Source organism: Corynebacterium sp. 122RC1 (genome assembly GCF_024580955.1).
In the GTDB taxonomy this organism is placed as follows: Bacteria; Actinomycetota; Actinomycetes; order Mycobacteriales; family Mycobacteriaceae; genus Corynebacterium; species Corynebacterium kozikiae.
Map to the genome: position 1 here is coordinate 57,672 of NZ_JANIKD010000004.1, position 57,671 is coordinate 115,342.

Genomic DNA, 57,671 nt, shown 5'->3' on the forward strand with positions numbered 1-57,671 from the left:
GGCGCATCAGGTGGCCGAATGCGGCGCCGGTGTCTTTGATGAATACCTCATCAATCTGCTCGCCGACGATCCCGCGGACGTCATACGCCTTGATGATCTGAGCAACCTGCTCGCGAGTACGCATGGAGTTTCCCTTTCTTTCGAGCAACATTCGAACCAAAAAGACCACTGAGAAAGACCACTTAGTCAGTGCAGGTGAGCACCTGCTGGGCTTGCTCGAATTCTTCCTCAGGGCATTGTACGCGCACCAACGCCGAAAACCGCCAACGGTTGCACAGGGCAGCCACGGCGGTCAAGGATTGGGCCCGGATGTGAAGCTCATTCGCTCCTAGTTCGCGTCATCCTCAGGGCTTGGCACCACACGCAGGTGGGCGCGACGGGCCTCTTTGCGGTCCGTGCGGAATACCGGATGATTGGGTTCCGGGAAAACCGGGGGCTGGGTACTGGGGTTTTCCACCAGGCCGGTGGTAGTGCGGCCAGCCTCACGCACAGCTTCGGCCAGTGCGGTGAGGTCTTCATCGTCCTCTTCGATGGCATCCACGCGGAGCAATTCCCAGCCAAGGGGGGCGGTGATGCGCTGTGAGTGGTGGGCACAGAGGTCCCAGCTATGCGGGTCCGTGCTGGCGGCGAGGGGGCCAACCACAGCCACGGACTGCTGGTATGCGTAGGTCAAAGTTGCCACTGCGGGTTTGCCGCAGCCGGGACGGGAGCAACGTCGAAAGTGATTCACGGAAGTAGAGTCTAGACCCCAAGTTGAGGTTTAGGTAGTGGGAGTTTTCTCGGCGCGGGAGCCGCTTGCGGTTCCCGCCAGGCTTTAGGCTGGTCACTATGCACATTCGCCCCAATCGGAATCGTCACGGAAGAGGCGTTCGGGGGCCACTCATCCCCACACAGGTCCCCCGCTACCGCACGCGGCGAGAGAGTTTCGACGCGGCCGTATTGGAAGCATACGCACCACTCCAACAGCGCTTTGGCCGCCAGCTCGGGCAGCTCGACATCGCAGTGGACACCGTTCCCAGGATGCGGCTGAGCATCCACGACCAACTCCCGGACGAGATCACCGCGGACGGTCCCATCCCGCTTGGCCGTGTGATCCCTGCGGGCATTGACCCTTCGGGGCGGCCAACCCGAGCCCGGATTGTGCTCTTCCGGATGCCCATCGAACAGCGGGCACAAAACGCTCTGGACCGCCAAGAGCTGCTCACTAAAGTACTCACGTCCCTAGTAGCCAATTACCTTAACGTGCGCCCGGAGGACATTGATCCCAACTACGCACCCTGAGCAATTCAATAAGGAAAGCGCCCTGCGGTTCTCATGGAATCCGCTTAGGGCGCTTTTTTCTGGGGCTTACTTCAGTGCCAACCGGAATGTTTCCGCGGCCGCCTTTGACCCTTTAGATAATGTCTCGCTTCAGGCGGCGGCGCTCACGCTCGGAAAGGCCACCCCAGATACCAAAGCGCTCGTCGTGCTCGAGTGCATACTCCAGGCACTCATCGCGCACGGCGCAGGCCTTGCAGATCCGCTTTGCCTCGCGGGTGGAACCACCCTTTTCCGGGAAGAATGCCTCGGGATCAGTTTGAGCACAGAGGGCCTGCTCCTGCCACTCTTGCTCAACAACACCAAAGATGTCGTCGAGGGTCAGCTCACGCGTTGCACGAGCTTGAGGCGCGGCATTGCCAGCGATTTCTTCCACGCCACCCTCCTCTTCTTTCATTGGGCCAACACTTCAAAAAGCACTCCATACGCGATAGGTGCTTTTCATCCCACCAGATACGCCAGCAGGTGATTCAAGGCCAAAGGTGTGAATCAGGAAAGGCCCATCATGCCGGAGCTTCAAGCGCGGATTGCCAGTGCGGCATACGTTCAAAACTTCTATCAATATTCCTTCGCCGCGCGTCCCACGCAGCGAATTACACACTTGCGATTCAACACGCCAACACAAGATCACGTCAACCTGAAGACAGGATTAATAGCCAGAAAATTTTATTTTCCCAGTTCAACACATTGACAAGTCACAACAGTCACAGAACCCCCGCGGCGGGGGCATGCCACGGGGGTACTAGATATTGTGCCCTTTTCCCGATTGAGCACCATAGGGGCGGTATTGAAGCTGAAACCCATCAGAAAAACTGAGAGCAGCGTGTCATGCACCACCCCGGGAATGGGCGCGTGCTAGGCGTCAGAACTGAAACGAATGCCGTTATCCGGAATCATTACACCGGGCCACACACGCATGCCATCACGCAGCTCGCAACGCGCGCCCACCACGGCGCCTTCGCCGATAATGCAGCCGGAAACCACAGCGTTTGCGCCGATCCGCGCACCCGAGGAAATGATGGAGTCCGCGATCACCGCACCCGGCTCAATGGTCACACCGTCAAACACCACGGTGTCATCCAACCTGGCACCCGCGCCGATCTCCGAACCGCGGCCCACCACGGTGCCACCGAACAGCAGTGCGCCATCTCGTACTGCCGCAGTGGAGTCCACCAAGGCCTCACCGGTCATGCCGGACAGCAGCGGTGAAGGCGCAATACCGCGCACCAGGTCCGAAGAACCACGGATAAAGTCCTGCGGGGTTCCCATGTCACGCCAGTAAGCATTATCCACGTAGCCGTACACCTTGCGGCCATCTTCCAGCAGTTGTGGGAAGGTTTCACGCTCCACGGAAACAGGGCGCCCCGCGGGGATTTCCGCGATCAGCTCACGCTTGAACACATAGCAACCAGCGTTGATCTGGTTGGTTGGCGGGTCCTCGGTCTTTTCCAAGAAGGCGCTCACGCGACCATCGGCGTCCGTTGGCACGCAGCCGAAGGCCCGGGGGTCCGCCACGCGCACGAGGTGCATGGTGACGTCGGCATCCTTTTCATGGTGGTAATCCAAAATGCCGCCCAGATCAGTGCCGCCCAGGACGTCGCCGTTGAACACCATCACGGTTTCTGCGCGCAGCTTCTCGTACACGTTTCGGATGCCACCGCCGGTGCCCAGCGGGTGCTCCTCCACCACATAGTCAATCTCCAGGCCGAACTGCTCGCCGGTTCCGAAGTAGGCCTCAAACACCTCCGCCTTGAAGGAGGTTCCCAGCACCACATGCTGAATACCCGCAGCCTGGATGCGTGCCAGCAGGTGAGAGAGGAACGGCACGCCAGCCGTAGGCAGCATTGGCTTTGGGGTGGATACCGTCAGTGGGCGCAGGCGTGTGCCCTTGCCACCAACCAAAATCACTGCGTCAGTGGTTGCACCATGCACGCTTGGCACGTTTGGCACGCTATTTGCGCTCGCGCCAAGGGCCACAAATTGCCCAGCAGACATTCCTTGAGCACTCCTTCAGGATCAAACTTCAGTCTCGAAAACTCGATTTGCCACTTAATCTATCTGGCCAATGGCCCAAACGTATACACGCCGCGCCACGGCAGAGGGGTTCTGTGCCCCAGAATTGCCCCAAAATTGCCTCAAAATTGCCTCAGCTTTGCAGCAGATTTGTCCGGCCTCTCCGGCCTCTCCGGGCAGCGGCTGATCCCCACCCCCGCCCCAGTCCGGCTAAACCTTCTCCTACTTCTTCCTCCGCGCCGCCGCAACGGCAACCCGAGCCCGCAAGCCAAGGCCCACTTTCAGCGCCACGCGCAGCGGCGCCTGCCACGCTGCGGGGTGGCGATCCGCCAGGAATCGGTACGCGGAGGCGTGGTGCGCGGGCAGCATCCGCTCGGGAACCTTGCCGGCGGCGTGGCCCACCTCGTGGCTTATCACCGCCTGCGGGCAGAACAGGTTTTGCCAGTCGGCACGGCCAAAGCGGTCCCCAAGGTCAACGTCCTCCATATACATGAAGTAGCGCTCGTCAAAGCCGCCCACCTGCTCGAATGCATCCCAGCGCACCAGCAGGCAGGAGCCGGAAAGCCAGCCCGCGGGGCGTTGCTGGGTCATGTCGGCGTCATCCTTGTAGGCCTTGGTCCAGGGATTGCTTGGCCACACCTGCCCGAACAGTGCATGGCCGATGCCATTGCGCAGCGTCGGCACCGCTCGCGCCGAAGGGTACGGGCTGCCGTCTTCTTGCGCGATGTACGGGCCCGCGCAAGCCGCCTGCTCAGCGTCGTTGAGTGCGGTGATGAGCGCGTCGATACTGCCCTTGCCAAACTCCACATCTGGGTTGGCAAATAGGAAGTAGTCTCCCCTGATCTCCCCCGCCTCCCGGCGCGCCTGAAGGTGGCGCACGGCGCGGTTGATCGCGGTGCCGTAGCCCACGTTTCCGCCGGTTGGGAAGAACTCCACATGTTCGTGATCTTTGGCGGCTTGCTCGGGCACGCCGTCGGTTGAGCCGTTGTCCGCAAGGATGACCACGGTGCCAGCGCTGGTTGCGGTACGCAGGCTGGAAAGGAACGTGTCCAGGTGCTCACCTGGGGAATAGGTCACGGTAATCACGGCAAGTGGCTTGTTCACGTTCGCCATGTTACGGCCACCCTGGGGCTTTCTTGCCCACGCCACGCGCTGGAAGCACCACCCCTGCCCCGAGCCATGGCGCGAAGCATTCGTACAAACCACTGCGCCCTACCTCTGCAGTACGCATGCAGCGCAGATTCTTGGTGCATACTGAAGGGAGACTTTTTCAAGGCGGAGCGCTATTTTTAAGTGCAGCATTTCGCATTTCCACACCCGTGGTTCATTTTTGCCAAGCAAGGATTCCCCAACGAGCATGACTGATCGGTACCGACGCACGCGTGATATTCAGGCACCCCCACAACTCGGGCCACAGACTACCCAAATGGGGCACAAAGGCGTGAAGGCTACGGTGGCCTTGCTTTCCGCTGCCTGCCTGACCGTGTCCGCCTTGGGGTACTACACGGTGGGTCAGCTCGGGAACACCGTGGCCTCCGCGGGCAACCTGGCGCTCGGCGGGGATCAAGGGATGAAGCAGCCCGCCGACGGCGCCGTGGACATCCTGCTCGTGGGCTCGGACTCGCGTGCCGACGCGCACGGCAACCCACTTTCCCAAGAAGAGCTGGCGATGCTCAACGCAGGCGACGAGGAGAATGACAACACAGACACCCTCATGGTGATCCGCGTGCCAAACGACGGCTCCTCTGCCACCGCCATTTCCATTCCGCGCGATACCTATATTCATGACGCCGAATACGGCAACATGAAGATCAACGGCGTGTTCAAGGCACACAAAGACGCGGAAACTTTGGCACTCACTGAACAGGGCGTGACTGATCAGACCACCCTGGAATTGCGTGCCCGAGAGGCTGGCCGCCAGGCACTCATTGAACAGATTTCTACGCTGTCCGGCATCACCGTGGACCACTACGCCGAGGTTGGCCTGTTGGGGTTTGTGCTTCTCACCGATGCTGTGGGTGGCGTTGAGGTGTGTTTGAACGAGGCAACCCAGGACGAGTTCTCGGGCGCGGACTTTGCCGCCGGTGTGCAGACCCTCAACGGCTCCCAGGCGCTGAGTTTTGTGCGCCAGCGCCACGGCCTGCCCCGCGGCGACCTGGACCGCATTGTGCGCCAGCAGGCGTACATGGCGTCCCTGGTGAACTCCGTACTCTCTTCCGGCACCCTGACGAACCCCTCCAAACTCAATGAGATGGGCCAGGCGGTGGAACGTTCAGTGATCATCGACGAAGGCTGGGACATCATGGCCTTTGCCACCCAATTGCAAAACTTGGCCGGTGGCAACGTCACCTTCAACACCATCCCCGTGACCTCCATCGACGGTGTGGGCGACTACGGCGAATCCGTGGTGACCATTAACCAAAATGAGGTGCACACCTTCTTTGAGCAGCTTCTTGGCACGGGGACGGGGGATGCGGCTGAGACTTCCACCCAGGCACCGCAGTTCGCGAGCGACGTCACCGTGCTCAACGCTTCCGGCATTGACGGTCTGGCCTCCGCTGTTGCCGCCGCCTTGAGCCAAAACGGCGAGAACATCATTGAGGTGGGCAACGCCAACAACGGCTCCTACATCTCCTCCCAAGTTGTGGCCGCCAACGCCAACAGCGAGGAAGCCCGCCGGATCGCAGAGTTCCTGGGCTTGCCAGTGGTGGAGAACAGCTCCCTGGACGAGCGCACCATCATGGTGATCACCGCCGCCGACTACGCCGGCCCCACCGAATATGGGGTGGAGCCCATCATCAACGGCCAAAGCGCAACTGATACCGGGAGCACCGAGGAGACCATCGGCCAGCCGGGTGCCGACGCGGGCGAGGCGATCGTGTCCCCCGAGATCAATGCCGGCGGCACGGGTCCACGCTGCGTGAACTAGCCTCCTGACTCCTGGCCCGTCATAGCCCAAACGGCACTCACCCATTCACCCGGATAAGCTCACCTTCGGGCGAGCGGCCGACCTTCAAACGCAATTCCGGCACACCGCCGCCATCACTAACTCAACAACGGGGCCAGTCCGGCTGGAAAAGTACCCGCTTCCGCAAGGATGAATGCGGCCCCGATTTCCCGTTACTCGCCCCAAGTTGAATCCAAGTTGAATCAGCCCCAGAAATTATGGAAGTTAGGGCATTCACTCTGGAATGCCCCCTAGGGTACTTCAGCTGCTGGCTGATGGCGTGCTGAAGGTGGAAATGGATCGTCGGCTAGAAGGCTGGGAGGCTAGGAGCCGGGCCGACACTACCTTTACAAATAGCTATAGAAGAGAGCTGGGTAGGCTTACGCTTCACCTGCTGAGCCTTAAGCAATTAATCCCTAGTGGCTGCGGCAGCTCTGGACCATGAGAGACTAATAACAACCGCAATAATCAAATAGCCACTGACCGCATAATTGTAGAAACCATTGCATGACCTATCGCTGAGTACATCATAAATCAGAAAAACTGGCGCCAGTAGGGCCATCATGGCAAGGAGACGGCTTGGCGTGACCACTTTCCATCCAGTTAAAACGCGGACAACGTAGCCCACCGCTAACATGCATAGGGCAATGAACAGGGCAACTGTTGCGCCAAGAAATACGTAGATCATAGGTATCTCTAAATCCCCTAGTAAACGTTTGCAGCGCCTTACTGATCGGTTCCGTTACTCACACAATAATTTCAAAATTCACCTTGCACTTGATGTACGCCAGTGGACGGGTTCCAAAAGAACGATCTTTCCCGGAAATGGGAAATGACTGCACTTGCCAGCTCCCTCCCGCCACGGGCCCCGCTCGTGTGAGCATGTGGGACCTTGGGCTCGTCGGTAATGCTGGGCCTTCCGGCGCAAAGGAATGAGCGCGCCTACAATGGGCGGGCATGGAACTCCTCGCTGAACTTTTGGCACAGGACCCCGCCGCCCCGCGCTTGAGCGCTTATAACGAGCGAACCGGGGCCAGGCTCGATTTTTCCGCAACGACCCTGGACAACTGGGCCGCCAAGGTGGCCAACATGTTCCGTGACGAGTTGGACCTCAACCCCGGGGACACCGTGGTACTAGATCTCCCCTCCACCTGGCAGGCCGTGGCAATTGTGCTCGGGGCGCTGGCGGCTGGGGTGAATGTGAAAAGCCCCGGTGAGCTTGAGGATCCTTCGGGTGCTGCAGTGTGGTTTGTTGCACCAGAACACGAGCAGATCCATGAGGAAAGTGACGTCGTGGTGGTAAGCGAGGATCCCTTCGGACGTGGGGTGGCGGAGACCGGCGGGCAACTCCCCGATGGCTTCATTGATTTTGGGCCCACCGTGCGAATGTTTGGGGACCAATTCTTTGAGCCCACCCCTCATCTACGCGAGCTCGTACCAGCATCTGCCTGGGGGCCGGCACCAAGAGTGCTTTCCACGGGATGGAACAGTATTGAGGAGCTGTTTGCCCAAGTTCTGAGCCCAATCGCGGCGGGTGGCTCGGCCGTGGTGGTGTCCGGCTTGGTGAGCGCGCAGCGGCTGGCACACATTGGGGAATCGGAAAAAGTCACCCACACCGCTTCTTAAGCGCCCCCATTTGTGGGTAACTCAAGTCACAGGGTCTACCCGATTGCGTTTTAGGTCACTAGGTTTAGGTGCACACTGCGCGGTAGATACTGCAGATACTGCAGATACTGGACCGTGCACGTCCCAAAACTGTGCACGTCCCAGAAGCGCATGCGCGCAGCACGGCGCACAGCTTTGTGCGCTCACCTTTGGTCCCCTAGAGAAAGGCCCACGTCCAGATGCGTACCCGCCCGCTTTTCTTCAGCAACTCAACTGCATCTTCATCACACATTTCCGGTGTGAAGAAGGTTGCGGCCTCTTTGATGATTGGCGCGCTCGCGCTCGCCGGTTGTTCCAGCGATAGCTCCTCCCAGAGTGGGGGCAGCGCGGATGCCAGCCAGGCTAGCGAAGGCGCCTCGGACCGCGGCCCAATCACTTTTGCTATGGGCAAGAATGATACGGACAAGCTGATTCCCGTGATTGAGCGCTGGAATGAGGAGCACCCAGATGAGCAGGTGACTCTCCACGAGCTCGCCGGCGAGGCCGATGACCAGCGCGAAACCTTGGTGCAGTCCCTGCAGGCAGGAAACGCAGACTATGACGTGATGGCCCTGGACGTGGTGTGGACCGCCGACTTTGCCGCCAACCAGTGGCTTGCTCCGCTCACCGGTGACCTCGCCGTGGACACCTCTCATCTGCTGCAGCCCACCGTGGATTCCGCCACCTACAACGGCACCCTCTACGCGCTGCCGCAAAACACCAACGGTCAGTTGCTCTTCCGCAACACCGCCATCATCCCGGAGGCACCTGCGGACTGGAATGCCCTGGTGGCAAGCTGTGAGGCCGCAGAAGCAGCCAACGTGGACTGCCTCACCCTGCAGCTGAAGCAGTACGAGGGCCTCACAGTGAACACCGCCGGCTTCATTGAGGGCTTCGGCGGTCACATCCTCGATGACTCCGGCGCGCCTGCCGTGGACTCCGCTGAGGCGAAGGCCGGCCTGCAGGCCCTGGTGGATGCGTACTCCGACGGCACCATCTCTGCATCCTCCACCTCTGCAACTGAGGAGGAGACCAACCTTGCCTTCGTGGGTGGCGAGACCGCATACGCCATCAACTGGCCATACATGTTCACCAACGCCGGTGAGGATTCTTCCGCGGTGAAGGACAACTTTGAGGTCACCCCACTGGTTGGTCAAAACGGTGTGGGCGTTTCCACCCTGGGTGGCTACAACAACGGCATCAACATCAACTCCCCCTACAAGGCCACGGCACGTGACTTCATTGAGTTCATCGTGAACGAGGAGAACCAGACCTGGTTCGCGGACAACTCTTTCCCACCAGTGCTCGCCTCCATCTACGATGACGAAACCCTGGTAGAGAAGTACCCTTACCTGCCTGCGCTGAAGACCTCCCTGGAGAACGCGGCACCTCGCCCAGTGAGCCCCTTCTACCCTGCAATTTCCAAGGCTGTGCAGGATAACGCCTACGCTGCGATCAACGGCACCAAGTCTGTAGACGACGCCACCGCAGACATGAAGGCAGCCATCCAAAACGCCGCAGGATAGGCCCAACGCTTGGGAACACTGCAGTAGGAAGCAGTAGGAATCCGTACCGACGTCGCCACGCCCCACTCTTGCTGGGGCGTTGCGGCTGTTCGGTGGGCACAACACGTAAGGAATCAAGATGGCGCACTCAGCCGAACAACTCGCCGCACAATCGGCCAGGAAGTCCGCCGTACACGCTCGGCGAAAGCAGGCTCGCAACGCCGCCCTGCTCATCACCCCAGCGCTTGCGGTGCTGGCAGTGGTCATTGGCTACCCGATTGTGCGCGCCATCTACCTCTCCTTCAAAGCAAACAAGGGCCTAGACCCCACCACGGGTATGTTCACCGAGGGCGGGTTCGCCGGTTTGCAGCACTACCTGTACTGGCTTACCCAACGGTGTATGACGCCATCGGGTACCGTCGGCACCTGCCCTCCGGGCGTGCTGTCCACCGACTTCTGGCCGGCGATGGGCAACACCGTGTTCTTCACTGTAGTTACCGTGAGCCTGGAGATTGTGCTGGGTATGGCGATGGCGCTGGTGATGAACCGTGAGTTCCGCGGCCGCGCCCTGCTGCGCGCCTCCGTGCTGATCCCTTGGGCGATCCCCACCGCGGTGACGGCAAAGCTCTGGCAATTCATCTTTGCTGACCGCGGAATCATCAACTCCCTGCTGGGTGAGCCGATCCGCTGGACCACCGACCCCTGGGCGGCGCGCTTCGCCGTGGTGATCGCCGACGTCTGGAAGACCACCCCATTCATGGCGCTACTCATCCTGGCTGGCCTGCAAATGATCCCCAAGGATGTGTACGAGGCCGCCCGCGTGGACGGTGCCTCCACCCTGCAGCAGTTCCGCCTCATCACAATGCCGCTGGTCAAGCCCGCGTTGATGGTGGCGATCCTGTTCCGCACCCTAGACGCCCTGCGCATGTATGACCTCCCGGTCATCATGATTTCCTCCTCCTCCAACTCCCCCACGGCCACCATTTCCCAGCTCGTGGTGGAGGACATGCGCCAAAACAACTTCAACTCCGCCTCGGCTTTATCAACCCTGATCTTCCTACTGATCTTCGCCGTGGCCTTTATCATGATCCGATTCCTGGGCGCTGATGTCTCAGGCTCGCGGCAGCGCCGTGAGGAAAAGAAGGCGTGGCGACGTCGGCAGCGTTCCTCCCTTCCGCAAGCAGAAGGGGCACGGTGACGGCGATGAGCTCGAAACTGCGCAGCAGTATTGCAAACTACCTCGGCGTGGTGCTGATCATGGTGTGGGGCCTTGCCCCGTTCTATTGGATGGTGATCACCGCGCTACGGGACAAGGCCTACACCTTTGACACCACGCTGTGGCCCACCCATGTAACCCTGGAGAACTTCCGTGACGCGATGGCCACGGATAAGGGAAACAACTTCCTGCAGGCCATCGCGAACTCGCTAATCATTGGCCTGGCCACCACCACTATTGCGGTGCTGGTTGGTGTGTTCACCGCCTACGCACTGGCGCGGATGGAGTTCCGCGGCAAGGGTTTTGTAACCGGCATCATCCTGGCAGCCTCCATGTTCCCAGGAATTGCGCTGGTGACGCCGCTGTTCCAACTGTTCGGTGACCTCGGATGGATTGGCACCTACCGTGCACTGATCATCCCGAACATTTCCTTTGCGCTACCGCTGACCATCTACACCTTGGTGTCATTCTTCCGGCAACTGCCTTGGGAGCTTGAGGAGGCAGCCCGCGTGGACGGCGCCACCAGGGGCCAGGCGTTCCGTCTGGTGCTGCTGCCACTTGCCGCGCCGGCGCTGTTTACCACCGCGATTCTGGCGTTCATCGCCACCTGGAACGAGTTCATGCTGGCCCGGCAGCTTTCCACAACCGCCACCGAGCCGGTCACGGTTGCAATTGCCCGCTTCAGTGGCCCAAGTTCCTTTGAATACCCCTACGCAGCCACGATGGCGGCGGGCGCGTTGGTGACGATCCCCCTCATAATCATGGTGCTCATCTTCCAGCGGCGCATCGTCTCTGGCCTGACCGCGGGCGGCGTGAAGTCCTAGCCCGCGTGGCTGCGCGCTACGGGGAGTAAGCGCTTCTGTGAGCGCTGCTGTGAGTGCGGGGCGGGCTCAGAGGAGTTTCGGCGGTTACGGGCTTTGATTACAGGCTTTGATTACAGGCTTTGATTACGATGGTGCCCATGAGTGCCATGGACCCCGCCGAACACCATCCTGCCCCAAACCCAACACCTAAACCGGCACCGGCGCCTACACCCTCGGGGCCTCAGCAGCAGCGTGAGTCCCTGGTGAAAGACGCCATCTTGGGGTTCGTGGCGTTTTTCGCGTTTATGTCCGTGGTTCAAGCAACCATGAACCTGTTGCAGCCTGAGCCCGCCCTGTGGCCCGCGCTGCTCGCGCTGGTGTTGGTGATCGCAACGGTGGCGCTGTGGCGGGCGTGGAAAAGCCCCAATACCGATACCGGTGCCGATACCGGTACCGGTTCCGGGGAGTTGAAGCGCTCGCTTTTCACCCTGTGACCCGTGGGCAGCGTTGCCTGCTACTCCCCAAGCAGTTTGTTGCGAAGGGCCTCGTCTTTGGCCTCTACTTCCTTGCGCATCGTTTCTTGGTAGTCCACCATCTTTTGCACCAGGGTGGCGTCACCAGCGGAAAGAATTCGCACGGCGAGCAGGCCGGCGTTCTTGGCACCACCGATGGACACGGTTGCAACGGGAACGCCACCTGGCATTTGCACGATGGAGAGCAGGGAGTCCATGCCGTCGAGCTCTTTCAGGGCACGCGGTACACCGATCACGGGAAGTGGGGTTGCCGCAGCCACCATGCCGGGAAGGTGAGCGGCGCCGCCTGCGCAAGCGATGATCGCCTTGAGGCCGCGGGTGTGCGCATTTTGTGCGTAGGAGAGCATCTTTTCCGGCGTGCGGTGTGCGGAAACCACGCCCACCTCAAAGGGGATGCCGAACTCCGCCAGGACTTCTGCCGCGGGTTCCACGGTGGGCCAATCGGAGTCCGAACCCATGATGAGGCCAACCAAGGGGCCGTTGTTTGCTGCGTTCATCGCTTCCTTCCAGAAATTAAGTGATGGATGGTGTGGTAGTCCTAGTCCTGCCACTTGGCGTGCACCAGGAAGTGCGCGGCGTCGCGGGCTTCGGCACGCACAGTGTCTGCGTCTTGGCCAACCATGTTGACGTGCCCGATCTTGCGCCCTGCGCGGTGGTTTTTGCCGTAGAGGTGAATCTTGGCGTTGGGGTACTTTTCCCACACTTTTTGCATGCGTTGCGGCATCGGCATGTCTGGGTCCTCAGGCGCACCAAGCACGTTGGCCATCACGGTGACTGGAGCGAGCATCTCCGTGGAGCCGAGGGGCCAGTCCAGCACCGCGCGGAGGTGCTGCTCAAACTGGCTGGTCACGCAGCCGTCCTGGGTCCAGTGCCCGGTGTTGTGCGGGCGCATGGCAAGCTCGTTGACCCAAATCTCTGGCTGCCCATGCTCATCTTCAGTTTCAAACAGTTCCACTGCAAGCGCGCCAGTGACGCCAAGTTCGGTGGCAATACGCTGGGCCAAGTCCCGGGCCTCTAGCATGAGTGCCTCCGGGAGGTTGGGGGCGGGCGCCACCGCCTCGGTGCAGATCCCGCCGGTTTGCACAGACTCCACCACCGGCCACGCCACGGTCTGCCCACTCGGGGTGCGCGCGACCATCGCGGAGAGTTCTCGCACCAAACGGACCTTCCGTTCCGCCATCAACGGCACACCGCGGCCTAGCAGCTCGGTAACTTTTTCCACGAGCTCGGCTTCGCTTTCCGGGAACCATACGCCGTTGCCGTCGTAGCCGCCGCGGCGAGCCTTCAAGCACACTGCCCCGTCCGTGAGCGCAAAGAACTGGCGCGCATCCTCCACCGAATCAATGGCAGCGAAGGTGGGAACCGGCGCACCGAGTGCCGCCAGACGCTCACGCATCACCAACTTGTCCTGCGCGTTCACCAGCGCTGCCGGCTGCGGCTGCACGTTGATCCCCTGGGCGATCAACACCTCTAGATGTTCGTTTGGCACATGCTCATGATCAAAGGTGAACGCGCTGGCCCCCTGGGCTGCGCGCTGGAGATCTTCAAGGTTGGTGTAGTCCCCGTACAGTACGTCGGAAGTCACCTGCGCCGCAGATGCATCGGGCGCACCCGCGAGCAGGCGGACCGAGAGCCCAAGCTCGATGGCTTCGGTGTGCATCATGCGGGCCAATTGCCCATCGCCAATCACGGCAACAATTGGCATGCCCTGCGCGTGGGAAGGATGAGGAGAGGAAGTCTGTTCAGCCACGTTCCCACTATACGTTGCGCTTCCCCTCACTCACACACCGCGTGCCGACGCAGCTAGCCACCCATCCCGGCAGGTCCCAGCGCGGCAGCACTGTGGGACTGGGCGTAGCGCTGCGCCGCCAATTCGGCAAAGGCTCGCTCCCGTGCTCCACTGAGCACCGCCTGTACCCGTTTTGCTTTGGGCACATTGGGAATGAGGTAGGGGCGATCCCATCCCACCAGCACCAGGTGGAGGGTGTTCCGGTGACGCCCAACTTCAAGGATTTGTTCAAGCGGGATATCCTCTTTCCTTCCCCTGATTCCCCGGCCGCGCAGGCTAAGCCGCTGGTCTGTGACCTTGATGCGGCGTCGTCTTGAGCTCAACACTGGCAGCAGGAAACGCAGTACCACGAGTGCCACCCAGATCCACACCACCGCATTTCGCAGCGTGGGGGTTGCGGCAAGAAAGGCCGGCGCTGTTCCTGAATCCAGATAGCCGATGAAAGCCCAGGCCAACCCCGTATAAACCACCAGCTCGGCAACCTCCTGGAGGTGACTGCCCAGCGGGGTGCTTACGTCCACCAGCAGGCGTTCTTTGCGTTGCTGTGCCATCTACTGCAACCTCAGGTGCACTACATCGCCTACCGCCAGGGCGTGTTCCTCGCCTTGGGCGTCACGGACGTGGAGCAGGCCATCATCACTGACGGTGAGCACGCGGCCGAGCAACTCCTCATCACCTGGGAGGATGACTCGCACGTCTTTCCCAATGGAAGTGCAGACGGCGCGGTAGTCATCCATCAGGTTGGGATCATTCGCCTCCCACTGCGTCATGCGCTTGTGGAGCGCCAGCAAGACCCGGACCGCAAGCTCGTTGCGTTCATACGGGATTCCCTCCAGTTCCAGGCTGGTGGCGTGGGCCACGGGAAGTTCCGCCACCGTCATTGAGGTGTTGAGCCCCAGGCCGATCACCACTGCTGGGTTTTCCCCAAGGTCCACCGCCTCCGCAAGGATGCCGCAAAGTTTGCGCCCGCCGGCAAGCAGATCATTGGGCCACTTCAACCCCACTTCCGCGGCGTGGGTATCTTTGCCGCCGATTACCGTTGCCCCAGGAAGCGGGCCTTGGCGCAGGGCGTCCACCAGGGCAAGGCCAGTGGCCAGTGCCATCGTGCCAATGCGTTCCAGGGCTGAATGCGGTGGGCGGATCAAAAAGGACAAGGTGAGCTGGGAACCGGCTGGTGCGCCAAACTTTCGCCCCATGCGCCCGCGGCCGGTCTCCTGGTGTTCGGTGAGCATTACTGTCCAGGCAGCAGCTCCTTTGTGCGCAGCGGCTACCAGGTCTGTATTGGTGGAACCCGTGGAAAGAGAATGCTCAAGGGCATTGTAGGGGCCGTTTTCTACAAGCTGTTCCCGCAGGTAGTTCGTGTTCAGCGGGTTGCGGGAATCCTTTGTTGGGGGGCTCGAGTATTCATCGCGCGGCGCAACTGGCCACTCCGGGTACGCGTTCGTGGCGCGCCCCTTCCCCGGCCTCGGCTTCTTCCCCGACTCCTGCTGCGGTTGAGCTGTGTGATCGTCTGGATGTGTACTCACGGTGCCAATGATAGCCAGCTCCCCGGACACGCCCCATCTGCCCTGGGAACGCTTCGGCCTTGGGGGCGTCGGAAAGCCCGCCCAAAGCCCTCTCTTTGACGCCTCGAACCGCGGAGTCCTGTGAGTTAGCACACGTTCAGCAAAAATCTTTTCCCTCCGGAAATAATTTTGACCTGCAGGTTTGCGGCAGACCCGAGCACGACACGCCGAAGTCCCTATAGCTTTCGTGGGCAAACCTTGTTTAGAATCCCCAAACATGACCATTTCCTCATCTTTTGTTGACGCGGCTGCCTTGAAGAACGTGAACACCACGGCGGGCAAGATCGCTGACCTCAAGGCGCGGCGCCAGGAAGCCGCCGCACCGATGGGTGAGAAAGCATTTGACCGCGTTCACAACGCCGGTCGCCTCACCGCGCGCGAGCGCCTGGACTACCTCCTGGACGAAGGCTCTTTCATTGAGACCGACCAGCTCGCACGCCACCGCACCACCGCATTCGGGATGGAACACAAGCGCCCAGTGACCGACGGAGTAGTCACCGGCTGGGGCACCATCGACGGCCGCGAGGTCTGCATCTTCTCCCAGGACGGCACCGTGTTCGGCGGCGCGTTGGGCGAGGTGTACGGCGAAAAGATGTGCAAGATCATGGAACTCGCCGTGACCACCGGCCGCCCCCTGATCGGCCTGTACGAGGGCGCCGGCGCCCGCATCCAGGACGGCGCGGTGTCCCTGGACCTCATCGCGCGGACCTTCTATCACAACATCAACGCCTCCGGAGTGGTGCCGCAGATCTCCGTCATCATGGGCGCCTGCGCCGGTGGCAACGCCTACTCCCCCGCCCTCACCGACTTCGTGGTGATGGTGGATGAGACCTCCAAGATGTTCGTCACCGGCCCAGACGTGATTAAGACCGTCACCGGCGAGGTCATTTCCCAAGAGGAGCTGGGCGGCGCCTCCGTACACATGTCCACCTCCGGCAACAGCCATTACACCGCGTCCAGCGATGAAGATGCCCTGGACTTTGTCCATGACCTGGTGGGTTTCCTGCCGTCGAACAATCGCAGCATGGCACCTCGGGAGCCATACGAGCGTGAGGAGGGTTCCATTGACACCAACCTCACCCCAGACGATCTCAAGCTGGACCACATCATCCCGGACTCCCCCTCTACCCCGTATGACGTGCGTGAAGTGATTGAGTCCCTCACCGATGACGGCGAGTACCTGGAGATCCAGGCCGACCGCGCGGAGAACGTGGTGATCGCCTTCGGCCGCATCGAGGGCGAATCCGTGGGGTTCGTGGCAAACCAGCCAACTCAGCTCGCCGGCTGCTTGGACATCGACGCGTCTGAAAAGGCCGCCCGCTTCATCCGCACCTGCGACGCCTTCAACATCCCCATCGTGATGCTCGTGGACGTCCCCGGCTTCCTCCCCGGCGCAGGTCAGGAGCACGAGGGCATCCTGCGCCGCGGCGCCAAGCTCCTCTACGCGTACGGCGAGGCAACGGTCCCCAAGATCACCGTCACCATGCGCAAGGCTTACGGCGGCGCGTACTGCGTGATGGGCTCCAAGGGCCTGGGCGCCGACCTCAACCTGGCATGGCCCACCGCTCAGATCGCGGTGATGGGCGCTGCTGGTGCCGTCGGATTCCTGCACCGCAAGGAGCTGCTGGAGGCAGCCGATCGCGGCGAGGACATCGTGGAGCTCGCCAAGGTCTTTGAGGCTGAGTACGAGGACCACATGCTCAACCCCTACCTCGCTGCGGAGCGCGGCCTCATCGACGCTGTCATCCTCCCCTCCGAGACCCGCGGCCAGCTCGCGCGCAACCTGCGCCTCTACCGCGACAAGAATGTAGCCCGCCCCGCACGCAAGCACGGCAACATTCCGCTGTAAGAGCTCATCCTGAGCTTTCCGACGCCGCCCGCGCCACACCCATCACCGTGGGGAGCGCGGGCTCGCGCGTTTCTTCCGTATATTCCGTATATATAGGTGCGCTTTGGGGTCTTGCAAAGGGTGGCTTTGCAAAGCTAGCCACCTGTAGCGCGGGGGCTTTGGCTAGGCCTGAATTGGCGGGAAAACTCCCACCGTTTCACCCCCAAGCACACCCCCACATTCTACGCCGAATGTGCCTGCTCACCGGCCGCAAGCTGTACTTTTCCGCTGGGGCTGCGCCTATTCGCCCCCGAAAGGTGGAGAAGTAGCTCCCAATCCAAAAGTTTCTTGGATAACCGTTCACAAAAACTTTCTTCACCGCATAAACTATGGAGTCATGACTGCCGCAACGATGAATGAAACCGGAGCACAGGCTCCTGATCTCACCACTACCGCTGGAAAGCTTGCCGATCTTCGCGCCCGCCTCGCTGAGACCCAGGCCCCAATGGGCCAGGCAGCCGTGGAGCGCACCCATGAGGCAGGGAAGAAGACCGCCCGCGAGCGCATCGAGTACCTGCTCGATGACGGCTCCTTTGTTGAGGTGGACGCCCTCGCGCGTCACCGCTCCAAGAACTTCGGCCTGGACGCCAAGCGCCCAGTGACCGATGGTGTGGTCACCGGTTTCGGCACCATCGAAGGCCGTAAGGTCTGCGTGTTCTCCCAGGACGGCGCGGTCTTCGGTGGCGCGTTGGGCGAAGTTTACGGTGAAAAGATCGTCAAGATCATGGACCTGGCCATCAAGACCGGCGTTCCACTGATCGGCATCAATGAGGGCGCCGGCGCCCGCATCCAAGAGGGCGTGGTCTCCCTTGGCCTGTACTCCAAGATCTTCTACCGCAACACCCTTGCTTCCGGCGTGATCCCACAGATCTCCCTGATCATGGGCGCGTGTGCAGGCGGCCACGTGTACTCCCCTGCGCTGACGGACTTCATCATCATGGTGGACAAGACCTCCAAGATGTTCATCACCGGCCCAGACGTGATCAAGACCGTGACCGGCGAGGAAGTGACTCAGGAAGAGCTGGGTGGTGCACACACCCACATGGCTACCTCCGGCACCTCCCACTACACCGCTGCTGACGACGCCGACGCACTTGACTGGGTGCGTGACCTGGTTGGCTTCCTGCCTTCCAACAACCGCGCCGAGGCACCGCGTGAGGCAGCCGACATCATGGTGGGTTCCATCAAGGAGAACATCAACGACTCCGACCTGGAGCTGGACACCCTGATCCCAGATTCTCCGAACCAGCCTTACGACATGAAGGACGTCATCACCCGCGTTGTGGACGATGGCGACTTCTTCGAGATCCAAGAGGGCTACGCCGGCAACATCATCATCGGCTTCGGCCGCGTTGAGGGCCGTTCTGTGGGTATCGTGGCAAACCAGCCAACCGAGTTCGCTGGCTGCTTGGACATCAAGGCTTCCGAGAAGGCTGCCCGCTTTGTGCGCACCTGTGACGCCTTCAACATCCCAATCATCGAGTTCGTGGACGTTCCAGGCTTCCTGCCAGGTACTTCCGAAGAGTACAACGGCATCATCCGCCGCGGCGCGAAGCTCCTCTACGCTTACTCTGAGGCAACCGTTGGCAAGATCACCGTGATCACCCGCAAGTCCTACGGCGGCGCGTACTGCGTGATGGGCTCCAAGGACATGGGCGCGGACCTGGTGTTCGCATGGCCCACCGCACAGATTGCCGTGATGGGCGCTTCCGGCGCCGTTGGCTTCATCTACCGCAAGGAACTCAAGGCTGCGGCTGCAGAGGGCAAGGACGTTGTGGCAGTGGCCAAGGAATACGAGAAGGAATACGAGGAGACTCTGGTGAACCCATACATGGCTGCAGAGCGCGGCTACGTAGACGCCGTTATTCCTCCATCTGAGACCCGCGGCCAGATCATCGAAGGCCTGCGCCTCCTCGACCGCAAGGTGGTCAACGTCCCTGCAAAGAAGCACGGCAACATTCCACTGTAAACTGCAGATTTACAGATTCAAGCAGCAGGTTCACGCACAAGCCCGAATACACCCTTAAAGGAACACCATGTCTGATACCGCATCTGAAAAGCCACAGGATGCCCAGCAAGATGGCGCCGCCGAGGCCGCAAAGAAGCCTTTCTTGACTGTGGTGAAGGGCAACCCCGACCCAACCCAGGTTGCAACCCTCACCGCCCTGTTTGCCACCATGGCAAACAACGCGGCGCAGGCGCAGGAACCCGAGCGTGAGCGCAACCTCTGGGGCAGCCTGGAGGAGCGCCTCCAGCGCCCCACCACCTACAACCCTGCTGCATTTCGGAACATGAGCCTCTACTAAAGGGCACCAAGCCCAGCCACAAACCCCTTCCAGCCAGTTCACACATCAAGGCGGGGAGGGGTTAGCTTGTGCGTGCTGCGGTCTCCAGCACCGTCCGGCCCTCGATACCCCAACGTTGGTGATCTGGCAAGCAATTTCATTCCCAGAAATTTTGCTCCCCACCCAGTCCCCAATGAGAGGCTGTGTAGCCTAAAAACCACTTTTACGGCGCACTTTTCCCAAAACTGGAGCCGGACACTCGGAAATCTAAAATTATGGCATACGGCAGCGGCACTTGAGAGAGAAAATCGGTTATCTGAAGTGGTTTATACTTATCCGAGTGGTTGGAGCGGCGCGCTCAGACTGGGGCGGGTGAGCCTGCACCGGCCGTGAAGCGCTGCGATTCTGCAGGATCGCTTCGGCATCGCAGAGGCAGCCCCTCAACAAAATGCACCTCAATTGGCGGTTTCCCTCACCCCGTGTACGCACCGTGCATACATCTCTTAGCGCCAATTGATGTGCCATAGCCTCTAGTGGAATGGAATCTTTATGGCAGAGTCTCGGCCGCGTAAACGCGGCACGCTGAAGGATATTGCTGAAAAAACAGGTCTCTCTGTCAGTACGGTCTCCCGCGCGCTATCCGAAAATCCGGTGATTCCCGAGCGCACGCGGGAAGTAGTCCGCCAGGCGGCAAGAGAACTGGATTATCGGCCCAACGCGTTGGCAAAAGCTTTGCGCACACAGCGTTCAAACATTATTGGCGTGCTGGTTCCAGATATCCGCAACCCTTTCTTTGCAAATCTCGCAGCGGGCATCCAACGTGCGGCCAATGATAAGGGATATTTCATCCTTCTGAACCACCTTGGTGATGATGAGTCCCAACTTGCCGCGAGTATCGAAATGCTCTCCTCCCAGCAGGTAGATGGCCTCATTGTGGTCCCGTACGCCCAAAGCAACCAAGCGTTGAACAGTATCATCGAGGCGGGTGTTCCGGTGATCACCGTGGACCGAGAAACCGAGTTCGCGGTACCCTCAGTCACCGCTGATCCCCTCCCCGGCATCCGTGAGGCGCTCACTCACCTTGCGGGGCTGCCACATGCACGCGTCGGCTTTGTCTCCGGCCCTGAATCAGCTTCCACCGCACGAGCGCGCCTGCGCGCCGTGGAGCAGGTTGCCCTGGAGTTGGGCATTGAGGTGTTGGTGGAGTGCGGCAACTACCGGGTAGATGAAGGCGAAAAGGCCGCCACTGCCCTGCTCTCCCAGGGGGTGAATGCTGTGCTGACCTCTGACTTAATGTCCACCATCGGCACCTCGGAGGCGCTCAACAAGGCGGAAGGCCGCCTGGGCAAGGACTTTGCTCTGGTGGGCTTCGACGAAATCTCCTTCTTCCATCTCTTTGACCCCCCAATCGCGGTGGTGGATCAACATGTAGAGTGCATAGCCAGCGAAGCATTTGAGCAGCTCTACGCACTCATCGAACACAAGCCCGCCCGCAATGTGGTGCTTCCCACCAGCTTTATCAACAGGGCATCGGCAAACCTGTCCTAGGCCCTCAGTAGACTGGTTAGGAAACACGTCTAATCGGCCTGGGAAAGGAACCTCCATGGGATACATTGCAACCGTTGGCTCCATCAATGCTGATCTCCGCGTCACAGTGCAGCGCCACCCGCAACCCGGCGAGACCCTCCTCGGCTCAGGCGGCGAGGTTGGCCCTGGCGGCAAGGGGGCAAACCAGGCGGTAGCTGCGGCGCTGCAGGGAGCAGAGGTGCGGTTTGTGGGGGCAATTGGCAGCGACGCCAACGCCGCCACAGCGATCGGCACCATGCGCGCGGCGGGGGTGGGTTTGGAGGACGTCCACACGCTGTCCGGCCCGACGGGCCTAGCCATCATTTCCGTATCCGAGGACGCAGAAAACTCAATCATCGTGGTGCCCGGTGCGAACGCGGCGGTGGATGCGGAGTTTGTGGCCCAGGCGAAAGACACCATCGCTGGCGCAGACATCCTACTTCTCCAAGGGGAAATCCCGGCCTCGGGTATTGAAAAGGCCGTGGAATTGAGCACTGGACGAGTGGTCATCAATTTGGCACCCGTGGTGGAGGTGAACCGCGAAGTGCTGCTCAAGGCTGATCCGCTTATGGTCAATGAGCATGAGGCGCAGCTGGTCCTGGATCAGCTCGGCTCCCCCAACCAGCCAACAACAACCCCACAAGCCCCGGAAGAATTGGCACAGGCGCTGCTGGATCTGGGTTTCACCTCCGTGGTGATCACCCTGGGCTCCAAGGGTGCGTTGTTGGCCACTGCCGAAGCCACAGAACACATCTCCCCGTTGGACGTACAACCCGTGGACACTACCGGCGCAGGGGATGCCTTTGCCGGCGGTTTCGTGGCCAAGCTGCTCCAGGGCGCCTCCCTGAAGGAGGCTGCGGAGTTTGCCAACAGGGTGGGCGCGTATGCCGTGCAGGGCGTGGGTGCTCAGGATTCCTACCCAACGCAAGACGCCGAGCTGCCCAGCTAGAATTGGGCCTTATGCGCGTCGTTCTTGCTTCAGCCTCCACTTCCCGGCAATCAATCCTGCGTTCGGCGGGGGTGGAGCCGGTGGTGCATCCCGCGGACGTGGATGAGGAGGCCATTGCCGCGCGCCTGCAGGGTGCCGCGCCGGAGGACATTGTGGCGGCCCTGGCCGAGGCCAAGGCCCAAGCGGTGGCGGCGCACTACCCGGATGACGTGGTGATCGGTGGGGATTCCATGCTGCTCTTAGACGGTGAGTTGCAGGGCAAGCCCCACACCGTGGACAAAGCCATCGAGCGCTGGCACGCGCAGCGAGGCAAGAAGGCAGTGCTTCTCACGGGGCATTGCATCGTCACTCCGCGCGGCAGGCACAGCGAGACCTCGCAAACCACCGTCTTTTTTGCGGAGGCTACCGACGCCGACGTCGCGGCCTATGCCCGCACCGGAGAGCCGCTGCCATGTGCGGGTGCGTTCACCTTAGAGGCGATCGGGGGCTGGTTCATTGACCGCATCGAGGGGGATCCCTCCAGCGTGATCGGCCTTTCACTGCCGGTGGTACGCCGCGCGCTGTACGCCTTGGGCTACCAAGTCCACGAGTTGTGGGAGGCCCCTGCCGCCTGGGATTGATGGATGGCATGATGGTGGGCATGAACCAAGCACACAGCAACCCAAAGACCGTCAATGACATGCTTGCTCCCCCACCAGTGCACCTGCCGGAGGACTACAGCGGCGAGGTAACGGTGGCCACTGTCCTCGAAGCCCCGGCTAGCCCGTATGCGTGGGCGACGCTCGCCTTAGAGCGCATCGCTGCCGCCGCAGCAATTGAGGGTGCGGAAGGAGCAGAAGCGAAGGCCGTGGCGTATGCCTTTGCGCGCACGGCCTACCACCGCAGCTTGGACCGCCTGCGGGCCAACGGCTGGAAGGGCTTTGGCCCTGTTCCGGCGAGCCACGAGCCGAATCGCGGGGTGCTCATGGCAATCGCCGCTCTGGCGAAGGCCTCGGCGTTGATTGGCGACGAAGCCGAATACGACCGCTGCCGGCAGATGCTCTCCGACGCCGCCCCCACGGTCGTGGCCGACTTACTGGACAACTAACGGCGTTGGCTGTACGGGTCGCGCAGGCCGAGGTATTGCACGCTGGTGTACTCGTTGATTCCCTCGGCTGAGCCTTCGCGGCCCAAACCGGATTGCTTCACGCCACCAAAAGGTGCCGCCGCGTTGGAGATCACGCCAGCATTAAAGCCCATCATGCCGAACTCCAGGCCATCCGCCATGCGCCACAGGCGGTCTACATTTTCGGTGAACACGTAGGAGGCCAGGCCGTATTCGGTGGTATTGGCAAGGCGCAGCACCTCCTCCTCGCTGCGGTAGGTGAGCACCGGGGCGATCGGGCCAAAGATCTCCTCCTGGAACACCCGCATTTGCGGGGTCACGCCGGTGAGCACCGTTGGGGCAAAGAAGTAGCCTTTGCCCTCAATGCGCGCACCACCTGTGGCAACGTGGGCACCCTTTCGCGTGGCGTCGCGCACAAACTCTTCCATCTTCTCCACCGCCGCAGGCTCGATGAGCGGCCCCATGCGCACGCCCTGATCCAGGCCATTGCCTACCTTGAAAGCAGCGATTTCCGCAACAAACTTCTCCGTGAACTCCTGGGCCACCTCCTCATGAACAAAAATCCTGTTTGCGGAGGTACAGGCCTGCCCGCCGTTGCGCATCTTCGCCGCCACGGCACCAGCTACGGCTTCCTCAATGTTGGCGTCCTCACACACAATGAGCGGGGCGTTGCCTCCGAGCTCCATGGAGGTGCGCAGGATATTCTGAGCGGCCGATTCCAGCAGCACCCTGCCTACTGCCGTTGAGCCGGTGAAAGACATTTTGCGTAGGCGCGAATCCGCCATGATCGGCTCCGAGATCGCGGAGGCAGACTTCCCCGACACCACATTGAGCACACCCGCCGGCAGCCCGGCCTCAAGCATAATTTTGGCAAAATACTGCGTGGTCAGCGGGGTGAGTTTGGCGGGCTTGACCACCATCGTGCAGCCCGCCGCAAGCGCCGGAGCAATCTTCCTGGTGGCCATGGAAAGTGGGAAGTTCCAGGGAGTGATCAGCAGGCAGGGCCCCACCGGCTTGTAGCGAGTAATCATGCGCAGCGTGCCCTCAGGAGTGCTGCTCACCCGCCCGTAGTGCCGCACTGTTTCCTCACTAAACCAGCGCAGATATTCCGCCCCGTAGGTCACCTCGGCATCGCTTTCCGCCAGTGGTTTGCCCATCTCAAGGGTCATAAGGGTAGCAAATTCATCGCGGTGCTCCACGATTGCCTCGAAGCCCGCGCGCAGGATTTCCGCGCGCTCACGCGGTGCGGTGCGTGCCCACTCATCCTGTACGTCCGCGGCGGCGCTTAAGGCGCGTAGGGCGTCGTCGGCGTCGGCAGAGGCCAAGGTTGCCAGCACTTCCTCAGTGGCTGGGTTGAGCACGTCAAAGGTGTCGCCGGAGGCCGATTCCACCCACTCTCCCCCGATGAGTAGGCCGGTTGGAACCTTGCCAGGCAAGGCCTTGATATCTGGTGCGCCCTGTGGTGCATTCATTTCTGCGGGTCTCCTTTCGCACGCAGCTCAGCCAGGGAGCCCAAAAAGTACAGTCCGGTTCCCATGATCGAGCTCGGGTGCTGTATTGCCGATGCAGCCCAGCATAGGCCCGCCCCCGCACACGCGTGGGTCGGTTACACCCCCACCAGCCCTGCTGCGCGGAACACCGGCTCCATTTCCGCCCACAGCAGCGGCATGGTGGAGCGGGCGTAGTCGTCGGAAATGTGGTTGCCGTCGCGGTAGACGTAAATGTTGCCGATCACCGCGGGGCAGTCGGAGCCAGGGCAAAACCATGCGGAGGTATCCACGGATTTCATAGTCTCGCTGTTCAGCAGCGCGGCGGCGGGGTCTACGGCACTGTAGACCTCCGCGCGGGGTTGCCCGCAAGCGATTGGATCGCCGGTTTCTTCAGCACAGATGCTCACGAGCTTGCCGGCGCCGCCTTCCTCAATGAACCAGGGATTATCCCGTAGGCCCACAAAGGCAATGCCCTGCTCCTCTAGGAAGTTCCACAAGGTTCGGTAGCTCAGTGGCACCTCGTCTTGGAAGCGTAGGCGCTCCGGGAGGGGGCGGGTAGAGTTGCTGATCACCAGGTCCGGCTTGTCTTGCGCCACGCGCTCCAGGACCAATTCGTTAAAAGTGGTGCAGCTTTGGGTGAACACGCCGTCCAATTCCTCCGCGTAGGCGGGGCATCCTTGGCGCACCAGAGGGATCACCTTGAACGCGTGAGCTTTGCCCAGCCCATCAAGCGCGGCCATCCACTGCTCCGCGTGCGAACCACCCAGCACATACACAGTAAACTCCGCGTTCGGGTCACCGTAGGTGCAGTGCTCCGTCGGGAAATCATCAATGGCGATCCGCGTTGGCGGGTCCCCCACCTCGGCCATGCAGCCGTCGCTCCACGCCGGCGAGAGGCTAGACACCAGCAAGGACGGGTCCGGTTCCGCGGGCACGTTGGGCACCCTGGCACCCGCCGTGGCCATCGCCCCTGGGTACACGCGCGGGTCCAGGCGAATGTTGGCAAACTGCTCAGCCTCCGCCTGCCAGGCCGCAGGCACCCACAGCACCGACGCCGCCAGCGCCGCCACAAGCACGCCGCTCGCCGCGCGCATTTTCCCAAGCCCGGTAGTGCGTACCGACGCAGCCGCCGCCGCAACGCGCTGCTCGCCTCGCTGCGGGCGTGGGGCATGCTGGCGCAGGGGTTGCTCGATGATCGTGTGGCTCAGCCAGGCCAGCGCCACGGAGGCTGCCACCACCAACAGGCCTATAGTCACCGTGGGCTCAGGTTGCCCAATCGCCACGAGGGTGACGATCAGCAGCGGCCAGTGCCACAGGTACAACGGGTAAGCGATGTTGCCCAGCCAACGCATGGGTTTGGAACCCAGCCAGCCCATGCCGGCGCCGCCGCCCAGGATCATCAGCGCCGCCCCACCCAGCGGGTACAGCGCGGCGGGGCCGGGGAACTGCAGGGCTCCATCGAACAAGAAACCGGTGCTGAGCACCATGCCTAGCCCCACATATCCGGCAGCCACGCGCACGGGGGCTGGAGTGCGGGCGGTGGTTGCGTACACTGCGAGGGCGCCACCCAAGGTGAGCTCCCACAACCTGGACCAGGTTGAATAGTAGTTGAGGTCCTGCGCCACTCCCTGCAGGTAGGCGGCGTAGCCGAAGGAGATGGCGGTAGCGATGAGCAGCGGGATGCCGGCCAGGTGCTTGATCGTCTGCACGGTGTTCCCACGCGAGCGCAAGCGCCGCACCACCAGCGTGATGAGCGCAGCAAAGACAATGGCCATTGCGTAAAACTGCCCCTGCACGGACATGGACCACAAGTGCTGCAGTGGGCTCACGGAATCCGCCGCAGCACCATAGGCTTGGCCATCTGCAGCGAGTTGCCAGTTTTGGTAGTACCCCAAGCTGGCCACCAGTTGCGGCCCCAAGTTGTTCACCTTTAATTGCGGCGCGAATAGGTCCACCGCTACCGCAGTAGTTACCAGCACCAACACCAGCGCCGGCACGAGCCTTCGGACGGTTCGCCACAGCGGCCACAGCATGTTTGCACTGGCTTGGGGTTTGGCGGCGTAGCGCAGTTGGGAGCCAAGGAAGAAGTAGCCGGAAAGCAGCAGGAATACGTCCACGCCGCCGGACACCTTGCCCACGAAAACGTGAAAGATCACCACAAAGGCGATGGCGATACCCCGAAGTCCGTCAAGGTCGTACCGGTACTTGTTCACAATCTTCGGGTGCCTTCTTCTCGCTCTGTTCGCACAAAGTGTGGGGTGCAACGCTCACGCCGGTTGGGCGCGGGCTAACCCCTCAAAGTGTATGCAAGCAGACCAGTTTTCACTAACCCACCAACACCAAAAAGGGGCCCGAACGAGCTCGGGCCCCAGTTGTGAGGAGTGATTTAGGCGAACTTCTTCTCCACGCGCTCGATTGCCTCCTTGGCAACGAGCTCCTGGATACCCATGTCCAGCTCGGAGGTGAAGCCCACGCAGGAGCAGTTGATCTCGCCGAGGACGTAGGTGTCCTCGCCGTTTTCGCCGTCTGCAAGCATGAAGTCTGCGGTCCAGATCAGTGGGATGTTGTCTCCACCGAGCTTCTCAGCGATCACTGGGCGAGCCTCAGCAAACATGTCCACGAGCTCTTGCCACTGCTCTGGCTTGTCGTAGGTGTAGGTTGCGCCGGAGAACAGGGTTGCGGAGAAGTTGTCGCCACCTGCAGCTGGCTTCTTGTGCACCACGAACACTGGGTGTGGGCCAACCAGCAGAATGCGGATCTCGCCCTCAACGATGCGAGGCATAAAGCGCATGTCTACGAGCATGCCGTTGTCGCCAACAATGTACTGGTCGCAGAAGTCCATGAACTCGCCGAGCTCGCGGATTTCGGTGTGGTTGTCCACTGCTTCGGTGCAGCGCAGTTTGGTGTCCAGTGGAAGTGCGGTGCCTGGTTCCACGGAAGCGGCCAGCTCCTTGTCTTCCAACTGCACACGCCAGATGCCCTCACCGGTGGAGCCGCGGTTCTGCTTGAGCACGCGCTCGCCGTAGGAAATGGAGGTTGGGAAGGTGTTGTGGAAGGTTTCCACGTCGTAGTATGCGGCGGTGTCGGAGGGAACGAGGTCGGTGTCGTTGAGCTTCACCAGTGCGTCCTTGGCACCGTATGCCATCATCTCAGCAGGAGTGGACATACCCACCAGGCCGGCCTCGGAAAGCTTGGTAAGCAGGGCAAAGTAGCCCTTTTCACCGCCTGGAATGTTGCCAGGGTTCACGCGGGAAATGTAGGCATCGAAGTTGTTGGACACGTACTCGAAGATGGTGTCAGCCCACTCGGGGCGGAAGTACACCACCTCAGAGTGGTAGCCAGCTTCCTTGATGGCGTTGACGATGGGCATGGTGTCCTTGCGGTGCCCGTCAATGAACTTGTCGGAGCCACCCTCAACCTCGAAGACAACGATGCTCTTGTGCACGTGCGTATTCCCTTTCATATGGAAACTTCTTGTGGAAGTTTTCGCAGATTTTCAACAAAACGTTCAGCGAAAACTTGAAAAACCAACTATTGGCGCAAACCGGCAAGCACACAGAAGCCACAAACCACACAAAACCCAACATGTGATGGCCCGCGTGCAGGAGTTCACTAGGCAGCAATTCTACGCGGCACAACTATGGTTTTCGCCTCAACAAAGCCTGAGAGTAATCAACGCCACACCCGCTTCTCACACCCCCTCCCCCTGCTTCCGCGACTCCCCCGTTTGCCCACCACACCTGCCACCTTGGGGGCGTCGGCACGCTCGCGAAAGATCTTAAGGAAATATTGAGTTTTGCGGCCCCTCTTGGGTTTTTGGCCGTTGCTCCTCCGCGTGTCCGTGGGTGCCGCTACTCTGTAACCGTACTTTGACGCCCATTCTTTCCCGCGTTTCTAGGAGCCACCATGCCTGCACCGTTTGACCCCCATCCGCTGCTCCAGGAATACGCGCACCCTGAGCGCCTGGTTTCTGCAGCGTGGCTGAGCGCGCGCCTGGGCACGCCGGGACTGAAGGTGGTGGAGTCCAATGAAGATTCGTTGCTGTATGACATCGGCCATATCCCCGGCGCCATGCGTATTGACTGGTTCAAGGATCTCAACGACGCCACGATCCGCGATTACATTACCGGCGAGGATTTTGCCCGCCTGATGAGCGAGAAGGGCATTTCCCGCGACGACACCGTGGTGGTCTATGGCGACAAGTCCAACTGGTGGGCGGCGTTCACCCTGTGGATCTTCGACATCTTCGGCCATGAGGACGTCCGCCTACTCAACGGCGGCCGCGACGCCTGGATGGCCGAGGAACGCGACACCTCCTACGCCGTCCCCGAACTCCCCCGCACCGATTACCCCGTTCCAACACGCAATGACGCCACCGCGCGCATCTATGTTGACGAGCTGCGCGCCAAGCTCGATGAGTTCAAGCTTATCGACGTGCGCGAGGCGGCAGAGTTCCAAGGCACTGCCGCGCCTACGGGCGAAGGCGAAGTTTCCCCCTCTTCAGGGGTATTGCGCCACGGCCATATCCCAGGAGCGGTGAACATCCTGTGGAGCCAAGCGGTACACCCGAACGCCCGTTTCCGCTCCCGGGAGGAGCTGGAGGAGATTTACAAGGACTTCCTGGGCCCGGAGGAGGCCGTGGTGTACTGCCACATCGGCGAGCGCGCTGCGCACACCTGGTTTGCCCTGAAATACCTGTTGGGCAAGGAAAATGTACGCGTGTACGACGGCTCCTGGGCCGAGTGGGGCAATATGACCCGCATGCCAATTGAGACAGGCGAATGAGCCAGGTCACCCCCGCGTAGGGTAGGCAGGAATACTTGAACAGCGTTTAGTTTGTGTCCTGAAAAGCCGCGATTCAAAAGGTCGCGGCTTTTTGCTTTCTTTGCTTTGGATTTATGTAAGAATGTTCCTGCTACGTCCTTCGTGCAGCAACGCGAGGGATTTATCTTGAACAAACTCACATCACTTGCGGTGGTTTTCAAAGTTTGCAAACTTGCACCCCCGAGCCAACGAAAGCCGGGGAACTTTTGTGCAAGAAACTGTGGACTTTCCGCCCAAGCGCCACAACGAACCAGGAGAGCTTTCAGTGTCTGTGGAAACTAGGAAGATTACTAAGGTCCTCATTGCAAACCGCGGCGAGATCGCAATTCGCGTCATCCGCGCGGCCCGTGACGCAGGCATTGCCAGCGTTGCGGTCTATGCAGAGCCAGACGCAGACGCGCCATTCGTCTCCCTCGCCGATGAGGCATTTGCCCTTGGTGGTCAGAACTCTGCCGAGTCCTACCTTGTGATCGACAAGATCTTGGACGCCGCAAAGAAGTCCGGTGCGGACGCAATCCACCCAGGCTACGGCTTCCTTTCCGAGAACGCCGACTTTGCACAGGCAGTGATCGACGCCGGCCTCATCTGGATCGGCCCTTCCCCACAGTCCATCCGCGATCTTGGCGACAAGGTGACCGCACGCCACATCGCACTGCGCGCAGACGCCCCGATGGCACCTGGCACCAAGGAGCCGGTGAAGAATGCCGACGAGGTTGTGGCATTCGCCGAAGAGCACGGCCTGCCAATCGCCATCAAGGCTGCATTCGGTGGCGGTGGCCGCGGCATGAAGGTTGCCTACAAGATGGAAGAAGTTGCGGAGTTGTACGAGTCCGCAACCCGTGAAGCTGTTGCCGCCTTCGGCCGCGGCGAGTGCTTCGTGGAGCGCTACCTGGACAAGGCACGCCACGTGGAGTGCCAGGTGCTCGCTGACCAACACGGCAACGTGATCGTTGCCGGAACCCGCGACTGCTCCCTGCAGCGCCGCTTCCAAAAGCTCGTTGAGGAGGCACCAGCGCCATTCCTCACCGACGAGCAGCGCAAGTCCCTGCACGATTCCGCCAAGCGCATCTGCCGCGAGGCTGGCTACTACGGCGCAGGCACCGTGGAGTACCTGGTTGGTTCCGACGGCCTGATCTCCTTCCTCGAGGTGAACACCCGCCTGCAGGTGGAGCACCCAGTCACCGAGGCCACCACCGGCCTGGACCTGGTGCGCGAGCAGTTCCGCATCGCTGAAGGCGCAGAGCTGCACATCAAGGAAGACCCAACCCCACGCGGCCACGCCTTTGAATTCCGCATCAACGGCGAGGACGCCGGCTCCAACTTCATGCCTGCACCAGGCAAGGTAACCAAGTACATCGAGCCAGCAGGCCCAGGCGTGCGCATGGACTCCGGCATCGTGGAAGGCTCCGTCATCGGCGGTCAGTTCGACTCCATGCTCGCCAAGCTCATCGTCTTCGGCGAAACCCGCGAGGAGGCGCTGCAGCGCTCCCGCCGCGCACTCGGCGAGTACGTAGTGGAGGGCATGCCAACCGTCATCCCATTCCACCGCCACATCGTGGAGAACCCTGCATTCGTTGGTGACGGCGAAAAGTTCGACGTCTACACCAAGTGGATCGAGGAGGAGTGGGAGAACCCAATCCCAGCCTACGTTGACCCTGCAGAGGCCGACGAAGAAGAGGCAGCAACCCCGAACCAGAAGGTCATCGTGGAAATCGACGGCCGCCGCGTAGAAATTGCTCTCCCAGGCGACCTCGCCCTCGGTGGCGGCGCGGGCGCCGTGAAGAAGAAGGCCAAGAAGCGCCGCTCCGGTGGCGCCAAGGCGGGCGTTTCCGGCGACACCGTTGCAGCCCCAATGCAGGGCACCGTGATCAAGGTGAACGTTGAAGACGGCGCCGAGGTCAATGAGGGTGACGTGGTTGTGGTCCTGGAGGCCATGAAGATGGAAAACCCAGTGAAGGCTCACAAGTCCGGCAAGGTGGAGGGCCTCGCCGTCGCCGCTGGCGAGGGCGTGACCAAGGGCCAGGCACTGCTTGACATCAAGTAAGGCTCACTAGCTGGCCTCGCTGGCCCAGCTGGCTAGGCTGAATAGAAAGGGGCTTCGGCCCCTTTTTTCATGCCTTTGGAGCTCACCCTTCCAAACCAGGCAGCTCCCGCAAGGGCGCGTCGCTGCGATCCCCCGCCAGGCGCTTCACCACGTTTTCGGCTGAGATGAGGCACATAGGCACGCCTACTCCGGGCACGGTGGTTCCCCCGGCAAAGTACAACCCCGCCACCTTTGAGTCATTACGTCCGCGCAGCATCGCGGACTGCCGCAAGGTGTGCGCGGGCCCAATCGCCCCGGCGCGATACGAGTGGTAACGCTGCGCAAAGTCTGCCGGCCCAATGCTGAAGCTACAGGTGATGCGTTCGCGGAAATCCTTGATTCCCAACCAGGCGCCGATCTGCTCAATGGCTTGGTCGGCGATCGCTGCCACCTCAGGGCTTTGGGTGCCATAGGCGTTGCCGTGCCCCAGGGTTTCGTCGGCACGCGTAGGCACCAGGACAAAGAGATTCTCGTGGCCTTTGGGGGCCACGTTGGGGTCGGTGGCTGAGGTTTTGGAAATGTACAGCGACCTCGAAGCCTTCTGTTTCCCATCACCGAACACCGCCTGGAAATCCGGGCCCCAGTCTTCAGAGAACAGCAAGGTATGGTGCGTGAGCTGCGGCAGTGAGCCTCGCACGCCGAGGAGCAGCAGCACCGCCGAGATTCCCGGCTCCTTGGACTCTTTGGGGACCTTGGAGCCCTTGGAGTGCTTGTCGGCCGCACGCACCACCCCGGAATCCGCAGCGGTTCCCGGGAGCAGCGTCTTGGTGTGCTCCACGTCCGCGCAGCTCACCACCACATCCGCGCGGAGCTGCTTCTGCGCCGTCTCCACGCCGATAGCGCGCCCGTCTTCCACCGTGATTGCGCACACCTCCTGCCCAAGCAGAAACTCCACTCCAGCGTTGCGAGCTTGGCGGGCGATCGCCTCCACCACCGCCCGGAACCCGCCCATCGGGTAGCGCACACCCTGCACCAGATCCGTGTGACTCATCAGCGAGTACAACGCCGGTGCCCGCCCCGGAGAGGTAGACAAAAACACCGCCGGATAGCTCAGCACCTGCCGCAACACCGGGTGGGCAAACTGCGCAGCGACGTGCCGTTCCAGACTGTTCAGCAGCAGCCGGCCCAGCAGCCCCACGTTGCGCAGGATCGCCGGGTTGAGGAAGTTCGCCGTGCGCGCAAAGTTGGTGTAGAGGAAATGCCGCAGCGCAAGCTGGTAAAGCTTCTCGGCCTGCTCAAGGTAGGCACGCACCTTCTCCCCCGCCCCAGGTTCCAGGGATTCAAAAAGCTTTTCGACGTGCCCAAGGCCCGAGGTCACCTGGGCAACTCGGCCCTGCTCGTTGCACACAGTGTAGGCCGGGGCGAGTTCCACAAGGTCAAGCTCGGCGGCGGTGCTGGTGCCGCAGAGTTCAAAAAAGTGGTCAAAGGCTTCTGGCATGAGATACCAGGACGGGCCGGTGTCCCAGCGGAACCCCTCATGGGCAAAACTGCCCGCGCGCCCGCCTAGCTCCTCGAGCTTGTCAATCACGGTGACTTGCATGCCACTGCGTGCAAGCAACGCCGAAGTTGCCAGTCCCGCGATACCCGCGCCAATCACCACTGCGTGCCGAGCCATTGCGCACACCTTTCTTCGGTTTTGATTTCCTACTTCGATTTCGGATGCAGCGTTGTGCGCGCAACCGCCCGTGCAACGATGAACGCCTTGGCAGCACCCGGCACCCGCCGCCGAACCTCCTGTGGTTGTTCCACCTTCTCCAAGAGGTGTTCATAAAGTTCTGTTGCCGCGGCGACCCCGTAGCGCGCCTGCGCGGGAAGCAACGTGATTGCGGCTTTGGCGTGCGCCAGATCCTCGCGTGCCTGCGTTGCGAGCTCGCGGTGGCTGGCTGCGTCGGCAATGTAATGCCTGCCGAGCTGCTGCTGGTCAAAGGATGCGTCGCGCAGGAAGTTCACCTTTTGGAAGGCCGCGCCGAGGCTGCGTGCGCCGCGTTCCAGCAACTCGCGTTGCACTGGGGTGACGCTATGGCCGCGCAGGAAGATTTTCAGGCACATCAGGCCGATGACTTCCGCGGAGCCGTAGATGTAGCGGCTCAGCTCCTCGGCAGTGAAGCCGCGCGGGGTGAGGTCGGTGTGCATGGCGGAGAAGAACGCCTCCACCTCGTGTACTTGGAAGTCGCAGCGCCTGGCCGTGAGCGCGTAGGCGTGGAGGATGGGGTCGGTGTGGAAACGGTGCTTTGGCGCGTCAAGGACTTTCTTGCGGTAGCGTTCCAGCAGTTCGCTGGGCGTGTGGCTGGCTTGCGCCTGGGCGTTGTGGGCCTGGGTGCTCCGGGCCTGGGTGGCAGTGCCGTCTACGATCTCGTCTGCAATGCGCACCATCGCGTAGAGGTTGCGGATGTCTTGGCGGATCGGGGCGGAAAGCAGCCTGGTTGCGGCGGAGAAGCTCGTGGAATACCCTGCGATCACTTGAGCCGCGGCGCGCTGTGCGGTGCGATCATAGCGTGCGAGCAGCGCCCCTTTTGGGGTTGGCTTGTGGGTGTGCTCGCGCGCCATGTGACCTCCTTTTTTGCGCATCCAATTATGGTACACCGCACGCTGAGAAGCCTCGCCCACCAAGAACTAAACAGCGTTCAACTCCGTGAATTACGATGGTGGACATGGAACCAACCGAAATCAACGGCGGGCGCTTCTACGCGCGCCCCATCCACACCGACGAACGCATCGACGACCGCCCCGCCCTCGCAGCCCTCCAAAACGAGCTTGGCCGCAAGATCGACCCCGAGCGCGCCCGCGACTGGAACCCCGACACCGAAACCGACACCAGCAGCGGGAGCAGCTACGCCGCGTGGGCGGTGTGCGAGCAAACGAACGTGGAGATGATCGCCTTTGCAGAACTCAACGAAGGCACGCTGAGCATCACCCCGATCGGCGATCCGCAGCGCGTCCTGCCCAACGACCCGGTGCTCCCACCAAAAACCCCTGCCGACGCAGCCAGCGAGATCCGGGGACCGATCACTCGCTGGGCTCGCGCGCAGGGGCTCGAGGTGCGGGACTAACTGGTTGGCGCCTACTCGATCACGAGGAGAAGGTCGCCACCTTCAACCTTGGTTGGCTGGGTGAGCACCACGCGGGCCACCTTGCCGTCCTTGGTTGCGGAGATCGATGCCTCCATCTTCATCGCCTCAATCACGGCAACTTCCTCACCGGTCTTGACCTCCTGGCCCACCTCCACGGTTGGGGTAACCACACCGGCGAACGGCGCAGCCACATGGCCTGGGGTGTTCGGATCGGCCTTCTCCGCGGAGGCAGTGACGGACTCCACCGAGGTATCGCGCACCAAGATCGGGCGGATCTGACCATTGACGTTGCACACCACGTTGCGCATGCCCTTGGCGTCCGGCTCGCCCACAGCGTCCAGGCGCACGATCATTGGCACGTTGGAATCAGCGGTCTTGATCACCGTCTCCTGGCCTTCCACCAGGCCATAAAGGAACTCGGCATCGCCAAGCGCGGTGGTGTCACCGAACTTCCGGCGGTGCTCCGCAAACTCCTTCGCCGGCGCCGGGAAGAGCAGGCGATCCAGTGTGGCGCGCACGGTCTCGGGGTTCCGCAGCGCCTCCTCATCCTCCTTGGCCAGCGGCGCCAGGGAATCACGCGACTCCTTACGCCCAGCCAGCGCCTTGTTGCGCAGCTCCTCTGGCCAACCACCGGGAGGGGTGCCCAGCTCGCCGCGGAGGAAGGCAATCACAGAATCGGGGATGTCATACTTCTGCGGGTCCGCCGCGAAGTCCTTAGGGTCCACGCCCGCGCCCACCAGGTACAGCGCGAGGTCACCGACCACCTTGGAGGAAGGCGTCACCTTAGTTGGGCGGCCGAGCATCTCATTCACCGCGGCGTAGTTGTCCTCGATGAGCTCAAAGCGATCCGCCAAACCCAGCGCGGTTGCCTGCGCACGGAGGTTGGAAAGCTGCCCACCTGGGATTTCATGGTGGTACACGCGCCCGGTTGGGCCAGGGGCGCCAGACTCGAACGGCGCGTACAGCTTGCGCACGGCCTCCCAGTACGGCTCCAGGGAACCCACCGCATCCAGGGAAAGGCCGGTGTCACGGTAGGTGTTGGCAAAGGCGGCAACGATCGCGGACAGCGAAGGCTGGGAGGTGGTGCCGGAAAGCGGTGCCGACGCACCATCCACGGCGTCAGCCCCTGCGTTCGCCGCTGCCCAGTAGGTGGCGAGCTGCCCACCGGCAGTGTCATGGGTATGCACATGCACGGGGAGGTCAAAGTTCCGGCGCAGCTCGGTCACCAGCTTGGCGGCGGCCTGCGGTTTCATCAACCCAGCCATGTCCTTGATAGCCAAGATGTGAGCGCCAGAGGAAACGATCTGCTCCGCCAGCTTCAGGTAGTAATCCAGGGTGTAGAGCTTCTCGCCTGGGTCCGTGAGGTCACCGGAGTAGGCCATGGCTACTTCGGCTACGGCGGTGTTGGTTGCCAGCACCGCATCGATGGCCGGGCGCATTTGGGAGACGTCATTGAGGGCGTCGAAGATGCGGAAGATGTCCACACCGGAACGCGCCGCCTCATTCACGAATGCGTTGCACACGGAATCTGGGTACGGGGTGTATCCCACGGTGTTTCGGCCGCGCAGCAACATCTGAATGTTGATGTTCGGCATCGCCTCGCGCAGCTCATCGAGACGGGCCCAGGGATCTTCGTGGAGGAAACGCAGGGCCACGTCGTACGTTGCCCCACCCCAAGCCTCCACGGAGAGCAACTGTGGCGTCAGGTGTGCTACATGGCGGGCGGCATCCACCAACGTGTTGGAGCGCACGCGGGTGGCCAGCAGCGACTGGTGGGCGTCGCGGAACGTGGTGTCCGTAACGGCGAGGGCATCTTGCGCGCGCAGTGCCTTGGCGAACTCCGCTGGCCCCTTCTGCAGCAGTAGGTCACGCGAACCACGAGGGAGGGAGGCAGGCACCTCGGCCGGCAGCTTCTCCACCGGATTGACCACCGCTGGGCGGGTGCCGTGTGGCTTGTTCACGGTGATGTCGGCGAGGTAGTCCAGGATGCGGCCCTGCTCATCGTCGGCCGGTGGTGCCTGAAGCAGCCATGGGTGTTCGGCGATGAAGCCGGTGGAGATGCGCTTGGTTTGGAAGTCCTCCTCGCGCAGCAACGCGCGCAGGAAGCCAATGTTGGTGGCCACGCCGGACACGGTAAACTCGGCGAGCGCACGCTGGGCACGGTTCACGGCCGTTTGGAAATCCACGCCGCGGCAGGTGAGTTTCACCAGCATCGAGTCAAAGTTCGGGGTGATCTCACCGCCCAGGGAGGCCGCACCGTCCAAGCGCACGCCCGCGCCACCCGGGCTGCGGTACGCGGTGATGGTGCCGGTGTCTGGGCGGAAACCGTTGGAGGGATCCTCCGTGGTGATGCGGCATTGCAGCGCCGCGCCCTCGGTGTGGATGGATTCCTGGGTGAGGCCCAGCTCCTTCAGGGTGGCGCCGGCGGCGATCTGGATCTGCGACTTCACCAAGTCCACCTGCGTGACCTCTTCCGTCACGGTGTGCTCCACCTGGATGCGAGGGTTCATCTCAATGAACACGTAGTTGCCGGCCTCGTCCACTAGGAACTCCACGGTGCCTGCGCCCTGGTAGCCGATGTGGCGGGCAAAGTCCACGGCGGACTGGCAAATCTTCTCGCGCAGTTCGGGGTCAAGGTGCTGTGCAGGGGCGATCTCCACCACCTTTTGGTGGCGGCGCTGCAGGGAGCAATCACGTTCGTAGAGGTGGATCACGTCACCGGTGGCATCGGCAAGGATCTGCACCTCGATGTGCTGCGGGTTGAGCACGGCGCGCTCCACGTACACGCGGCCGTCGCCGAACGCGGCCTCGGCCTCGCGGGAGGCCTCAGCGGCGAGCTTTTCCAGCACCTCCGGGGATTCCACAAAGCGCATGCCACGCCCGCCACCACCAGCTACGGCCTTCACGAACACCGGGAAGACTTGGTCTTTTGCCAGCTCAGCGAGCTCTGCTGGGTCTGAGGTGGCCTTGGTTTCGGTGAGGGTAGGCAGGCCGGCCTCACGGGCTGCGGCAACGGCAGCTGCTTTGTCACCAGTGAGCTGCAGCACCGAGGGCGGTGGGCCGATGAAGGTCAGGCCGTTTTCTGCACACTCGCGAGCCAGTTGGGCGTTTTCAGAAAGGAAGCCGTAGCCGGGGTAAACCGCATCAGCGCGGGTGAGTTTGGCGGCACGGATGATCTCATCAATGTCCAGATATGCTTTGACGGCCGAGCCACCCTCGCCGATCAACACCGCCTCAGAAGCAAAAGAACGGTGGAAGGAGTTGCGGTCCTCCTTTGGGTAGACAGCAACTGTGGAAGCGCCTGTTTCAAAAGCGGCGCGGAATGCGCGCACCGCGATCTCGCCGCGGTTTGCAACCAGGATTTTGGAAAAACCGGTGTGACTGTTCATGTGTTCCTATCCCTTCCTCCAAGAAAAGGAGGTCTGTGTTCTCTACCCACAAAACTTAGACTATGTGAGCTATATCGCGCGCCCTCGCCCCCTGAAATACTGTGGTATTGATTGAGATTTTTGTGGGTTTCAAGGCGGGCAGCTCCACAAAACTCCTGGTTATTGATTTAAACAAACACAAATGGGCATAAGCAAAAATTTTTACGGTTGGAGTGGAAAGTAGGATCTCAGCGGGCACGCCAGGGCGCTCGCAAGCCCAACCCAAAACAAATCCCCACGGGCCGGAACCTGATTTCTCAGTACCAACCCGTGGGGAGTAGTCCACAGAGCCGCAGCGTACAAAGCCGCAGCGCTTAGGCGTCACTCGAGGTCGTCGTGCTGCACGAGCTGACGCGCCGCCTCCGTGATGGAGCCGGAAAGCGAAGGGTACACCGCAAAGGTATTGGCAAGGTCCTCCACGGTAAGGCGGTTGGTCACGGCCACCGCGATGGGCAGGATCAGCTCAGATGCCGTGGGGGCAACCACCACGCCGCCGATGATGATGCCGGAGTTCTTCCGGCAGAAGATCTTGACAAAACCGTGGCGCAGGGAGCGCATCTTTGCACGCGGGTTGGTTTCCAGCGGCAGCGTAATGCTTCGGGCCGCCACTTCCCCGGAAAGCACCTGTGCGTGGGTTACGCCAACGGCCGCGATCTCGGGGCGGGTGAACACGGCGGTTGCCACCGTCTTCAAACGCAGTGGGCTCACGCCCTCACCAAGGGCGTGGTACATCGCGATGCGCCCCTGCATCGCAGCCACGGAAGCCAAGGGGAAGAGGTCAGTGCAGTCACCGCCGGCGTACACACCGGTCACGTTTGTGCGGGAAACTCGGTCCACCTTGATGTGGCCAGATTCGGTGGTGGCAATGCCCACCTTTTCCAGGCCCAGGTTGGAGGTGTTCGGCACGGAGCCCACGGTCATCAGGGCGTGGGAGCCAAAGATTTCGCGGCCGTCGGCGGTGCGCACGCACACCCCTCCGTCCTCGGTGCGGGTGACAGTATCCACACGGGCGTGCTTTTCCAGGGAGACGCCGCGCTCAGACAGCACGGTTTCCAGGGTGTCGGCTGCGTCGGCATCATCGTGCGGGAGGATTCGGTCGCGGGAGGCAACCATCGTCACCTTCACGCCCAGCTCCGCGAAGGCGGAAACGAACTCAGCGCCCGTCACGCCGGAGCCCACCACGATGAGGTGTTCTGGCAGCTCGGTGATGTCGTAGATCTGGCGCCAGGTGAGAATGCGCTCGCCGTCTGGCTGTGCCCCCGGCAGGATGCGCGGAGTAGCACCGGTGGCCACGAGCACCAACTCACACTCAATGGTCTCCACGGTGCCGTCGGCATGCTCTGCCTTGATGTAGTGCAGCGTTTGCTTCACGGAGTAGTCGTCAAAGGAACCGCGGCCGTTGATCACGCGGATGCCTGCGCGCTCCATGGACGCCAGAATGTCCGAAGACTGCTGGTGCGCCAAGGCTTGCACGCGATGGTTCATGGCCTCAATGTGCAGGCGCACCTCATTAATGCCCTCCCCCAGGCCCATGTCATCGGCGCGGCGAAGGTCGGTTTTAATGTTGGCTGCTGCGATGAAAGATTTCGACGGTACGCAGTCGTTGACCACCGCCGCACCGCCCATACCGCGATCCTCAATCAGCGTCACCTCCGCGCCGTACTTCGCGCCGGTCAAGGCTGCCTCGTAGCCCGCCGGGCCACCGCCGATGATTACAATGCGAGTCAAAATTCCTCCAGTATGGGTGTGCTGTATGGGAGAGTTGCTTGGGTGTTCGGGCGCAAAAAGCGCACGCCAAACTGTATTCTAACGCACACCAAAGCCACATCGCAGGCGGGTTAGGCCTGTACGAACACCGCGTCAGATTCGTTGTACCGGGAAACTACTTGCCCGAACAGGTTCACGCCCACGCTGAGGCAACGCACATCGGCGCGCATATCCGCCTGATGCAGATCCCCCGGGGTGCCCTGGCCGTCCCAGCAGCCCAAACGCGCCATCGAGCCCGGCACATGCTCCAGATACCAGGAGAAGTCCTCCCCGCCAGAGGACTGCTGCGCCTGGATGACAACGTGGGGTCCAAGCGCGCGTGCGGCGTCCGCGAGTACGGCCGTGGCGACGTCGTCATTGAGCACCGGCGGGACGCCACGAGTGTATGTGATCGTGAACTCCGCGCCCGTGGGGGCAAGCACCTGCGCCACGAGTTCCTCGAGCAGAGGCTGGATGCGGCGCCACACGGAGATGTCTGCGGTGCGAATGGTGCCGGTAACGAAGCCGCTTTCCGGGATGGCGTTGGAGGCGTGGCCCGCGGAAATTTGGCCAAACACCATCACTGTTGCGGTGCGCGGGTCCACCCGGCGCGAAAGCAGCCCCGGCAAGTCCGTGACCAGCTTGGACAGCGCGTACACTACGTCCACCGTGAGGTGCGGGCGCGAGCTGTGGCCGCCGGGGCCGTGGACGTCGATGCGAATGACATCGCCAGCGGAGGTGATCGCGCCGGTACGCACGCCCACCTGCCCCACCTTGAGCTTTGGCTCAGCATGCACCGCGAAAATGTTGGTCACGCCCTCCAAGGCGCCGAAGCTGATGACCTCCGGCGCGCCGCCGTCCATGACCTCCTCCGCGGGTTGGAAAATCACCCGTACACCCACGTTGAGGTCGGCGCTTGCGAGGGCGCAGGCGGTGGCGAGCGCCACGGTGATGTGGACGTCGTGCCCGCAGGCATGCATCACACCGGGGACCTGCGAGGCGTGCTCGTGCTCGTGCTCGTGGATTGGCAGGGCGTCAATATCCGCGCGGATTGCCACCCGCTCCCCTTCCGGCCCGATGTCCACCATGAGACCGGTGGTGGGAAACAGCGTGGGGTTCAGGCCGTAGCTGCGCAGTGTGCTTGCGATGAACTCGGTGGTCTGGAACTCCATGTGGGAAAGCTCCGGGTGCGCGTGAAGGTGCCGAAACCACCCAAGCACCTCCTGTTGATGCTGCTCACACCAAGCCTGCACATGCTCCGCCACCGAAGTGCTCAATTCACGCATCCCCTTTCAAAATCCTTTGCCAATACTACTGCCTTCACCCCAAATACCCCAATGAGCTGCACATTCCACATTTCACAGATTCATTGCGAGCGTTCCGACGCCCAGCGCGCGCTAACCAGGGCACCAGGGCCATCGCGGGAGGTTGGGGGGTTGTTGCTACGCTTGGGATCGTTAACCCTTAATGATTGCCCCTGATGATTTTGCTTGGGAGACTTCCATGACCCTCACCTTTGGAACCGCAGGCATGCGTGCACCCGTGGGGCCCGCCCTGCATCAGATCAACGTGGGGCAAGTGACCAGGATCTGCGCCGCCGTGGCGGTGTGGCTGGCCAAGGAAGCCGCGGCCTCGCCGCACGCCCACCCTGCGGTGTACCCGCAGGATTCTGGTGTGAGCATTGGCTCGGCGTTCAATGAGGAAGCGGCTCTGCGCGTGGTGGTGGGATACGACGCCCGCTACGGCTCCCACGTGTTTGCCACCACCGCCGCCGAGGTGCTCGCCGGCGCCGGCTTCGAGGTGTTCCTCATGCCCACGGCAACGCCCACCCAATTCATCCCATGGCTCATCAAAGACTGGGAATTGGACGGCGGCATCCAAATCACCGCCTCCCACAACCCCAGCTCAGACAACGGCATCAAGGTGTATATGGCGAACGGGCGCCAGCTCACCACCGCTGGTGCAAGGGAAATCGAGGCTTTTCTGCGCAAAGTGGAAGACCCAGTAGAGGTGCCAAGGGTGCCTATCAGGCCGTGCGCCGACCAGCAGCGTCGGTATGTAGACGCCATTGCCGCGCTCACCCTGCCCGAGCAAGCGGACCTACTGCGGGTGAACTCGGAGCGCGCGAATATCCGAATCGCCTTCACCGCGATGCACGGCGTAGGCGGGCGAACCCTCGAGGCGGCCTTCGAGGCGGCCGGCTTTGCCCAAGTGTTCCCCGTTCTTTCGCAGCTCCACCCGGACCCCACCTTCCCCACCGTGGACTTCCCCAACCCCGAAGAACCCGAGGCCGTAGCGCAGCTGCTGCAGTGGGGTGAGGCGATCGAAGCCGACGTGCTCATCGCCCTCGACCCCGACGCCGACCGCTGCGCCGTGGGCATCCGCAACAACGACGGCGCCCTCAAAATGCTGCGAGGCGACGATACCGGCGCGCTGCTGGCCACCCGGCTCGTCCCGGAGTTCACAGGGGGCGCTGGAAGTGATGGGAATGATGGGAATGAGCCGCCGATTGTTGCCACCACGCAGGTCTCTTCCCAACTGCTGAAGGAAATCGCTAAGGAAAAGGGCTGGGACTACCGCGAAACACCCACCGGCTTTAAGAACCTCATGAACGCAGCCGGTGAACGCACCGTGGCCTACGCCTGCGAGGAAGCGGTTGGTATCGCGCCCGCGCCGCACCTGGTGGATGACAAAGACGGCATCGCAACCGCGATCATCATCTGCAGTTGGGCCGCAGAGCTCAAAGCATTGGGCATTACGCTGGGTGACAAGCTCGACGAACTCCACCGCATCCACGGTGTGTACACCGGCGCCCAAGTGTCCACGCGAACCAACGACCCCCAAGGGCTGATCGCCCCGTGGATCAACGAGCCACCTACGCAGCTCGCCGGAGTCCCGATGAAGGCCACCACACTGCCCGATAGTCGAGGCGTGCTCCTCAACGGCTGCACCCCGCAAGGCGAGGTCCGCGTAATCGCGCGCTCCTCTGGCACCGAACTCAAAGCCAAGGTGTACGTGGAAATTTCCAAAGCCCAAAACCGGGAGGCAGCCGAAGCGCTGCTGGAAGACATCACCGAGGCCGTTCAGGGCAGGATGCGCCAGCTCTAAGCGTTATTCGCCGTGTGGCTCAGCGTCTTTGGCTGGCTTTGTGGGCTTGGTTGATTTCGCCGCTCCTGTTGCCTTGCTGGCCTTTTTCGCTTTTGCCGGGCCGTTTTTCCGCTTGTCCTGCTTGTGGTCGATCGCCGCCATGTCCTCCGCGGCGTGCGTCAAGCGCACTTGGGAACGCTCCGCATCTGGCCAGGCGACCTCCACGTTGAGCACCTTCGTACTCTTGCAGCGGTCTTTCACCGGGAACGTCGCCCCTGGCAGCAGCACCACCGGGGGCACCTCCAGGGCCTGCGCGAGCGCGTACACGGTGGAAAGGCGCGGGTCCGCGGGTGCGAGACTGTTGTTGTCATTACGTTCCAGGTTGGAGATCTGGTTGCGGCTTAGCCCCGCGAGTTCCGCCAGCATCTCCTGGCTCAGGCCACGCATCTTGCGCAGCGCCTTGAGTCGTTGCGCCAGTTCATACCCATAGCTTGCCCAATGCATTGGTCGTTTATCCATGTGTCCACCTTGGCAACCCGGCTCTAGATTTTCTACCGGTACACGCCAAACATATTTGGCAGACAGGCGGACGCGGTGACGTCGGTACGCGAAAGCAGCCCTCAGCGCGAGGGACGGCGCCAGGCTTCGCCTCCCCTATGCGCTAGAAATTCTCCCCTCAATTGGGGCAACCGCTGGACGTGGCGCTAGTTGGTCACGCTGCCGTCGTGAACATTGATGTTGCGGGGGCCGTAGAGGCGGTCTCCTGCGTCGCCCAAACCGGGAACGATGTAAGCATCCTCGTTGAGCTGCGGGTCCACTGTAGCGGTGACCAGGCGGACAGGCAGGCCGGAGTTCGCCAGCGCATCCACGCCTTCCTGGGCAGACACCATGCAGATGGCAGTGATGTCCGTGGCTCCGCGCGCGGCGAGCAGGCGAATCGAATGCAGCAGCGAGCCGCCCGTAGCGAGCATTGGATCCACCACAAACACGGTGCGCCCAGAAAGATCCTCAGGCAGCGCCTCCAGGTACGGGACGGGCTCATGCGTTTCCTCATCACGCGCAATGCCAATGAATCCCACCTGCGCGTCCGGGATCATGGACAGCGCGGGATCCACCATTCCCAACCCGGCGCGGATGACCGGTACCACGATCGGCGGGTCCTGTAGCCGCGCACCTTGCGCCGTTGCCACCGGGGTGGCCACGTCAAAGTGCTCAATTGCGAGGTCACGGGAGGCTTCATAGACGAGCATTGCGCCCAAGTCTGCGAGCGCTGCGCGGAACCCAGCGTTGTCTGTACGGGCATCACGCATGATGGTCAGGCGGGCGGCGGCCAGAGGGTGATCAACGATTCTTACATCCATGCCCATCATCGTAGCTTTCCCCCCGGACACGGACCCCCTTTTGCCCCTGTGACCTTTGATGATGCAGGAAATTTGCGCTTCATGGAACCGTTTGGGCCGCGCAACAGTCCAATAATGGTATGAGCCAACACACTTCACTCCAGCTCGACCCGCAACACACCACCAAGCTTATCGACGCCCTCCGCGCCGAAGCCGCCAACGTCCCAGAGGCTCGTTGGGCTCCAGGGGACCTGGCGCCGGCGGCGCAGGCGTTCATCGAGGCCTTCAATGCCTGTTCAGACACCCTCGCGCGGCGCGGCGCTGAATTGTGCGAACAAGCCGAAGACCTCGCGCAAAGCAGCCGGGCCAGCCTCAGAGACATTGAGGCTACTGACCGCGGCCTGGGCAACCAACTGGGTGCGTTGCCCACCGGGCTGGGGGCGCCATGATAGATCTCACCGGTTTCGTGCGCGGTGTGTTGGCCCTGCTCCCCAACCCGAACCCCGCAGCCCAGCTCACCTTGCCGCACGCCCCGCACTTCCCCAGCGCGGAGGCCGTAGCCCAGCAATTCGGTGCAACCGCAGCCCCTCTCACCGCTGCCACCCAAGCGCTCGAGCGGGACCGTGCCCGCGCCGAAGCCGTGCTCCCCCAGGCGCTTGTGGAGTTCGACCGCCTGCGTGGGGCGCTGGGTGGGCTTGCGCAGGACTTCCTCGGTGAAGTGGCCGCCCTTGCCCCACAATTGATCACCACCAACCCGGCCTCCTTCATGGCCGTCCAGGCGCAGCTTTCACATTTGCCGGAAAAGTACATGCAACTGGCGTACGCACAGGTGGATCAAAGCGCCAGCAACCTGCAGCACGCCACCGCGACTCTGCAGGAGGTGGCTGCCACCAGCAACAACACCCCCAACCAGCACGCCCCTGCACCACCCGCGCCCACTTCAGCCGGGGAGAAAGCAGTGGCCGCGGCCCGCAGCGCGCTCGGCGTGCCGTACCAATGGGGTGGCACTACCCTCGAGGGCTTCGACTGCTCAGGCCTCACCCAATGGGCGTGGCGCCAAGCCGGCGTGGAACTACCCAGGCTCGCCGAACACCAAAACGTTGGCCGGCAAGTGAGCGTGAACGAACTCATCCCCGGCGACCTGCTGGTGTGGGACGGGCACGTAGCCATGTACGCCGGCGATGGCCAAATCATTGAAGCTGGCAGCCCCGTTCAAACCAACCCCCTGCGCACAACAAATATGGGCATGGCGTTCAAAGGCTACTTCCGGCCCACCGGTTAGCGTCGGTTAGCGGCGGGTTTGTTGCATTTAGGGTGGTTTAAGGTCACGGCCAATTCGCGCTAACATGTTGCCTTATGGAAAACAAAGGCATCGTACCTGTCTCACTTTCGCTGCCAAGCGGCGACTACTACACCCTGTGGGCCCCAAAGTGGCGCGAACACGGCGCCGAGTGGCAAGCCTTCCTGGGCTCAGACGATGACCTCTACCTCTTCCCCTCCGCAGCACACCTGTTGGTGTTCCTAGAGTCTGGCGCGAAGCACGACCTCACCACCCACCCTAAGTGGGGCGCCTTCGAGTCCAACGGCGCGAACCGCGTTGTCCCACGCCACCACTATGACCTGGTGGGTGTCCCCGGCATGCTCGCCGGCCGCCCGAGCCACGAAAACGTCTCCGGCGTAGCCCGCGCGCTCAACCTCTGCCGCTCACTCGGCGAGGTCACCGGCAACACCACCAGCCAAATGTTCTTCGCTTCCCACTCCATCCTGGCCAACCCCAACCGCGGCACCGACCACTTCGCCGGCGACCAAGGCCTTCAGGAATGGTCCGCCATCGGCCGCGTCATCCTGAGCAACTACAAAGAGGTGCTCGATTCCTTCAACGCCACCACCACCGAAGTAGACGAATCGCTTCTCGACGCCGCCCAGGCGCGCATCGACGAGGCGGAGGCGTCGGCGCGCGCTGCCCGCGAGGAGGAGGAAGCGCGAAAGAAGCAGGCCGCGGAGGCGTCGGATCCCTATGACTCCACCCCTTGGGCCGCCGCGGGCATTGACCCCATCAAGATCCACATCGACGGGCGCACCCTCTACACCCTGCGCACCTACATCGAGGCGCAGCCAGTGTTCCTGGGTAAGTTCGGACAGATTTTCACCTTCAATTCCTCCAAAGCCATGCTGCGCTGGCTCGAGCACGAGGATCACGACCTCGCCAAAGTGGCCACCTGGGAAGACCTCATGGTGCACATCAACGCCGGCGAGCTCGAAGTGACGGTCCACCCAGACAACGTCTACTCCTTCAACGGCATCGCCAAGGCCATCGAGCAAGGCATCGACGCCGTGGACACCGACCAAATGGCCCGCGCCTACGAACTGCTCGCCGACGCGGCCGACTGGGCGCAAGACGACTCCCTCAACGCCTACTTCCTGGCCAACCCCCGCATGCAGGACTACATCTCCTACATGCTCGGCTCCAACCGCGCCACCGGCTACACCCCCACCCCGCCGTTCATCGAGCACGCAGAAGCATGGAAGGAGCTCGAGTCCATGCTCACCGCGCGCTTCAGCAAGTTCTAACCAGTAATTTCTAAGCGCGCGGCTGCCTAAGCGCGCGGCTGCAAATCCTCCGGATCGATCCCCAGCTCCGCGAGCAACAGTGGGTCGATCTCACCGAGCTCTTGGCTTTCTTGGGCGTCTGTGACGTCCGGGGCTTCTTGTTGCTCGGCCTGCGGATTCTCATCTGTGAACTGCGCAAACATCGGCCACACCACCTCCTGCTCCAACCGCGCGCGCAGCGGGGCCGGCAGCAAGCTGGACTGGAGCGTCGAGACGGTCCACGCGAACACCTCATCGAGGCCAATTTCTAGGCTCTCCGCGAGGTCGGCGATGAGGGCCGCATCGAAGCCCGCAACCGCAACACGGAACCCAAGCTTGTCCAGCAACTCGATGGGGTGATCGGCCAACGCCTCGATGGCGCCCTCCGTCACATCCGCGCGCGGGTCACACACCACCGGGATTCCGCGGTCACGAACCCACGCCGAAAGCGGCCCCGGCACAAGGTCATCAGTGAGCTGGAAATCATCAAACAGCGCGGTGGCCTGGGTGATGTACGGCGTACCGACGCGAACCTGCTCCGCAATCGGGCCGCGCAGCATCACTGGCACCAACTGCTCACGAAGCCGCGCGGCGAGGCCCGCGTCGACGGTACACCCGCCCACCACGAACGGCTTGCCCAGATCATCCACCGCGTCCGGCGACGCATCCAGGTCCACCACCAACCCCACCGTCGTCTTCGCCTCCTGGGCCGCGGCCACAGCCTCGTCGACGCGGCCTGAAACGATGTGCTCGATGTAGACAACGGGCTCGCCTTCGACGCGGGCTAGGACTTCCTTCAATTCGCCCGTGGTGTGCAGCAGCACCTTGGGCACAAGATCGATGACCTCAGGGGTGAGCGTTTTGAAATCTGCGGTGAAAATCGGGGTGTTATACATAGCTCACAGCGTAGACCCGTGCACCATCATTGGTATGAAACCTCTGATCGTCGCCTGCGGCCTCGCGCTCTCAACGACGCTTTCCGCCATCCCCGCGCAGGCCGCGCTCACCACCACAGCCACCTCCACAGCCTCCACCACAGCACAGGCCACCCCCACCTCCTCTTTCGCTGCCCCGTTCACCTCTGGCTCGTGGCTGGTATTCAACATTGACACCGGCGAGATCATCGCCGAGCAGGCCCCGAACACTCACTTCGACCCGGCCACCCTCATCAACGTCACCCTCATCCTCGCGGCCCTCGAGGAACTCGACCCCACCTCAGAGCTCACCATCGCCGCCCCAGGCGAGCGCCCCATGCTGGTCCAGGGGCAGGCATATTCGGTGATTGAGCTCGTCGGCGCGCTCCTGCACACCGACGCCACCGACGCCGCCCTAGCCCTCCAAGCCGCCATCGAACCCGACGCCCAACAAAACATCCTCGAACGCGTAGGTGCCACCAACACCACCCTCGGCGCGAACCCCCGAACCACGGCCCACGACCTCGCGCTGCTCTACCGCTACGCCTTCCGCCTCCCGGCGTACATGCAAATCTTCTCCAGCCCCAGCGTGCAAATCACCACCACCGAAGGCACCACCCTCATCAGCAACAGCAACGCCTACTTCCTCTCCGACCCCGACTCCCTCGGCGGCACCGCAGGACTCAGCGACGGCCTCTACGCCTTCGCGGGAGCACAGCGTTCCGACGCGCGCCTGGGCGTGGTCATGCTCGGCGTCGACCCCGCCGTCACCATGCCCTCGTACCAAGCGATGGAACTCTTCGCCGCCGCGCAGGGGCAAGCTCCGACGGGCGTACTGGAAGCACCCGCAGTGGAGGAGGTAGAGGTGTCAATCCCCGAAATGGAAACGCCATCCTCCCCCGTCCCGTGGTTGGGCTTGGGGGCGATGGCGTTGGTGGTCCTGGGAGCTGCAACCTGGTGGTTGCAGCGGAGGCTACCTGCGTAGGCGGCGGTCCTTGATATCGCGCACCCGGATGATCGCCGGGGCGGGGACGTCTTGGCGCGCTATCGCGAGGGCTTCGTCGGTGGTCGCGGCCCATGCGGAGGCGTACATGACGATGCGCCAGATCAGGTAGAGCACCACCATCAGGCCGATGATCGGACCGAAGGCTGCACCCGCGGGGTTGGACAGCGCGTTGGCAAAGAAGACCGCACCGAGTTGCTTCACAACCTCAAAGGCCACCGCGCAGATCAAGGCCGCTTTCACGGCCGCGCGCATTGGTACTTCGCCACGGGGGAGGAATTTCATGAACCACCAGGCCACGGCAAAGTTGGCGAGCAGCGCCACGGCGAGGCTGAGCAGGAACGTCAGGATGAAGATGCCGGGGACTTCGTCGAGGTTGAAGAACTCTAGGATGGCCTGCAATACGTTGGATGAGCCGAGGGCGGTGGCGGCGGCTGCAAGTGCGAAGGCCACCAGCAGGCCCACGAGGCCGAGGAGGTCGCGGAGCTTTGTCACCACAAAGTTGCCCTCGTTGACTGGGTACTTCCACATCTTGGACACGCCGTAGCGCAGGTTGTTCATCCATGCGAGCCCGGACCACAGCGCGGTCAGACCACCGATGCCGAACATTGCGGTGCGTTGCTCGATGGCCGCGTCGAGGATGCTGTTGAGCGTTTCACCCAGCGAGCCGTCCACTGCCGCGACGATTTGGTCCTTGATCTCTTGGAGCAAATCGGGGCGGTTGTTCAGCACGGTTGCCGCCACCGCGAATGCCAGCATCAGCAGAGGGAACATGGACAGCACGGAGAAGTAGGTGATGCCCGCGGAATACTGATTTCCGCCCTCGGTGCCAAAGCGTTCCTGCATCCGCATGATGTGGTCGAACCACCCCCACTTTGCCCGGAGCTTGTCCAGCATGGTGGGTTCGTCGGCGTGCACGCGCTCGATGCCGTGTTCGTCGACCTTGTCCTTGTCAGCTCGCGTCGATGTAGCCACGGATGCCTTTCTCTTAGAAAATCAATGCTTCTACGATATGAAGAATCCGGCGCTCGGGGGAAATTGAGCACCGGATTCTTGCAAGATCGTTGCAAAAGCGTTACGCCAGCTTTGGCAGGAAACCAATGTTCTTGTACGCATCAGCGAGCGTTTTGGAAGCCACCTCGCGGGCGCGCTCGGCACCTCGGGCCAGTACCCTCTCCAACTCGGCTCGGTCCGACATGTAGAAATCAAACTTCTCCTGCAGCGGGGTGACGAATGCTTCGAGAGCGTCCGCCGTGTCCGCCTTCAGCGCGCCGTACCCCTGGCCCGCATAGCCCGCGACGAGCGCGTCGATAGGCGTGCCGGTGAGCGCCGACTGAATGACCAGCAGATTGGACACACCGGGTTTGTTCTCTTTGTCGTAGCGGATTTCCGCTTCGTTGTCGGTGACGGCCGAGCGGATGCGCTTCGCGGAGACCTTGGGGTCATCCAGCAGGTTGATGAGGCCCTTGGGGTTCTCCCCAGACTTGCTCATTTTTGAGGTGGGGTCCTGCAGGTCGTAAATCTTTGCCGAGCCTTCAGGGATGAAGCCCTCGGGCACCACGAAGGTCTTTTTGAAGCGCGAGTTGAAGCGCTCCGCGAGGGTTCGCGTGAGTTCGAGGTGCTGGCGCTGGTCCTCGCCCACGGGAACGACGTGCGGGCGGTACAACAAGATGTCCGCCGCCATCAACATGGGGTAGGTGAACAGGCCCGCGGAGGTGCGGTCAGCGCCGCGCTTTGCAGACTTGTCCTTGAACTGCGTCATGCGGCTCGCCTCACCGAAGCCGGTGAGACAGGTGAGAACCCAGCCGAGTTCCGCGTGCTCAGGGACGTGCGACTGTACAAACAAGGTGGAACGCTCGGGGTCGATGCCGAGCGCGAGAAGCTGCGCGGCGCCTGCAATCGTGCGCTGGCGCAACTCCTTGGGATCCTGATCCACGGTGATCGCATGCAGGTCAGGGATGAAATAGAACGCCTCGAACTTATCCTGCAGGTCAATCCACTGCTTCAACGCACCAAGGTAATTTCCCAAGTGGTAGGAGTCGGCGGTGGGCTGGATGCCCGAAAGAACACGTTTCGGAGAATCTGCAGAAGATTGGATGGCAGTCATGCATGCCATCCTATCGCAGGCGCGCGCCTTCACAGCGCTCGAGTGTTTGGGCGCCGGGAGGGGCTGCTACTGGGTGCGTGGCTTCTCACCGAACAGGAACTGCAACGACGCCACCACACTCGCGCCGCCGATACCCATCAACAGCGCGCCGAGCAACGCGTTGACGTCGTGAGCGCCAAGCAGAAGGAAGGAAAGGCCGAACAAAACGGCACCGAGTACCAAAAGAATGATGCCCTTAACGCGCATGAAAAGCTCCTTGATTTGTGGGACGGCACGGCAGTGCCTACGTTCTGACCGCTTACTTTATCAACCTTCGCCAGTAACTTTTGCCGCCGTGGCGCTGCAGGTGCCCCCGGCTAGCCATACACCACTGTCAGTGGCGAGTGATCGGACCAGCGGAGGTCGTAGGCCGGCGCCTTGTCCACCCACGCGCGTTCGGCGCGATCCATCATCGCCTTGGTGGCGGCCTGGTAGTCAATGCGCCACCCCGCGTTCGTGTCAAAGGCCTGCCCTCGGTAGGTCCACCAGGTGTACTCCGCGTCCTGCGGCGCGAGTCGACGCGCGACGTCAAACCACACCGGTGCGGTGTTTGCTTCTCGACGCGGGCCGTCCGCGTACTCCACGGCCCCAGCCCAGTCACCGTGGGCGGGGATCTGGGACACCTCATCGGGGAAGGTGCCAAACACTGCGTCCATGAACGCGCGCTCGTCGGGCAGGAATCCGCTCTTATTGCGGTTGGTTTTGAAATTTTTCAAATCCTGTTCGCGGTGGCAAATGTTCCAGTCGCCGCCCACCACCATGTTTTCGTGCTCGGCGGCGGCTTCGGCGAGATACGGCTCGAACGCATCCAAGAAGCGGTACTTCTCATCCTGTTTCTCCGTGCCCGCGGACCCGGAGGGCAGATACAGCGACGCGACGGTGACGCCCGCGTCGAGGCGCGCTTCGATATACCTGCCGGACTCCTCGAAGCCGGGGATTCCGATGCGCACGTCGTGAAGCTCATGTCGCGAGAGGATGCCTACCCCGGCGCGGCCTTTCGCAGCCGCCGGTGCGCCCGCGTAGAACCAGCCGCCGTCGAGAGCCGGGGCAAGCGCGGTGAGGGTGTCTTTTTCCGACGCACGCACCTCCTGGAGTAACACCACATCGGAGTTCGATGCCTCCAGCCACGGCAAGAACCCCAAGTTTTGCTCGCTGCGCTGCTTCACGGCGGCGCGAATGCCATTGACGTTGACGGTAGAAATTTGCATGCCCATCATCCTAACGCCCATGCCCAAATGAGAATCGACACCGCGGCGAGCGCGGCCCCCGCCAGCGCTGGGGCCGAATACCCAAACCCGGCCGCAATGACTGCACCACCCAAGGACGCCCCAGCCGCATTCGCGATGTTCAACGCGGAGTGATTGAGCGAGGCGGCCAGTGTCTTCGCGGGCCCCGCCACCTCCATGAGTCGCACCTGCAGGCATGGCACCAACGTGGAGCCGGAGGCGCCGACGCACAGGAACGCAATGATTGCGAGCCACGCTGTTGTGGACGCGGCGTAGAAGAAGAGGAGCGACGCCACAATGGCGCACAGTGCCAGCAGGATCCCGCGCTCATAATTCCAGTCCGAGAGTCTGCCTCCCAGCCAGTTGCCGCCAACCATGCCCACGCCATACGCCAGTAGCACCAGCCACATCCATTGCTCCGGTAGGCCTGCTCGCTGCGTCATTGTCCAAGAGATATAGGTATAGACCGCGAACATACCGCCGAATCCCACCGCGCCGATGGCCAGCGAGTACCACACCTGCGCGCGCCCCAGCGCCTTGAGCTCACCAAGCGGGCTCGTGGGCAGCATCTTGGACATGTGCGGCATCAGGAACCACAGCGCCACCAGGGTGGACACGCCGATGAGTGTGACAAACACGTAGGCCGCTTGCCAGCCGAAGCCCTGCCCCAACGCTTGCGCGATCGGCACGCCGACCACCGTTGCCACCGGCAGGCCCATGCCTACGAACGCGAGCGCGCGTCCACGTTGCCCCGGGGACATCGACGCCGCTGCGAGAGCGGAGACAGAAAAGTACGCGCCGTGGGGAAGGCCCGCAAGGAAGCGCGATACGACGAGTAGTTCATAGCTCGGCGCCACGACTGCCAACCCGTTGCCCACCGTGAACGCCGCCATCAGGATAAGAAGGAGGCGGCGGCGCGGGATCATGCCGGTGAAGGCAGTGATCAGGGGCGCTCCGATGACGACGCCGAGGGCGTAGGCGGTGATGATGTGTCCTGCGGTGTCCTCGGTGATCGCGTAGCCGGCGGCGATTTGGTTGAGCAAACCCATGGTCACGAACTCGGTTACGCCGATGCCGAAGCCTCCCAAGGCGAGCGCAATCATGGTGATGATGCGGCGGCGTTCGGTGATTTCGGTTTGGCGGGGTAAGGGGCGTCGGAAACTCACCGAGCACACCTTACACTTGCCCGCATTTTTGATGGTTTCACGTGAAACTTCGCCACAACTGGGCCCTACCCCCGTTTTCCCACTTTTATGCACGCTTTAGGTTCTGTGCGCGCTATCCTATGGGTTTGAAATCACACGCCTACGAAGGAGACTCATGGCAAAGATCATCTACACCCGCACCGACGAAGCGCCGCTGCTCGCCACCTACTCACTGAAGCCGGTCGTGGAAGCGTTTGCGGGCACCGCTGGCATTGAGGTGGAGACCCGCGATATCTCACTCGCAGGCCGCATCATTTCTCAGTTCCCTGAGTACCTCACTGACGAGCAAAAGCTCGACGATGCCCTCGCTGAGCTGGGCGAACTCGCCAAGACTCCAGAAGCGAACATCATCAAGCTGCCAAACATTTCCGCTTCCGTGCCACAGCTCAAGGCCGCGATTGCGGAGCTGCAGTCTCAGGGCTACAAGCTTCCCGATTACCCAGATTCCCCATCTACTGATGAGGAAAAGGACGTCCGCGCGCGCTACGACGCCGTGAAGGGTTCCGCTGTGAACCCTGTTTTGCGTGAGGGTAACTCCGATCGCCGCGCTCCAATCGCGGTGAAGAACTTCGCCAAGAAGCACCCCCACCGCATGGGCGCTTGGACCGCTGACTCCAAGACCAATGTGGCAACGATGGATGCGAACGACTTCCGCCACAACGAGAAGTCCGTCATTATGCCAGCCGCAGACACGCTCACCATCAAGCTCGTGACCGGTGAGGGCGAGACTGTGCTCAAGGACGGCCTCAAGGTCCTCGAGGGCGAGGTTATCGACGGCACCTTCATGTCTGCTAAGGCACTGGATGCTTTCCTCAAGGAGCAGGTCGCTCGCGCGAAGGAGGAAGGCGTTCTCTTCTCCACCCACCTCAAGGCCACGATGATGAAGGTTTCCGACCCGATCATCTTCGGCTACGTTGTTCGCGCGTTCTTCGCCGATGTGTTCTCCAAGTACGGCGAGCAGCTCGAGGCGGCGGGCCTCAACGGTGAAAACGGCCTCGGCGCGATCTACGCGGGCCTGGAGAACTTGGAAAACGGCGCTGAGATTAAGGCTGCCTTCGACGCGGCCCTGGAAAACGGCCCCGCCCTCGCGATGGTGAACTCCGACAAGGGCATCACCAACCTCCACGTGCCGTCGGACGTGATTGTGGACGCCTCCATGCCCGCAATGATCCGCACCTCGGGCCACATGTGGAACGCTGCAGGTGAGGAGCAGGATACCCTCGCTGTCATCCCTGATTCCTCCTACGCGGGCGTCTACCAGACCGTCATCGACGACTGCAAGGCCAATGGCGCCTTCGACCCAGCAACCATGGGTACCGTGCCGAACGTCGGCCTCATGGCGCAGAAGGCTGAAGAATACGGCTCCCATGACAAGACCTTCAAGATCGAAGCCGACGGCACCGTGCAGGTTGTCAACGCAGCAGGTGACGTGCTGATCGAGCATGAGGTCGAGGCGGGCGACATTTGGCGCGCGTGCCAGACCAAGGACGCCCCAATCCAGGACTGGGTCAAGCTCGCCGTCACCCGGTCACGTCTCTCCGGCATGCCCGCGATCTTCTGGCTCGATCCAGAGCGCGGCCACGACGCCAACCTCATCAAGCTCGTGGAGAAGTACCTCGGCGACCACGACACCGAGGGCCTCGACATCACCATCGCCTCCCCAGTAGAGGCCACCAAGACCTCCATCGAGCGCATTCGCCGCGGTGAAGACACCATCTCCGTTACCGGCAACGTGCTGCGTGACTACAACACCGACCTCTTCCCCATCCTGGAGCTCGGTACTTCCGCGAAGATGCTCTCCGTGGTGCCACTGATGGCTGGCGGCGGCCTCTTCGAGACGGGCGCAGGCGGCTCCGCGCCAAAGCACGTCCAGCAGGTGCAGGAGGAAAACCACCTCCGTTGGGATTCTCTTGGAGAGTTCCTCGCGTTGGCAGAGTCTTTGCGCCACATCACCAACACCGGTGGCACGGCAAAGGCCGCGGTGCTTGCAGACGCGCTCGACCGCGCCACCGAAACCCTGCTGAATGAGGGCAAGTCCCCATCCCGCAAGGTCGGCGAGATCGACAACCGCGGCTCCCACTTCTACCTCACCAAGTACTGGGCTGAGGAACTGGCGAAGCAGAGCGACGACGCCGAGCTTGCGCAGACCTTCGCTCCCGTCGCTGAGGCACTGGCTGCCAAGGCAGAGCAGATCGACGCCGAACTGCTGGCGGTCCAGGGCGAACCAGCGGATCTGGGCGGCTACTACCAGCCAAACGATGACAAGACGAACGCTGTGATGCGGCCATCGGCAGCATTCAACGAAATCATCGATTCGCTGAAGTAACACGAAAGGCGGGGTACATACCCCGCCTTTTTGCTATCCAGAGTTCCTGAGCGCCGTCGCGAGCCCGTTCATCGTGACCTGGATGGTCTTGGACACCAAGAACGAATCGTCGCCGGCGCGGTAACGTCGGAGCAACTCGAGCTGCACCGCGTTCAGCGGCAGGAGGTAGGGATAGCGCCGCTTCAGCGACCTCGCCTGCCGCAGATTCTCCGAAACCAGGTCGCGGTTCCCAGTGATCCGCAGGTAGGCGGCACGGGTGAGGTTGTACTCTTCGACGATCATCTCGTAAATGCGGTCTGCGATTTCTTGATCGCCCACCAAGTCCGCGTAGAGGCGGGCCAAAGAAATCTCCGCTTTCGCCATCACCTGCGCCATATTTGAGAGCACCGAATTGAAAAACGGCCAGTTGTGATAGAGATCGGACAATTCAGACCATCGCGCGTCGTCCTCGCCCGCCCAACTTGCGACCGCCGAGCCCACGCCGAACCAACCTGGCACATTGCTTCGGGATTGCGACCACGACAGCACCCACGGAATCGCGCGAAGATCCGAGATCGCGGTGGTTTGCTTCCTCGCCGCGGGCCTCGAGCCGAGATTCAGATCCCCAATCTCGTGCAGCGGCGTGGACTCCGTGAAGAACTGGATGAACCCGGGGTCTTGGGTGAGCCGTTTGTACGCGCGCCCCGAAAGATCGGACAGCTCGGCCATCACAGCATAGGCGCGGTCATTCGTGGGCTCATGATTCAGCAACGACGCCTCCAGCGCTCCAGACACGAAGGCTTCGAGGTGTCGACGCGCGGTATCGGGCGCACCGTACTTCGCAGAGATCACTTCACCTTGTTCAGTGATGCGCACCGACCCCGTGACAGCGCCTTGGGGCTGGGCGAGGATGGCGTCATACGTCGGGCCGCCGCCGCGACCCACTGCCCCGCCGCGACCGTGCGCGAGTCGCAATTCGATGCCGTGACGCTCGAAGAGCTCAACAAATTTCCGCTCGGCATCATAGATTGCCCAGTTGGCAGCCAGGTACCCGCCGTCCTTGTTGGAATCGGAATATCCGAGCATCACTTCTTGCACGTCCCCACGCCGACGCAGATGCTCGCGATACACCGGCACCTCCCACAGCGCCTCGAGGATGCCCGCGCCGACGCTGAGGTCGTCGATGGTCTCGAAAAGCGGCACAATGTCCAGATTGTCCAGACCAACTTCCTTCAGCAGCACCATCGGCTCGAGAATGTCCGAGACCGCACCGGTCATCGAGACGATGCAATGCGAGATCATGTCCTCCCCGTAAGCGCGCACCGACGCAGCCGCCGCGCGGAAAATTCCGAGTTCTTTCTCCGTGACCTCGTCGAAGACTTTCACACCCGGAAACAGCAATGGGCGCGGGGTCTGCAATTCCTCGGTGAGCAACGCGATCTTTTCCGCTTCGTCGAGGCCCGCGTAGTCGTCGACGCGGCCTGCAATGCGGAACACCTCCGTGAGGACATGCTCGAAAGTGTCAGAGTTTTGGCGCAGGTCCAAGGTATAGAGATGGAAGCCAAACGTGGTGACGGCCGAGCGAATGTGGGCGAGCCGATCGTCAGCAATGATCGCGCCGCCGTAGGCGCGCAACGAACTATCGATGATGTCGAGGTCGCGCAGCAGGTCCCGCGGCGAAGCGTATCCCGAGCGGAGTTTCTCGCGGATGCCGTAGATAGCGCGTCGGTAGGGCTCGTCGACGCGGGACTCCCAATTGTTGTTGGCGGCATCCGCGAGGGCGAGCAATTCCTGTGAGCACGCGGAGTAGCGGTCAGAGAGTGAAAGCTCGCGTTCGAGCTCGGCGAGTTGTTCGTCGTAGTATTCGCGGATCGTCTCGGCTGCGCGCTGGGTGGCGTAGCTGAGGGTCTCGGCGTTGACGTAGGGGTTACCGTCGTGGTCGCCGCCGATCCAGGACCCCATGCGCACCACAGCGGCGTCGCCGAGCTCGATGCCGAAGGTGTCCCGCATGTTCGCTTGGATCGCGCGATTGAGCGCCGGCACTTGCTCAAGCAGTGAGAGTTTGTAGTAGCGCAGTCCGACGTCGATT

At 62.0% G+C, this 57,671-nt stretch carries 50 protein-coding genes (2 of these 50 cut by a window edge); 23 read left to right on the forward strand and 27 right to left on the reverse strand.

Translation table 11 applies throughout. The features are described from left to right. Positions 1–124, reverse strand: the start of a protein-coding gene (locus NQ050_RS03030) for a phosphomannomutase/phosphoglucomutase (RefSeq protein ID WP_257037795.1). It extends 1,253 nt beyond the left edge of the window; only the first 124 of its 1,377 coding nucleotides appear in the window; it begins with the start codon at positions 122–124; the stop codon falls past the left edge of the window. A 204-nt stretch (positions 125–328) separates the two neighbouring features. Next, the gene (locus tag NQ050_RS03035) at positions 329–730 is read right to left on the reverse strand and encodes a DUF3499 domain-containing protein (protein WP_257037796.1); all 402 of its coding nucleotides are present in this window, start codon (positions 728–730) and stop codon (positions 329–331) included. A 98-nt stretch (positions 731–828) separates the two neighbouring features. Between NQ050_RS03035 and NQ050_RS03040 the strand changes: the two genes are divergently transcribed. After that, the gene (locus NQ050_RS03040) at positions 829–1,281 is read left to right on the forward strand and encodes a metallopeptidase family protein (protein ID WP_257037797.1); all 453 of its coding nucleotides are present in this window, start codon (positions 829–831) and stop codon (positions 1,279–1,281) included. 112 nt (positions 1,282–1,393) lie between these two features. Here NQ050_RS03040 and NQ050_RS03045 read toward each other — a convergent pair whose 3' ends face one another. From NQ050_RS03045 to NQ050_RS03055, 3 genes are all read right to left on the reverse strand, one after another. Further along, complete coding sequence (locus NQ050_RS03045) at positions 1,394–1,714, reverse strand: WhiB family transcriptional regulator (RefSeq protein ID WP_306428433.1); 321 nt, start codon at positions 1,712–1,714, stop codon at positions 1,394–1,396. Positions 1,715–2,172: 458 nt separating this feature from the next. Continuing rightward, complete coding sequence (locus NQ050_RS03050) at positions 2,173–3,312, reverse strand: NDP-sugar synthase (protein WP_257037798.1); 1,140 nt, start codon at positions 3,310–3,312, stop codon at positions 2,173–2,175. 240 nt (positions 3,313–3,552) lie between these two features. Next, complete coding sequence (locus tag NQ050_RS03055; RefSeq protein ID WP_257037799.1) at positions 3,553–4,443, reverse strand: glycosyltransferase family 2 protein; 891 nt, start codon at positions 4,441–4,443, stop codon at positions 3,553–3,555. Between the two features lie 244 nt (positions 4,444–4,687). Between NQ050_RS03055 and NQ050_RS03060 the strand changes: the two genes are divergently transcribed. After that, complete coding sequence (locus NQ050_RS03060) at positions 4,688–6,259, forward strand: LCP family protein (RefSeq protein WP_257037800.1); 1,572 nt, start codon at positions 4,688–4,690, stop codon at positions 6,257–6,259. Between the two features lie 427 nt (positions 6,260–6,686). Here the strand turns inward: NQ050_RS03060 and NQ050_RS03065 are convergent, their stop codons facing one another. Then, positions 6,687–6,965, reverse strand: coding sequence for a hypothetical protein (locus tag NQ050_RS03065; RefSeq protein ID WP_257037801.1), 279 nt, complete (start codon positions 6,963–6,965; stop codon positions 6,687–6,689). Positions 6,966–7,234: 269 nt separating this feature from the next. On the opposite strand from NQ050_RS03065, the gene NQ050_RS03070 reads away from it, so the two are divergent. From NQ050_RS03070 to NQ050_RS03090, 5 genes are all read left to right on the forward strand, one after another. After that, the gene (locus NQ050_RS03070; protein ID WP_257037802.1) at positions 7,235–7,903 is read left to right on the forward strand and encodes a TIGR03089 family protein; all 669 of its coding nucleotides are present in this window, start codon (positions 7,235–7,237) and stop codon (positions 7,901–7,903) included. Positions 7,904–8,205: 302 nt separating this feature from the next. After that, positions 8,206–9,447 carry an ABC transporter substrate-binding protein gene (locus tag NQ050_RS03075; RefSeq protein WP_257037803.1) on the forward strand — a complete coding sequence of 414 codons (1,242 nt, stop codon included), beginning with the start codon at positions 8,206–8,208 and terminating at the stop codon, positions 9,445–9,447. A 118-nt stretch (positions 9,448–9,565) separates the two neighbouring features. Further along, positions 9,566–10,624, forward strand: a complete 1,059-nt coding sequence (locus tag NQ050_RS03080) for a carbohydrate ABC transporter permease (RefSeq protein WP_257037804.1) — start codon at positions 9,566–9,568, stop codon at positions 10,622–10,624. Between the two features lie 5 nt (positions 10,625–10,629). Next, the gene (locus NQ050_RS03085; RefSeq protein WP_257037805.1) at positions 10,630–11,466 is read left to right on the forward strand and encodes a carbohydrate ABC transporter permease; all 837 of its coding nucleotides are present in this window, start codon (positions 10,630–10,632) and stop codon (positions 11,464–11,466) included. A 146-nt stretch (positions 11,467–11,612) separates the two neighbouring features. Next, entirely contained in the window at positions 11,613–11,939 is a 327-nt protein-coding gene (locus tag NQ050_RS03090; RefSeq protein WP_373456398.1) for a hypothetical protein, read from the forward strand. Between the two features lie 20 nt (positions 11,940–11,959). Here NQ050_RS03090 and purE read toward each other — a convergent pair whose 3' ends face one another. From purE to NQ050_RS03110, 4 genes are read right to left on the reverse strand one after another with little or no spacing between them, the layout of a single operon-like run. Further along, positions 11,960–12,475: a 5-(carboxyamino)imidazole ribonucleotide mutase gene (gene purE / locus NQ050_RS03095; protein WP_257037806.1), complete on the reverse strand. Its 516-nt coding sequence runs from the start codon at positions 12,473–12,475 to the stop codon at positions 11,960–11,962. Between the two features lie 41 nt (positions 12,476–12,516). Next, entirely contained in the window at positions 12,517–13,728 is a 1,212-nt protein-coding gene (locus NQ050_RS03100) for a 5-(carboxyamino)imidazole ribonucleotide synthase (RefSeq protein ID WP_257037807.1), read from the reverse strand. Positions 13,729–13,781: 53 nt separating this feature from the next. Beyond that, complete coding sequence (locus tag NQ050_RS03105; RefSeq protein WP_257037808.1) at positions 13,782–14,318, reverse strand: hypothetical protein; 537 nt, start codon at positions 14,316–14,318, stop codon at positions 13,782–13,784. Beyond that, positions 14,319–15,134 (reverse strand): biotin--[acetyl-CoA-carboxylase] ligase, encoded by an 816-nt coding sequence (locus tag NQ050_RS03110; protein WP_257037905.1) that lies wholly within the window; start codon positions 15,132–15,134, stop codon positions 14,319–14,321. 415 nt (positions 15,135–15,549) lie between these two features. Here NQ050_RS03110 and NQ050_RS03115 point away from each other — a divergent pair, with 415 nt between their 5' ends. The 7 genes from NQ050_RS03115 (at position 15,550) to NQ050_RS03145 (ending at position 23,107) form a co-directional block, all read left to right on the forward strand. Continuing rightward, positions 15,550–17,181, forward strand: a complete 1,632-nt coding sequence (locus NQ050_RS03115; protein WP_257037809.1) for an acyl-CoA carboxylase subunit beta — start codon at positions 15,550–15,552, stop codon at positions 17,179–17,181. Positions 17,182–17,557: 376 nt separating this feature from the next. Further along, the gene (locus NQ050_RS03120) at positions 17,558–19,189 is read left to right on the forward strand and encodes an acyl-CoA carboxylase subunit beta (protein WP_257037810.1); all 1,632 of its coding nucleotides are present in this window, start codon (positions 17,558–17,560) and stop codon (positions 19,187–19,189) included. 67 nt (positions 19,190–19,256) lie between these two features. After that, on the forward strand, positions 19,257–19,526 hold the full coding sequence (locus NQ050_RS03125) for an acyl-CoA carboxylase subunit epsilon (RefSeq protein WP_257037811.1): 270 nt from the start codon (positions 19,257–19,259) through the stop codon (positions 19,524–19,526). A 528-nt stretch (positions 19,527–20,054) separates the two neighbouring features. Continuing rightward, entirely contained in the window at positions 20,055–21,053 is a 999-nt protein-coding gene (locus tag NQ050_RS03130; protein WP_257037812.1) for a LacI family DNA-binding transcriptional regulator, read from the forward strand. Positions 21,054–21,108: 55 nt separating this feature from the next. Next, a complete protein-coding gene (locus NQ050_RS03135) occupies positions 21,109–22,020 on the forward strand; it encodes a ribokinase (protein ID WP_257037813.1) in 912 nt (303 codons plus the stop codon). 11 nt (positions 22,021–22,031) lie between these two features. Further along, the gene (locus NQ050_RS03140) at positions 22,032–22,640 is read left to right on the forward strand and encodes a nucleoside triphosphate pyrophosphatase (RefSeq protein ID WP_257037814.1); all 609 of its coding nucleotides are present in this window, start codon (positions 22,032–22,034) and stop codon (positions 22,638–22,640) included. A 20-nt stretch (positions 22,641–22,660) separates the two neighbouring features. Then, complete coding sequence (locus NQ050_RS03145; RefSeq protein WP_257037815.1) at positions 22,661–23,107, forward strand: DUF3151 domain-containing protein; 447 nt, start codon at positions 22,661–22,663, stop codon at positions 23,105–23,107. Here the strand turns inward: NQ050_RS03145 and NQ050_RS03150 are convergent. The 3 genes from NQ050_RS03150 to NQ050_RS03160 all read right to left on the reverse strand — a co-directional run bounded on the left by NQ050_RS03150 (position 23,104) and on the right by NQ050_RS03160 (position 28,060). After that, entirely contained in the window at positions 23,104–24,597 is a 1,494-nt protein-coding gene (locus NQ050_RS03150) for an NAD-dependent succinate-semialdehyde dehydrogenase (protein ID WP_257037816.1), read from the reverse strand. The genes NQ050_RS03145 and NQ050_RS03150 overlap by 4 nt on opposite strands. 134 nt (positions 24,598–24,731) lie before the next feature. Beyond that, complete coding sequence (locus NQ050_RS03155; RefSeq protein ID WP_257037817.1) at positions 24,732–26,828, reverse strand: acyltransferase family protein; 2,097 nt, start codon at positions 26,826–26,828, stop codon at positions 24,732–24,734. A 173-nt stretch (positions 26,829–27,001) separates the two neighbouring features. Next, positions 27,002–28,060 carry a Cj0069 family protein gene (locus NQ050_RS03160; protein ID WP_257037818.1) on the reverse strand — a complete coding sequence of 353 codons (1,059 nt, stop codon included), beginning with the start codon at positions 28,058–28,060 and terminating at the stop codon, positions 27,002–27,004. A gap of 461 nt (positions 28,061–28,521) precedes the next feature. Here NQ050_RS03160 and NQ050_RS03165 point away from each other — a divergent pair, with 461 nt between their 5' ends. Together NQ050_RS03165 and NQ050_RS03170 are read left to right on the forward strand one after the other, a co-directional pair. Further along, positions 28,522–29,400 (forward strand): sulfurtransferase, encoded by an 879-nt coding sequence (locus NQ050_RS03165; RefSeq protein ID WP_257037819.1) that lies wholly within the window; start codon positions 28,522–28,524, stop codon positions 29,398–29,400. 304 nt (positions 29,401–29,704) lie between these two features. Next, positions 29,705–31,483: an acetyl/propionyl/methylcrotonyl-CoA carboxylase subunit alpha gene (locus tag NQ050_RS03170; RefSeq protein ID WP_257037820.1), complete on the forward strand. Its 1,779-nt coding sequence runs from the start codon at positions 29,705–29,707 to the stop codon at positions 31,481–31,483. A gap of 82 nt (positions 31,484–31,565) precedes the next feature. On the opposite strand, the gene crtI is transcribed toward NQ050_RS03170, so the two are convergent. Both crtI and NQ050_RS03180 read right to left on the reverse strand, forming a co-directional pair. After that, positions 31,566–33,137, reverse strand: coding sequence for a phytoene desaturase family protein (gene crtI, locus NQ050_RS03175; protein ID WP_257037821.1), 1,572 nt, complete (start codon positions 33,135–33,137; stop codon positions 31,566–31,568). 29 nt (positions 33,138–33,166) lie between these two features. Continuing rightward, entirely contained in the window at positions 33,167–34,069 is a 903-nt protein-coding gene (locus tag NQ050_RS03180; RefSeq protein ID WP_257037822.1) for a squalene/phytoene synthase family protein, read from the reverse strand. Between the two features lie 104 nt (positions 34,070–34,173). Between NQ050_RS03180 and NQ050_RS03185 the strand changes: the two genes are divergently transcribed. Further along, positions 34,174–34,572, forward strand: a complete 399-nt coding sequence (locus tag NQ050_RS03185) for a hypothetical protein (RefSeq protein WP_257037823.1) — start codon at positions 34,174–34,176, stop codon at positions 34,570–34,572. An 11-nt stretch (positions 34,573–34,583) separates the two neighbouring features. Here NQ050_RS03185 and NQ050_RS03190 read toward each other — a convergent pair whose 3' ends face one another. From NQ050_RS03190 to NQ050_RS03200, 3 genes are all read right to left on the reverse strand, one after another. Beyond that, complete coding sequence (locus NQ050_RS03190; RefSeq protein ID WP_257037824.1) at positions 34,584–37,982, reverse strand: pyruvate carboxylase; 3,399 nt, start codon at positions 37,980–37,982, stop codon at positions 34,584–34,586. 360 nt (positions 37,983–38,342) lie between these two features. Then, positions 38,343–39,749: an NAD(P)H-quinone dehydrogenase gene (locus NQ050_RS03195; RefSeq protein ID WP_257037825.1), complete on the reverse strand. Its 1,407-nt coding sequence runs from the start codon at positions 39,747–39,749 to the stop codon at positions 38,343–38,345. A 110-nt stretch (positions 39,750–39,859) separates the two neighbouring features. Next, positions 39,860–41,044 (reverse strand): amidohydrolase, encoded by a 1,185-nt coding sequence (locus NQ050_RS03200; RefSeq protein ID WP_257037906.1) that lies wholly within the window; start codon positions 41,042–41,044, stop codon positions 39,860–39,862. Between the two features lie 226 nt (positions 41,045–41,270). Here NQ050_RS03200 and NQ050_RS03205 point away from each other — a divergent pair, with 226 nt between their 5' ends. After that, on the forward strand, positions 41,271–42,875 hold the full coding sequence (locus NQ050_RS03205) for a phospho-sugar mutase (protein ID WP_257037826.1): 1,605 nt from the start codon (positions 41,271–41,273) through the stop codon (positions 42,873–42,875). A gap of 3 nt (positions 42,876–42,878) precedes the next feature. On the opposite strand, the gene NQ050_RS03210 is transcribed toward NQ050_RS03205, so the two are convergent. Further along, on the reverse strand, positions 42,879–43,373 hold the full coding sequence (locus tag NQ050_RS03210) for a helix-turn-helix domain-containing protein (protein ID WP_257037827.1): 495 nt from the start codon (positions 43,371–43,373) through the stop codon (positions 42,879–42,881). A gap of 185 nt (positions 43,374–43,558) precedes the next feature. Then, positions 43,559–44,215, reverse strand: a complete 657-nt coding sequence (upp, locus tag NQ050_RS03215; protein ID WP_257037828.1) for a uracil phosphoribosyltransferase — start codon at positions 44,213–44,215, stop codon at positions 43,559–43,561. 119 nt (positions 44,216–44,334) lie between these two features. On the opposite strand from upp, the gene NQ050_RS03220 reads away from it, so the two are divergent. The 3 genes from NQ050_RS03220 (at position 44,335) to NQ050_RS03230 (ending at position 46,765) form a co-directional block, all read left to right on the forward strand. Beyond that, positions 44,335–44,643 carry a hypothetical protein gene (locus tag NQ050_RS03220; protein ID WP_257037829.1) on the forward strand — a complete coding sequence of 103 codons (309 nt, stop codon included), beginning with the start codon at positions 44,335–44,337 and terminating at the stop codon, positions 44,641–44,643. Further along, complete coding sequence (locus NQ050_RS03225) at positions 44,640–45,476, forward strand: C40 family peptidase (protein ID WP_257037830.1); 837 nt, start codon at positions 44,640–44,642, stop codon at positions 45,474–45,476. Before NQ050_RS03220 ends, NQ050_RS03225 begins: the two co-directional genes overlap by 4 nt. A gap of 74 nt (positions 45,477–45,550) precedes the next feature. Continuing rightward, positions 45,551–46,765 carry a hypothetical protein gene (locus tag NQ050_RS03230; RefSeq protein ID WP_257037831.1) on the forward strand — a complete coding sequence of 405 codons (1,215 nt, stop codon included), beginning with the start codon at positions 45,551–45,553 and terminating at the stop codon, positions 46,763–46,765. Positions 46,766–46,791: 26 nt separating this feature from the next. Here NQ050_RS03230 and NQ050_RS03235 read toward each other — a convergent pair whose 3' ends face one another. Then, the gene (locus tag NQ050_RS03235; protein ID WP_257037832.1) at positions 46,792–47,679 is read right to left on the reverse strand and encodes a hypothetical protein; all 888 of its coding nucleotides are present in this window, start codon (positions 47,677–47,679) and stop codon (positions 46,792–46,794) included. A 34-nt stretch (positions 47,680–47,713) separates the two neighbouring features. Here NQ050_RS03235 and NQ050_RS03240 point away from each other — a divergent pair, with 34 nt between their 5' ends. Continuing rightward, positions 47,714–48,682, forward strand: coding sequence for a hypothetical protein (locus NQ050_RS03240; RefSeq protein WP_257037833.1), 969 nt, complete (start codon positions 47,714–47,716; stop codon positions 48,680–48,682). Here the strand turns inward: NQ050_RS03240 and NQ050_RS03245 are convergent. The 5 genes from NQ050_RS03245 to NQ050_RS03265 form a co-directional block, all read right to left on the reverse strand. Beyond that, the gene (locus NQ050_RS03245; protein ID WP_257037834.1) at positions 48,671–49,675 is read right to left on the reverse strand and encodes a YhjD/YihY/BrkB family envelope integrity protein; all 1,005 of its coding nucleotides are present in this window, start codon (positions 49,673–49,675) and stop codon (positions 48,671–48,673) included. The genes NQ050_RS03240 and NQ050_RS03245 overlap by 12 nt on opposite strands. Positions 49,676–49,775: 100 nt before the next feature. Then, complete coding sequence (trpS, locus tag NQ050_RS03250) at positions 49,776–50,816, reverse strand: tryptophan--tRNA ligase (protein WP_373456393.1); 1,041 nt, start codon at positions 50,814–50,816, stop codon at positions 49,776–49,778. Positions 50,817–50,873: 57 nt separating this feature from the next. Further along, positions 50,874–51,053, reverse strand: a complete 180-nt coding sequence (locus NQ050_RS03255) for a hypothetical protein (RefSeq protein ID WP_257037836.1) — start codon at positions 51,051–51,053, stop codon at positions 50,874–50,876. A gap of 110 nt (positions 51,054–51,163) precedes the next feature. Further along, on the reverse strand, positions 51,164–52,054 hold the full coding sequence (locus NQ050_RS03260) for an exodeoxyribonuclease III (RefSeq protein WP_257037837.1): 891 nt from the start codon (positions 52,052–52,054) through the stop codon (positions 51,164–51,166). Between the two features lie 5 nt (positions 52,055–52,059). Beyond that, a complete protein-coding gene (locus tag NQ050_RS03265) occupies positions 52,060–53,175 on the reverse strand; it encodes an MFS transporter (protein WP_306428442.1) in 1,116 nt (371 codons plus the stop codon). Positions 53,176–53,392: 217 nt separating this feature from the next. Between NQ050_RS03265 and NQ050_RS03270 the strand changes: the two genes are divergently transcribed. After that, positions 53,393–55,603, forward strand: coding sequence for an NADP-dependent isocitrate dehydrogenase (locus NQ050_RS03270; protein ID WP_257037839.1), 2,211 nt, complete (start codon positions 53,393–53,395; stop codon positions 55,601–55,603). Between the two features lie 33 nt (positions 55,604–55,636). Here NQ050_RS03270 and ppc read toward each other — a convergent pair whose 3' ends face one another. Beyond that, positions 55,637–57,671: the 3' portion of a phosphoenolpyruvate carboxylase gene (gene ppc, locus NQ050_RS03275; RefSeq protein WP_257037840.1), read on the reverse strand. Its footprint extends 551 nt past the window's final position; the window shows 2,035 of its 2,586 coding nt (coding positions 552–2,586); its start codon lies off the right edge, out of view; it ends in the stop codon at positions 55,637–55,639.

Bases quoted from the DNA above. Each gene is read 5' to 3' on its own strand.
- upp (WP_257037828.1), bottom strand. From the start codon at position 44,215: ATGGATGTAAGAATCGTTGATCACCCTCTGGCCGCCGCCCGCCTGACC.
- NQ050_RS03190 (WP_257037824.1), bottom strand. From the start codon at position 37,982: ATGAACAGTCACACCGGTTTTTCCAAAATCCTGGTTGCAAACCGCGGC.
- NQ050_RS03210 (WP_257037827.1), bottom strand. From the start codon at position 43,373: ATGGATAAACGACCAATGCATTGGGCAAGCTATGGGTATGAACTGGCG.
- NQ050_RS03165 (WP_257037819.1), top strand. From the start codon at position 28,522: ATGCCTGCACCGTTTGACCCCCATCCGCTGCTCCAGGAATACGCGCAC.
- NQ050_RS03145 (WP_257037815.1), top strand. From the start codon at position 22,661: ATGAACCAAGCACACAGCAACCCAAAGACCGTCAATGACATGCTTGCT.
- NQ050_RS03130 (WP_257037812.1), top strand. From the start codon at position 20,055: ATGGCAGAGTCTCGGCCGCGTAAACGCGGCACGCTGAAGGATATTGCT.
- NQ050_RS03150 (WP_257037816.1), bottom strand. From the start codon at position 24,597: ATGAATGCACCACAGGGCGCACCAGATATCAAGGCCTTGCCTGGCAAG.
- NQ050_RS03105 (WP_257037808.1), bottom strand. From the start codon at position 14,318: ATGGCACAGCAACGCAAAGAACGCCTGCTGGTGGACGTAAGCACCCCG.
- NQ050_RS03045 (WP_306428433.1), bottom strand. From the start codon at position 1,714: ATGAAAGAAGAGGAGGGTGGCGTGGAAGAAATCGCTGGCAATGCCGCG.
- NQ050_RS03135 (WP_257037813.1), top strand. From the start codon at position 21,109: ATGGGATACATTGCAACCGTTGGCTCCATCAATGCTGATCTCCGCGTC.
- purE (WP_257037806.1), bottom strand. From the start codon at position 12,475: ATGAACGCAGCAAACAACGGCCCCTTGGTTGGCCTCATCATGGGTTCG.
- NQ050_RS03265 (WP_306428442.1), bottom strand. From the start codon at position 53,175: ATGATTGCGCTCGCCTTGGGAGGCTTCGGCATCGGCGTAACCGAGTTC.
- NQ050_RS03085 (WP_257037805.1), top strand. From the start codon at position 10,630: ATGAGCTCGAAACTGCGCAGCAGTATTGCAAACTACCTCGGCGTGGTG.
- NQ050_RS03205 (WP_257037826.1), top strand. From the start codon at position 41,271: ATGACCCTCACCTTTGGAACCGCAGGCATGCGTGCACCCGTGGGGCCC.
- NQ050_RS03125 (WP_257037811.1), top strand. From the start codon at position 19,257: ATGTCTGATACCGCATCTGAAAAGCCACAGGATGCCCAGCAAGATGGC.
- NQ050_RS03050 (WP_257037798.1), bottom strand. From the start codon at position 3,312: ATGTCTGCTGGGCAATTTGTGGCCCTTGGCGCGAGCGCAAATAGCGTG.
- NQ050_RS03115 (WP_257037809.1), top strand. From the start codon at position 15,550: ATGACCATTTCCTCATCTTTTGTTGACGCGGCTGCCTTGAAGAACGTG.
- NQ050_RS03185 (WP_257037823.1), top strand. From the start codon at position 34,174: ATGGAACCAACCGAAATCAACGGCGGGCGCTTCTACGCGCGCCCCATC.
- NQ050_RS03270 (WP_257037839.1), top strand. From the start codon at position 53,393: ATGGCAAAGATCATCTACACCCGCACCGACGAAGCGCCGCTGCTCGCC.
- NQ050_RS03080 (WP_257037804.1), top strand. From the start codon at position 9,566: ATGGCGCACTCAGCCGAACAACTCGCCGCACAATCGGCCAGGAAGTCC.
- NQ050_RS03090 (WP_373456398.1), top strand. From the start codon at position 11,613: ATGGACCCCGCCGAACACCATCCTGCCCCAAACCCAACACCTAAACCG.
- NQ050_RS03040 (WP_257037797.1), top strand. From the start codon at position 829: ATGCACATTCGCCCCAATCGGAATCGTCACGGAAGAGGCGTTCGGGGG.
- NQ050_RS03225 (WP_257037830.1), top strand. From the start codon at position 44,640: ATGATAGATCTCACCGGTTTCGTGCGCGGTGTGTTGGCCCTGCTCCCC.
- NQ050_RS03220 (WP_257037829.1), top strand. From the start codon at position 44,335: ATGAGCCAACACACTTCACTCCAGCTCGACCCGCAACACACCACCAAG.
- NQ050_RS03070 (WP_257037802.1), top strand. From the start codon at position 7,235: ATGGAACTCCTCGCTGAACTTTTGGCACAGGACCCCGCCGCCCCGCGC.
- NQ050_RS03235 (WP_257037832.1), bottom strand. From the start codon at position 47,679: ATGTATAACACCCCGATTTTCACCGCAGATTTCAAAACGCTCACCCCT.
- NQ050_RS03230 (WP_257037831.1), top strand. From the start codon at position 45,551: ATGGAAAACAAAGGCATCGTACCTGTCTCACTTTCGCTGCCAAGCGGC.
- NQ050_RS03055 (WP_257037799.1), bottom strand. From the start codon at position 4,443: ATGGCGAACGTGAACAAGCCACTTGCCGTGATTACCGTGACCTATTCC.
- NQ050_RS03180 (WP_257037822.1), bottom strand. From the start codon at position 34,069: ATGGCGCGCGAGCACACCCACAAGCCAACCCCAAAAGGGGCGCTGCTC.
- NQ050_RS03060 (WP_257037800.1), top strand. From the start codon at position 4,688: ATGACTGATCGGTACCGACGCACGCGTGATATTCAGGCACCCCCACAA.
- NQ050_RS03255 (WP_257037836.1), bottom strand. From the start codon at position 51,053: ATGCGCGTTAAGGGCATCATTCTTTTGGTACTCGGTGCCGTTTTGTTC.
- NQ050_RS03075 (WP_257037803.1), top strand. From the start codon at position 8,206: ATGATTGGCGCGCTCGCGCTCGCCGGTTGTTCCAGCGATAGCTCCTCC.
- NQ050_RS03140 (WP_257037814.1), top strand. From the start codon at position 22,032: ATGCGCGTCGTTCTTGCTTCAGCCTCCACTTCCCGGCAATCAATCCTG.
- crtI (WP_257037821.1), bottom strand. From the start codon at position 33,137: ATGGCTCGGCACGCAGTGGTGATTGGCGCGGGTATCGCGGGACTGGCA.
- NQ050_RS03260 (WP_257037837.1), bottom strand. From the start codon at position 52,054: ATGCAAATTTCTACCGTCAACGTCAATGGCATTCGCGCCGCCGTGAAG.
- NQ050_RS03065 (WP_257037801.1), bottom strand. From the start codon at position 6,965: ATGATCTACGTATTTCTTGGCGCAACAGTTGCCCTGTTCATTGCCCTA.
- trpS (WP_373456393.1), bottom strand. From the start codon at position 50,816: ATGGCATGCATGACTGCCATCCAATCTTCTGCAGATTCTCCGAAACGT.
- NQ050_RS03240 (WP_257037833.1), top strand. From the start codon at position 47,714: ATGAAACCTCTGATCGTCGCCTGCGGCCTCGCGCTCTCAACGACGCTT.
- NQ050_RS03120 (WP_257037810.1), top strand. From the start codon at position 17,558: ATGACTGCCGCAACGATGAATGAAACCGGAGCACAGGCTCCTGATCTC.